The sequence below is a fragment of the Neorhizobium sp. R1-B genome (genome assembly GCF_004368875.1).
Lineage (GTDB): Bacteria > Pseudomonadota > Alphaproteobacteria > Rhizobiales > Rhizobiaceae > Neorhizobium > Neorhizobium huautlense.
Genome location: NZ_SOEM01000022.1, coordinates 1 through 53,805, shown reverse-complemented (window position 1 = coordinate 53,805; position 53,805 = coordinate 1). Strand labels below are relative to the sequence as shown.

Here is a 53,805-nt window from a genome sequence, read left to right as displayed (position 1 = left end):
ATCGAGCGGACAATAGACATCGGATGCCGCCTTCACGGATTCCACTGTGGCGGCATTGCCGTCCTTCGTCAGTTCGGCACCCACTTCCGGCAGTTCCACGAAAACGAGATCGCCGAGCTGTTCGGCAGCGTGAGAGGTGATGCCGACGGTGGCGACGTCGCCTTCGAGCTTCAGCCATTCATGTTCGGCGGTAAATTTCAGCATGGTTCTCTCCGGAGGGTTTTTTAGCGTTTGTAGGTGGGGGCGATGAAAGGGAGTTTGGCGACGGTAACGGGCAGGAACCTGCCACGGACCTCGGCAAAGATCTGGGTGCCAGGCTCGGCATATTGGGTCGGGACATAACCCATAGCGACCGGGCCTTCGACCGAAGGGCCGAAGGTGCCGGAGGTGACCTCGCCGAGTTCGATCTTGCCTTCGGCGTCCGCAAAAAGCTTGGCGTGCGAGCGGACGGGGGCTTTGCCTTCCGGCTTCAGGCCGACGCGGCGGCGCGAGGTGCCGTTCGTCAGTTCATCCAGGATGCGACCGGCGCCAGGGAAGCCCCCGGCGCGTTCGCCGCCCGGACGGCGGGCCTTCTGGATCGCCCATTCGAGCGAGGCCTCGATCGGAGAGGTCGTCGTGTCGATGTCGTTGCCATAGAGGCAGAGCCCGGCTTCGAGCCGCAGCGAATCGCGGGCGCCGAGGCCGATCGGCATGCAATGCAGATCCTCGAGCAGCGCCTTGGCGAGTTGTTCGGCGTCTTTAGCGGGGACGGAGATCTCGAACCCGTCCTCGCCGGAATAACCGGAGCGGGAGACGATGCAGGCGGCATCGTGAAGGCTGGCGTCGCAGACATCCATGAACTTCATGTCAACGACATCCGGCCAGAGTTCGGCGAGCACTGCCTCGGCCCTGGGGCCTTGTAGCGCGAGAAGCGCCCGGTCCTCAACGAGCGTCACGTCGCAATCCGAAAGATGCGCCTTCATATGGGCGACATCGGCCTCCTTGCAGGCGGCGTTGACGACGACCAAGAGGTGATCGCCGCGATTGGTGATCATCAGGTCGTCGAGGATACATCCGTTCTCGTCGGTGAAGAACCCGTAGCGCTGGCGGCCTCCCTTCAGGCCGAGGATATCCACCGGAACCAGGCTTTCCAGCGCCCTTGCCGCATCCTCATAGACACCGGATCTTGCTCTCACGAGAACCTGTCCCATGTGGGAGACGTCGAAAAGCCCGGCGGCCGTGCGGGTGTGCAGGTGCTCCTTGAGAACGCCCGCGGGATATTGCACCGGCATGTCATACCCGGCGAACGGCACCATCTTCGCTCCGAGCGACAGATGAAGGGCGTGAAGGGGTGTTTTCTTCAGTACGGTCTGATCGTCCAAGGACGCCTCCAGGTCTTGGCGCTTGACGCACCGGCTCACGGTCAGGCGCGTTGCCGCGCCGGTTTTTGAGCCCCCTCTGTCCCTTTCGCCTGAGATTGTTATCCCTTCGGCGAGTCTCTCCCTAAGGAAAAACTTCTCTCCAGAGTCCTGTCGACGCTCGCTGGTCCTTTTGCCTGAGAGTTTCCGGGGCGGTTGCTCCTTCGGCACCGCATTGAAGCGGATTCTCCCAGCGAGTTCGGCGTCATTATCCGCCTCGACCGGGGTTTGACAAGAGGCCAATGTCGCTCCGGACATAATTTCTGTCGCAGCGCAATGAACGCTGCTTGACCTGGTGCAAACAGCCGTCGTGGCTGCGTGGTATAGAGAGGACCATGTTTTGCGCTTCCCGACGAATTGGGTTATGCCGAGTGCTATTCGAGCAGGTTATGCAATGACGACAGGTCCCCGCACAGTGACAAGCGTGCTGCGCATCTTTTGCGCCGTACTCCTGCTTTCGCTGGGGCTTGGCCATCAGCCTGGAAGCGCCGCTCCGCTCGAATCGTTCGGCGAAGAATATCGGCTTCCGGACGGCACTTTCGCCGACATCTGCGCCGAGGGCGAGCACAGGCGGGAGCCGGCGGCAAAGCCGCTTTGCGAAGTCTGCCTGCTTGCCGCCTCGGTCATCCTGCCGCCGCCCAATGATGAAACATGGCTGGCGGGCGGGCAGCGATCCCATGCGAAGGCGCTGCCGAGGCCCGTCGAGACTTTCGGTGCGAGCGCGGTCGAGCGGCCGAGATCCCGCGCTCCACCTGCCTCGATCTGATCTTTGCATTCATACAGATCAATCGTTCCCGGTCGGACAGCCAAAGCGTGCTGTCACCGGAAGAGGACATATCATGAAGACCATCGCAAAAATCATCCTTTCAGGCATGCTCGCAACCGCCGGTGCTGCTCACACCTTCGCGCAACCTGTTTTCCTCAATGCATCGAGGCCAACGAACGACGTGATCATGGCGGCCGGCACGGATCACATGCAGGGCATGATGGCGGGCGGCGCAACCGCGACCGGCGAGGCAATCAAAGTCGGCGATCTGGTGATCACCGGGGCGTTCTCCAAGGCCATGCTGCCGGGTCAGCCTGTCGGCGGCGGATACCTGACCATCACGAACAACGGCGAAGTTGACGATATGCTGGTGTCCGCCTCCTCGCCGGTGGCAGGCGCGGTGGAACTGCATGAAATGGCGATGCAGGGGCAGGTGATGAAAATGCGCAAGCTCGATGCCGGAATCGCGATCCCAGCCGGACAGACGATCGAGCTGAAACCGGGCGGGCTGCACATGATGTTCATGAAGGTGAAAGAGCCCTTCAAGGCCGGTGGCGAAGTGCCCGTGACGCTGACATTCGAAAAAGCCGGACCGATCGAAGTCAAACTGGCCGTGGGCGCGGCTGGTCCGGGCGGCCACAAGACCAACTGACACCCCTCGGGAGGCCGCCAAAGGCGCGGCCTCATCTCCCTCAGCGGAGAAGCCTGAGGCTGCCGGTCAGCGATCTGACCCATTTCGACGGGCCGGCGAGCCCCAGGCCGTCGATTATCTCCTGCGACAGATCGCAGTTCGGGAAAGCGGCCTCATAGTCTCTGTAGTCATGCAGCGACCGGGCGAAAGCCGGGAAGGGTACGACGGCGCGGTCCTCGGACCGGCCGAGCGCCCGCAGGAGAAGCGCGCCGATCGTTTCCGCGTCTGCTGCGAGAATCGGCACCGGTTCATTGGAACTGGTGTCGATCGCGCGACCATCTCGGTCGGCGAGGGTTTGCCCGGCAAGCTGCGGCAGGCGCGCGCCGAGACCTACGGAAATGGCACTGACCGTATTGGCGACGAGGCCGATCGGCAGGGCGGGATTGACGACGATGGCAAGGCGGATGTCTTCGCTCATGATTTTCCGGCGTGGTTGGAAGCCGCCGGATGATAGTGCAGCTCGCCGGGATGATCTTACCTTTCGCTTCTGGTTCCTCGCCGTTTTTGGTAAGACTTACCGGCAATCAGCGAAGGATGGGCAGAAATTTATGGATGGTGAGATCGAACCGGCAGATGTGCGAATCTTGAAAGCTTTACAGGAAGACGGCCGGCTGACGAATCAGGCATTGGCGGAGAAGGTCGGGCTTTCGACGTCGCCGAGCTGGCGGCGGGTCAGGCATCTGGAAGAGAGCGGCGTTATCCAGGGGTATCGGGCAATCCTGGACCGGCGGGCGATCGGCCTCGGCGTGCTTGCCTTCATCCGCGTCAAGATCGACAGCCATAGCGAAGCGGAAGCGGAGGCTTTCGCGGACGAGGTAAGCCGGCTGGAAGAGGTGGTGGCATGCTACAGTATTGCCGGTGACGCTGACTTCCTGCTGCAGGTCGTCTCGCCCGATCTCGACGCCTATGCCGATTTCGCCATGTCGACTCTCAGGCGGTTGCCGCGCATCAAGGAAATGCAGACAACGTTCGTGCTGAAGGAGATCAAAGGCTTTGAAGGATTTCCGCTGAAGTTCGCGGGCAAATCCCGCAGGCAGGCGCCGTGAGGCGGACGGTAGGCAACTAATCTTCCAGATCCCGATACGCAGACTGGACCTGATGATAGGAAACCTGCTGATGCGGTTGATGACCCGCGCTCAAAAGGTCGACGGAAACGGCGGTGGCGGGAATCATCAGTTCGATGTCGCCGGGCTCGCCGGCATTCTGGGCACGTCTCGCATTACGCTCGGCGTCGGCCTTGATGTCTGCTGCCTGATCCTTTGGCGACAGGCGCCGGCCGGGTTTTAGCGCCTCTATGGCCATGGCGGCGGTGTTTGCCGAGATGCTAAGCACTTGAGTCATATGATCTGCCACTTCTTCTCCGATCATAAAGAAGTAAGCGGAACCCGATTCGTTCCGGTTTAAGCAAAAGGCCGGCATTTTATCGATTTGACGATTTTTTGTTCCAGGTTACAGAGTATGCCCATGAATCATATGCTTCTTGTTGCCATCGGGGGAGCTCTCGGCTCCGTCTGCCGCTATCTCGTCGGACTCTGGGCCCTGCGCCAATTCGGCCCGAACTTCCCTTGGGGCACACTCACGGTGAACGTGGCGGGTTCCTTCGCGATCGGCTTGCTCGCCGAGCTCATCGTACGGCGGTATGATGCTTCGCCCGAGATGCGGCTCTTGCTGATCACCGGGGTGCTCGGCGGCTTCACGACCTTTTCGGCGTTTTCACTGGACGTCATCACGCTTTTCGAGCGGGGCGCAGCGCTGGCTGGCGCAACTTATGTCCTCGCCAGCGTGGCGATCTCGCTCGGCGCCGTCTTTGCCGGGCTGGCGCTCGGGCGGGCAATGCTCTAAAGACCGGGCTCAATCAGACGAGACACGAAAGAGCGTTGATGGCAGGCATCGAGCATATCCGCGTCGAGGCGGACGAGGCGGGGATGCGTCTCGACCGCTGGTTCAAGATCCATTACCCAGGGCTCGGCTTCGGGCCGCTGCAGAAGCTCTTGCGTTCCGGCCAGGTGCGCGTCGATGGTGGGCGCGTCAAATCCGACACCCGGGTTCAACCGGGCCAGACGGTGCGCATTCCGCCCATGGATATAGACGCCAAGAAGACCGGCCCGATCGCCTCGAAGGACCTGAAGCATTCCAGCGATTTCGAGCTGCTGTCGCGCATGGTGCTGCACGAGGACGAGAAGGTCATTGTCCTTAACAAACCTGCAGGGCTTGCCGTACAGGGCGGTTCCGGCGTCACGCGGCATATCGACCAGATGCTCGACGCCTGGGTCAGCCCGAAGGGCGAAAAGCCGCGGCTCGTCCACCGCCTCGACCGTGACACATCAGGCGTGCTGGTGATCGCCCGCACCCGCGGTGCGGCACAGAAGCTGACAGCAGCCTTTCGCGAGCGGGACACGACGAAGACCTATTGGTCGCTCGTCAAAGGCGTGCCGCGCAAACACGAGGACAAGATCTCCACCTGGCTGGTGAAAGAGCAGACGCCCGACGGAGACCGCATGCGGATCGCCAAACATGGCGAGGAGGGGGCCGACCACGCGGTGTCTTATTACCGCGTTCTGGAAACGGCGGCGCAGACGCTCGCCTGGCTGGAGATGGAGCCCTATACAGGCCGCACCCATCAGCTTCGCGTTCACGCGCTGCATATCGGCCATCCGATCATCGGCGATCCCAAATATTTCGACGACGACCCGAACTGGGCCTTTCCGGGCGGCGTGCAGAAGAAGCTGCACCTGCATGCGCGGCATATCGATATTCCGCACCCGAACGGCGGGCGGCTGAGAGTGACGGCGCCCTTGCCGCCGCATATGCTCCAGACCTGGAACTTGCTGGGCTTCGATATGGAAAATGGCGCAAGGGAAGACGAGTAGCAGAGGTCAGGCAGAATGTTTCAAATGAATCCGGGTATTCCCGTTATCGCCTTCGCGGTGATTTTCGGTGCGTTGTTTATCTTTTTATGCCGTAAGCCAAACCGGTACATTAAGGATGCGACCAAACAGTCCATCGATGCAGCCAGCGAAAATACCAAAGCAATCGTGGCGAACACGGCGGCGCTTCGCGAACACACCGAGATCTTGCGCCAGTATCTCTCTGCGAAATCAGCGGAAAGCAAATGAAACTCGTTCTCTTCGATTGCGACGGTACGCTGGTCGACAGCGCCGGTCTCATCCACGAAACCATGCGCCGAACCTTCGCGCAATTCGGCAAGCCCGAACCGCAGGTCGAGGATACGAAGGCGATCATTGGACTGACGCTCGACATCGCGATTTCCCGAATGCAGGGAAAGGAGCATGTGGACGACGAGGCGGTCGCGATGACGGCCTATTACAAATCGCTGTTTTCGGTCGTCCGGCAGGACCTCGACTTCAAGGAGCCGCTGTTCCCGGGAATCCGGGCGCTGATCGATGAAATCGGCCCGCGCGAGGATCTGCTGATCGGCGCCGTTACCGGCAAGTCGCGGCGCGGGCTCAATCTCATCATGGAAACGCATGGCTTCCACACATACTTCGTCGTGGGGCGGACGGCGGACGATTGTCCCTCCAAGCCGCATCCGGCGATGGTGACGGAATGCTGCGACGAAACCGGCATGAGAGCGGCCGATACTCTTGTCATAGGCGACGCCATTTACGATATGCAGATGGCAAAGGCTGCCGGCGCCATGGCGATCGGCGTTTCCTGGGGTTATGCCTCGGTGGAAGAGCTGACGAAAGCCGGAGCCGACGCGATCGTCCATCATCCAAGCGAGATTCTCGCCCATATCGGCTGAGGTTGTTTTTATGCGCGACATCTTTCCCGACCCTTCGGACGTGCTGAGCCATGCGGATCCGACCAAGCGGGCGCAGATCCAGATGCAGAAGCCGCTGCCGAAACGTTTCTACAAGGAGGTAGGTGTCGCCGAAGGCGAGGGCGGTCACGCTATCCATCTCGACGGCAAGCCGGTGAAAACCCCTGCCAGGAACAGCCTTGTCGTTCCGACCGCAAGGCTGGCGGAACTTGTACGTGACGAATGGGCGTCGCAGGTGGAGGTCATCGACCCCCGCACCATGCCGGTCACAAGGCTCGTCAACACCGCAATCGACGGGGTTGCCGCCGATCCCCAGGCCGTATTCGAGGATATTCTCAGATTTTCGTCGAGCGACATGCTCTGCTACCGGGCCGAGGGACCTGAAAATCTTGTTATCAGGCAGAACGACAACTGGGATCCGATCATGGACTGGGCGGCGAACGAACTCGGTGCCCGCTTCATCCTGATCGAGGGCGTCATGCCTCGGGACCAACCCAAGGAGGCGATCGCCGCCTTTGCCGTGACGCTTCGCAAATACGATACCCCGATCGAACTGGCGGCATTGCATACGGTGACGTCGCTGACCGGATCGGCGATCCTGGCACTTGCCTTCGCGGAAGACCGCATCACGGATCAGGAAGCGTGGACGCTTGCCCATCTCGACGAGGACTGGACCAACGAGCTTTGGGGGGCCGACGCGGAAGCGGAGCATCGCCGCGCCAAGCGGTTCGAAGAAATGCAGGCGGCGGCGGCAGTTTTTCTCTCTCTGCGCCCCATCGCTTAAGCCTTCTCTAACCCTGTTTGGTGGAACATCCGGAAGTCTCGTCTTCCGGGTTTTTCATGTTCCGCCGCCTGTCCCGTTTTGCTCTTATCGTGCTCACGGCATTGCCGTTGACCGCATTTCGCATGCCCGCAGGGCACGAAAAGCGGGAGCAACTTCTTTATGACGTGCGCGGTGCGTTCGTGACGGCGCGCGGCAATGTTCCGCAGGGATTGGTGATCGCCACCGACATGCTTGTGGACGAGGCGATCCGCGGAACCACCCGTGCGTCCATGCTGCCGCGGACGATCATCGCCATCCGGATAGAGAAGGCCTCGCGCATCCCGCAATTGATCGGCAGCCGGCATGAGGCGAAAGTAACCGTCCAGGTGATTTCCGTCAGCAGCGGCGAGGCAATTGCCGAGGGAAGTTTCGAGACATCCGTCTTCCTACTGGAAGCAGGCGAGGCGGATAAGACGCTCGCCGAAAAGATCGCCGATCGGATCGCCTCAGAATTTCGCCTCAAGGGCGACGGGCGTCCGGCGATCGCGAGCGCGCTGTTTCCGTAAGGCTCATGCCAGCCGGTCCGCATGCCAGCGCAGATGGTCGTCCATGAAGGTGGAGATGAAGTAGTAGGAGTGGTCGTAGCGTTCGTGCATGCGCAGCGTCAGGCCGATATCGGTTCCCTCGGTCGCCTCCTCGAACAGCCACGGCCTGAGCCCGTTTTCCAGAAAGCCGTCCGCCTTGCCCTGGTCGATCAGGAACTCAGGAAAACGCGCGCCGTCTTCGACCAACGCGCAGGCATCGTATTGACGCCAGCTGGATTTGTCGGAGCCGAGATACTTTTCGAAAGCCGGCGCCGACCAGTCGGCCGTCGACGGCTGGACGATCGGCGCGAAGGCCGAGCAGCTTTTGAAGCGGCCCGGGTTTTTGAGCGCAATCGTCATGGCGCCGTGACCTCCCATGGAGTGACCGAAAATGCCCTGGCGGCTCATGTCCATGCGGAAGTGCTGGCTGACGAAGTTAGGCAGTTCCTCGGTGATGTAGGTGTACATCCGGTAGTGTTCCGACCAGGGCTTCTCGGTGGCGTCCAGGTAGAAACCGGCGCCCTTGCCCATCTGCCAATTGGTGAGTTCGTCCGGCACGTCGTTGCCGCGCGGGCTCGTATCCGGGCAGACGATGATGAGGCCCAGCTCCGAAGCCAACCGCCGGTATTCGCCCTTCTCCATGACGTTGGCATGGGTGCAGGTGAGGCCGGAGAGATACCAGAGGACGGGGCAGGGCTCTCGAATCGCTTTCGGCGGCACGAAGACCGCGAAGGTCATTTCGCAGCGGCAGGCTTCTGAATCATGGGCGAAGACGCCCTGCATGCCGCCGAAGGCGGTGTTCTGCGACAGAACTTTCATTATCGGTTTCCGGATTGCATTTCATTTTTGGAGCGGCGGCAGAGCCTGTCCAGCGTTTCGAGGAATTTGGATCGGTCACGCGGAGAGAAGGCGGCGTTGTAGCCCTTGCTTTCGCCGGTCTCGCGCAGATGCGCGCCGAGGTCGCGCATCGCGCTTGCCATTCCGATGTTCGCCTCGTCGAAAAGGCGGCCGGTCGGGCCTGTCACCAACGCGCCTCTGGAAACGCATCGAACGGCAAGCGGCACATCGGCGGTCACCACGATGTCGCCGGCATCTGCGTGCTCGGCGATCCAGTCGTCAGCCGCGTCGAATGCGCCCGAGACGATGACATTTCGAATCATGGGGTCCCTGGAAGGACGAAGGCCGGAATTGGCGACAAAGGTTACCTCAAGGCCGTGACGTTCCGCGACCTTGAGGATTTCCGGCTTTACCGGGCAGGCGTCGGCGTCGACATAGATCATGCTGCGTCATTCTCTGCAGGGGAACAATGCCGGCCGAGCCCGAACCGCGAGGACGAGGCCTCAGGCCATCGCCGTGGTCTGGTCGTCCGTGGTCGCCCCCGGCGCATTCTTCTTGATGGATTCAATGGCGGCAACGGCCGAAGCCTTTGCCGAATAGCCTTCGGACGAGAACAAGGTCTGGCCGTTCGATGCCTTGAAGCGGAAACGGAATTCGTCAGATTTGTCCTTGTAGATTTCGAACTTGTACATTCGGGAGTCCCCTCATTTGCAACACACAAGATGATAGAAGCGTTGTTCCCAAAGACAAGCCGGGCGTCTCAATAAACCACGACGCTTCGGATGCTTTCGCCGCCATGCATCAGTTCGAAGCCCTTGTTGATGTCTTCCAGCGGCATCGTGTGGGTGATCATCGGGTCGATCTCGATCTTACCCTGCATGTACCAGTCGACGATCTTCGGCACGTCGGTGCGGCCGCGGGCGCCGCCGAAGGCAGTGCCCATCCAGGTACGGCCGGTGACGAGCTGGAAGGGCCGGGTCGAAATTTCCTGACCGGCGCCTGCGACGCCGATGATGACTGACTTGCCCCAGCCGCGATGCGAACTTTCCAGCGCCTGGCGCATCACCTTCGTATTGCCGGTGCAGTCGAAGGTGTAGTCGGCGCCGCCGATCTGGTCGGCCCCGCGCTTGGTCATGTTGACGAGATAAGGGACGATGTCGTCGCCGACCTCCTTGGGGTTAACGAAATGGGTCATGCCGAAACGTTCGCCCCAGGCCTTCTTGTCGTTGTTCAAATCGACGCCGATGATCATGTCAGCGCCGGCAAGCCTGAGCCCTTGGATGACGTTCAGACCGATGCCGCCGAGGCCGAAGACGACCGCCGTCGATCCGACCTCCACCTTGGCCGTGTTGATGACCGCGCCGATGCCGGTCGTCACGCCGCAGCCGATATAACAGACCTTATCGAAGGGAGCGTCCGGATTGATTTTAGCAAGCGCGATCTCCGGCAGTACGGTGTAATTGGCAAAGGTCGAGCAGCCCATGTAGTGGTGGATCTTGTCCTTGCCGATCGAGAAGCGCGACGTCCCGTCCGGCATCAGACCCTGGCCCTGGGTGGAGCGGATCGCCGTGCAAAGATTGGTCTTGCGCGACAGACAGGACGGGCATTCGCGGCATTCCGGGGTATAAAGCGGGATGACATGATCGCCCTTCTTCACCGAGGTGACGCCGGGGCCGACATCAACGACGATGCCGGCGCCTTCATGGCCGAGGATTGCCGGGAAGAGGCCTTCGGGATCGGCACCCGACAGGGTGAAATCATCGGTATGGCAGATGCCGGTCGCCTTGATCTCCACCAGAACCTCGCCGGCCCGCGGGCCTTCGAGCTGCACGGTCATCACTTCCAGCGGTTTTCCAGCCTCTACGGCAACGGCGGCGCGGACATCCATGTCTCTCTCCCTTGGTGCATTCAAGAATCTTCGGCGGACCTTCGCACGGCCCGGCACATCGGCTCAAGCCGGAAGGAGCCATTTGCCGTCGCAATTGCTATGCTCTGCTACGATCCAAAAGCGGCACATGCGGCGAGGCGTTTTTCGGCGCCTGGCCGCAAAGGCGGGGGTCATCGAAAACTTCGACCATCAAGGCATAGGGGATGAAACCCGAGCGTCGGTAGAAGGGTAATGCGGCGGGCGAGTCGAAGTGGCAGGTATGGAGCCAGAAACGGCTTATCGGGCGAGCCCAGGCCTTTTCGATCGCGTGGTTCATAAGAAAGCGACCGGCGCCCTTGCCGATAGCGTCGCGGACGATCCCGAAGAAGACGAGCTCACATTCCCCATCCTGGCGAAAGTCGAGCTCGAGCAGGCCGATCTGACGTCCGCCGTCCTTAAGGACGTAGATCTCGACAAGCGGGTCGTGGAGAATTGCAGCAAGCGCTTGATCCTCCATGACAAGGCGTGAGACCCACATCCAATCTTCTCCGACCGCCCGGAAAAGAGAACGGTAGCCTTCAAGGTCCGGAGATTGCCACGCTTCCACAACAAGCGAACAATCGTTGCCGCGGGAGGGTGTTTCCGGCGGTGCCAGCATCTCCAGGCAAGTGACGACGGTCGCAAGTTTGCCCGGCGGAACGGCGGAATAGCCAGACGGCAGTGGAGGGTTCTCGGTCTTCATGCGCCCTTTGGAGCCATTCCGCCCATTATTGTCAAGGATCGCCGCTTCACCCGAACAGATGATCGCAGGCAAAGACCACGGCATAAGCATGGATAAAAAGCGCTGCATAGAGGCCAAGTCCCGCCATCAGCCGTTCGCCGGGATGCATCGGGTCAAGGCTCCTTCGCGGCTTGACGGCGCTGAAGCCCATGAGGCTGACGAGTGTGAAGACCGCCAGTGCGGCGATAAGTGCTGTTGCCGACATGCCGATGCTATAGCCGACCCACAACTGCAGCAGGGTCACTCCGAAACTGCCGGCGACAAGCAGGCGGCGGCTCGTGAAAATCTGGCGCAGAACCTGACCGCCGTCGAAGCGATACATAGGCAGCAGATTGAGGAGATTGAAGGCTCCGAGGATGAGGAGGAAAAGGAGTGCGAAGTCCCGGACGAGAGCTGGCAGGAAATTTGAGGCGGCGAGTTCGTAAGCGGAGACCAAAACCGGCACCAGGAAGGCAGACATGCCCGGCCCCATGAGCGCGCAAGTGGCGACCTCGAAGCGGCTGTTATAGGGGCGGCCGCCGATCGCAAGGCCGCCGAGCAGCGGCACGAAGATTATCCGCGCGCCCTGGTGGCCGAAGGCGCGATAGGCAAGCAAATGACCCATTTCGTGGAGCACGATAACCACGGTGAGCATGGTCGAGATCGTCAGGCCCGCCGCGCTGAGGCCGAAGAACGGCCAGAGCAGCAGCGTGGACAGGACGGCGAGACACACCTGAACGAGTGGGTGCTCGATTGCCAGGCCGCTCTTTTTATGACCGCCCTCCAGCCATCCGGTCAGAGACTGCAGGGTACGTCGAATCATGAAATAGCGAAACAGGTAGAGAGCCAAGCCACGATAAGTGTCTGTTTCGGCGAAGGTGACCGTAGCACCGCCGGGGGTGGCCGAAACGGATCTGTATTCCTCGAAATTCCGCCAGAAGGACACGTCTAGAGCACTGTCCTCGAGCACCCGGGCGCGGCTTTCGTAGCAGCCATGATCGGGGTCGAGGCGATCGTCGATCCGGAATATCCTGCGGATCGGATCGCCGTGGCGATCGGGGTGGGTGTAGGCGACCTCGATGCAGCCGGTCTGCGTTTTGTCCGCCTCGACCCAGAGGATCGCGGGATTCCAGCCTGTCGCTTCTCCGCCGGGTTTAACCGCCTGCCAGAGGCGTTCGGGAGCGATGGCGATGGAACGGCGCAACTCGATCCGGCGGCGGCCGAGCGGCGCCGCCATCAATAGCCAGATAAGGCCGAGATTGAGCGAAAGCAGCAGCGTGGCGGATAAAAGGGGCGGCATAGGCACCTCCGGCGCCGGCTCGGGTTTGGCCGGTCGTCCGAGGCAGCTTAACGGGATCCGTTTTCCGCGGGATTTAGCCAAATGCTAAAATCCGAGCGAGGCCGTGGGAATTGCGACGCAGGGCATGCGCTCAGGCGGCGAGTTCCTCGGAAGACGGATGTACGTCGTTGGTGACCAGCCAAGGAGCGGAACGGAGGGCGTGGCGCGGTCTGTCGAGGGTTACGATCGCGTCGATCATCTCGCGCCATGCAGGGTGATGGGCGGACGCACTTGCCAGCCCGTCGATCTCGCGCAGCACCACCACCTCGAGCGGCGAGAGCACCAGCCGGCCGCGCTCCACTGCGCTGCGCAGCACCCGCCAGATATAGGCAAGGTCGTGAGCCGCAATTCCCGGCGAGGCGGGGCGGATGGCATGATAGGCGCCGCGGGCATCTGCCTGCAGGGCGAGACGGATTTGGTCCAATGTGAAGGCCGACAGGCTTTCGGGAGCTTCGGGCGCGACCTCTATGACGTGAAGGAGAAGCTCCAGCTCGGCGGGTGAACGCACCACACAATCGTCAGCGATCGAGCGCATCAGCCAGCCGGCCTTGGCTTCGTCAACGACACCGCGCGGCACGCAGCCGTGAACGAGAAACATCGTCAGGCTCTCGACAAAATAGGCCACCCATTCGGGGCTGTGCTCGGGACAATGGTCGTTCAGCGCAAGAAGAGTGAGCGCATCATCAAACGAACCGATTCCTTCCGGGAACGTGTATCTGCGCAGCCTCAGAACGTCGTCGGCATCGATCCGACATTTCCCGGCGATCAGACATGCCGGAAAAGAAAAGCGGTACCCGCTCATCCCCCATCTCCGTTTCCTCATGAAACCAATCTGGGTCTTAGAGCGCGGAAGTTGAAGGTTCGAAAAGGAGTGGAGTTAATCGCTTCTCAAAGAGGCCTTCAAAGAGCTTCGGCCTGTTTCGATTTCGAACGCTCGCGCCAGATGATGAAAAGGCCGGAGGCGACGATGATCAGTATGCCAAGCCATTTGGACGCGGTCGGAAAATCGCCGAATAGGGCATAACCGAGCACGGTCGCCGAGATGATCTCGAAATACTGGAACGGCGCGAGCAGCGACAGCGGCGCCAGCCGGAAGGCCCGCACCACCAGCAGGTGCATGTAGCCGGAAATGGAGCCGAGCAGAATCAGCAGAAAAAGGCCCAGCCAGGAGGAGGGAAGTGAAGGGGTGAAATCGGCCGCGCCCATGCCGCTCCCCATCACCAGCGCCGCGCTCATGAACAAGGTGCCGCCGATGCCCGCCATGGTCTGCATGACGAGCGGCGAATCGGCATCGCCGATCGCACGGTTGAGGAACAGGTAGAGCGTAAAGAGAAAGGCGCAGGCTATCGGCAGCAGCGCCGTCCAGCCGAAGATCGCGTAACTCGGCTGGATGACGATCATGGCTCCACCGAAACCGACGAGGATCGCCAGCCACCGCCGCCAACCGACCTTCTCCCCCAAAAAGATCGCCGACATCATGGTGAGCATGAAGGGTTCGACGAAATAGATGGCGAACACGTCGGCGAGGGGCATGTATTTGACCGCGACGAAGAACATCAGGCTGGCACCAGCGTGCAGCACGCCGCGCAGCAGGTTCATCCATGGCCTTTGCGCCCTGAACACTGCGGCTCCTGTAAAGAAGACGAGCGGCAATACACAGAGGAGCTGGAACAAGAACCGATAGAAGGTCACCTGTCCCGGAGACATCGATTCGAACGTCGCCATGTATTTGGCGATCGCATCCATCAACGGCAGGATGAACATGCAGACGGCCATGATGGCCATGCCCTTCACGGGATTTTCAGATGCGGAGGAGGGCATGCCGGACGCTTTCGAAGAGGGAAAGTTCTTCAATCACAGCCATTCGGAGGGTTCAAGCCGGGGATGAGCCAGGCATGGGCCAGACAACAAAAAACCCGGCCGGAGCCGGGTTGATTTGGTGCGGTCGAGAAGACTCGAACTTCCACGTCTTGCGACACAGCGACCTCAACGCTGCGCGTCTACCAATTCCGCCACGACCGCATCGTGGTAGGTGCCGATTTGCGCCGGCGGGGCTGCATGTAGCAAAAGCATCTGGGGTGCACAAGTGCGCCGTGACAGATTTTTGAAGGATAAAAATCGCCTGTGGAAATGCCTATATGAAAACGGCCGAAAAGCCCCGCTTGCCGCATCCCTTCGATATTGTAAGAAGACTTTCATGTTGACCCGCACCGATCTCGATCTTTCCATGATGCCCCAGCCCGGTTCACCGCCGGTGCGCTGGCGCATCTCCGATGGCCTCGTGCCCTATGAAGAGGCGATCAGGCAGATGGAGGACGAGGTGGCGGCGATCGCCGACGGACGTGCCGACGAGCTTGTCTGGCTGCTCGAACACCCGCCGCTCTATACAGCCGGTACAAGCGCCGATTCCGCCGACCTGATCGAGCCTGATCGCTTTCCCGTCTTCGCGACGGGCCGGGGCGGCGAATATACCTATCACGGGCCCGGGCAGCGGGTCGCGTATGTGATGCTCGACCTCAAGCGGCGCCGACAGGATGTGCGCGCTTATGTGGGAGCGCTCGAAGAGGTGGTGATCCGCACGCTGGACCTGATGAACGTGCGCGGAGAGCGGCGCGAGGACAGGGTGGGGGTCTGGGTGCGGCGACCGGAAAAGCCGCCGTTGCCGGATGGAAGCATGGCCGAAGACAAGATCGCGGCTCTCGGCATCCGCCTGCGGCGCTGGGTCAGTTTCCACGGCCTGTCGCTCAACGTTGACCCCGATCTCTCCCACTTTACGGGAATCGTGCCCTGCGGAATCAGCACCTACGGCGTCACGAGCCTTGTCGATCTCGGTTTGCCGGTGATGATGGCGGATGTGGATATGCGCCTGCGAGAAGCTTTCGAAAGCATCTTTGGCCCGACGGTATCCGAAAACTGAAAGGGCAAGCATGGTAGACATCAAGGTCAAGGCCCGGCCGATCGGCGCCAAAGCAGTTCTCGGACGTATCGGTCACCCGCAGGTGACAAGCGAGACGGCGGGCGGGCTGGAGGTTGTCACCGGCGCCTCCGAACCCGGCTTCAATCCGCTGGACCTGATGTTTGCTTCGCTCGCCTCCTGCCTCGTCCTGAGCGGGCGGATCGCTGCAAGCAAGCTCGGCATCCTCGATAGGCTCGCCGAGGTCAGGGCGCATGTGACCGGCGAGAAAGCCCATGAAGGGCCTTCCCGTATCATCCGCTTCGCCGTGAGCCTGGAAGTTGACGGGGACCTGACGGACAGTCAGAAAGCCGAGATCGCCCATATGGCGGAGGAGATCTGCACGGTCAGCAATACGCTGAAAGGATCGCCCGAGTTCTCGATCGAAACCGCCTAATCGTCATCCGGAATCCGGCTGTCGACACCCGCGAGCCTGAGATTGTTCACAACCTGCCGAACGCCTGCGATTGTCTGGATGTGACGGCCGATCTTGCGGGACGTGGCCGCATCGTCCACCACGCCTTCAAGGGTCACCACACCGCCGTCCACATGAACGTCGACCGCCTCCATAGGCACGATGTCAAGGCTTTCGATTGAATCGGTAACCCGTTCTTCGAGATCATCCGACTCTTCCAGCCCTTCCGTACCTGGGGAGGTACTATCGACGACACGTTCCTCCAATCCGTCAAAATCAGCCTCGTCCACCCGATATCCGCGATTGCGGCCGCTATCGAAGTTGGCCTTCGGATCACCATAAGCGGCGTTGTCGACAGGACGTGCACCGGCACCGGCCGCATCGTCGTAGGGCCAGCCCTCATCGATATTGCGGTCGTCATAATCGCGAAAATCCTCTTCGCGGGAAATGTCATCGGCCTTCCTCTTGGATGGCATGGGGCTCTCCTGTCCGTTCAACATGGAACCCGGCGCACCAGCCGATGCGCCGGGTAGATTAGCCTCAATGGCTCGTGGATGTGCCATTCTTGTTACCCGTCAGGGTCAGATGGCTTTCGACATCATGCACGCCATCCACGGTTTCCGCGCTCAGCACCGCTTTGCGGGCTGAAAACACGGTATCGACAGAACCTTCGAGGACTATCTTCGTTCCCTCGGCATGCGGTTCTATCGCCGAGGCGTCGACATCCGGTAGACCAGCCAGACGTTCGGCGACCTTCCGCTCGAGTTCAACCCCACTTTTTACTTGAGATCCGTTCATCGTTGTCGCTCCTCATGGCTTGCGAGCGAAAAACGACCGAAGGGAGTTTTTGTTCGGCTTATCGGCTAAGTTCCTTTTTCCCACTTGCGGGTGAGGCGGTCGCGTTTTAGCCGGGAAAGGCGCTTCAGCCAGAAAATACCGTCGAGCTGATCAATTTCGTGCTGCATACAGATGGCGTAAAAATCTTCAGCGTCCTCCTCGTGGCGGGTGCCGTCGAGATCCTGATAGCGGAAACGGATTTTTCTCGGCCTCTCGACCTCATCAGTAGCGCCAGGCATGGAGACACTGCCTTCCATGTGGCGCATGGTTTCTGCGGAGAAGGAAAGAACCTCTGGGTTGACGTAGAAGCGTGGACCAAGCTCCCGGGATAGCTCCAACACCACGAGACGCGTCAACACCCCGACATGTGCGGCGGTTATGCCGACGCCGGGGGCCGCGCGCATGGTGTCGAGAAGATCGCGGGCGAGGGTTCGGAGCTGATCGTCAAAGACGGTGACCGGTGCACAGGGTTTCGAAAGGCCCGGATCCGGATATCTGAGAATGGGACGAAGGGTCATGATAATTCCTCTCGCCGGTAGAGCGACATTGCATGCGCCTTTGCGGTATCCTTTTGCCATGCAGACTGGACCCGGGCGACCATTTGTTCTAGCAGGAAAACGAGTGGCTGGGGCAGTGGCTCCGGATCGAGCTATCCGGTTGTTGACAATATGCTTTTAGCCGCCATTCTCCTTACGTCGATTACAGCAGCGAGGGCGGCAGATGAGCGATATCGGCGAAGATGACCGCCTGCGCACCAAGACCGACGAAGCAGGTGGCGACATCTATTCCGAGGACGGCTCCATCCGCGCCGATTTTCTGGCCATGGTCGGTGCCGCGATCGCCGATCGTGACGTACTTTTCCTGCGCCAGCACGTCGCACGGCTGCACGAATCGGAACTCGGCGACCTCCTTGAGGCCATACTGCCGGACCAGCGCCTTGCACTCGTCAAATTGCTCGGCGATCACTTCGACCTGACCGCACTGACCGAGGTTGACGAAGCGATCCGCATGGAGATCGTCGACCAGATGCCGAATGCGCAGATTGCCGCGGCGATCGGCGATCTCGATTCGGACGACGCGGTCTACATCCTTGAAGACCTCAACCAGGAGGACCGGGAAGAGATTCTCGCGCAGCTGCCGTTTACCGAACGGGTGAGGCTGCGCAGGGCACTGGACTATCCCGAACAATCGGCCGGCCGGCGCATGCAGACGGAATTCGTCGCCGTGCCGCCGTTCTGGACCGTGGGTCAGACGATCGACTACATGCGCGACGAGGAGGACCTGCCGGAGAGCTTCACGCAGATCTTCGTCATCGATCCGACGTTCAAACTGCTCGGCGTCGTCGACCTCGACAAGATCCTGCGCACCAAACGGCAGGTGAAGGTCGAGACGATCATGCGGGAGACGAATTATCCGATTCCCGCCGACATGGACCAGGAGGAGGCCGCCCAGCTCTTCGAACAGTACGACCTCCTGTCGGCAGCGGTGGTTGACGAGAACGGCCGGCTTGTCGGCGTGCTCACCATCGACGACGTGGTCGACGTGATCCAGGAGGAGGCGGAAGAAGACATCATGCGCCTCTCGGGCGTCGGCGATGAAGAACTCTCCGACTCGGTGACGCAAACTTCCCGGTCCCGCGTGCCGTGGCTGCTCATCAATCTCTTCACTGCCTTTATTTCGGCCTCCGTCATCTCGCTTTTCGAGGCAACCATCGAGGAAGTGGTGGCACTGGCGATCCTGATGCCGATCGTGGCCGGCATGGGGGGAAATGCGGGATCCCAGACGATGACCGTGACGGTGCGGGCTCTCGCCACCCGCAATCTCGACATCCACAACGCCTGGCGCGTTGCCCGCCGCGAGGCCGGCGTGGGGCTCATCAACGGCGTCGTAATCGGCTGCCTCGTCGGCATTGTAGCCGGCCTGTGGTTCCACGACGTCAATATCGGCGGGCTGATAGCCACCGCCATGCTGATCAACATGTTTGCGGCTGCCATGGCCGGCATCATGATTCCGCTGGTCCTCGACCGGGCAGGCGCCGACCCCGCGGTATCCTCGGCAGTCTTCGTCACGGCGATCACCGATACCACGGGCTTTTTCTCGTTTCTCGGCCTGGCAACGCTGTGGCTGCTCGGCTGAGCGCGGCAAAAATTGACTGTTACGTAAAAGTCAATTATTTTCGCCCGACGAGTAGCAGGATGGGATCGTGAACAAATATTATAGCATAACGGAGCTGACGCGCGAATTCGGGGTTTCTACCCGCACGCTTCGTTTCTACGAGGACGAGGGTCTTCTCCAGCCCGAACGGCGGGGCCGCACGCGGCTTTTCCGCGCGGCAGACCGAAGGCTGCTCCAAGAAATCCTGCGCGGGCGCCGGATCGGCTTCACGATCGCCGAGATCCGAGAGATCATCAAGGTCTACAAGGAGCCGCCGGGCGAACTTGGTCAGCTCAAGCTGATGATGAAGCGCATTGACGAGAAGCGCGAAGAGCTTCGCCAGAAACGCAAGGACATCGACGAGACCCTCGACGAGCTCAACAATGCGGAAGAAGCCTGCCTGACGCGGCTCGCCGAAATCGGTGTCGGGACCTGACCGATCATTGACCCTTTCGACCGCTATTGCGCCTCGATCGAGCATTGCTGCGCGAGCGACTGGACGCGGTCATCCTGGGGCGACACCTGGCCAGACTGCAGCGGGACGAGCAGCGATTGTGAGATCAGCCGGTGCGCGGTGCAACCGCAGAAGCGCTGGCAGAGACCGGGATCGTTGTTTTCGCCGCGGCATGCCGTCTCGCAGCTGAGCATATAACCGACGCGGGGATCCGGTGGCGGCGCGGGCTGCACCAGCGAGAACAGATAGACCGCGGAGATCAGCAGCGGCTGGTGTACCAGATAGACGACCAGGCTGTGCCGGCCGGCTTTCGAAAGAAGGTTCGGCGCGGCCTGTAGTGCGGCAAGGCGCGGTAGCCAATTTCTTGAAACGGCAAGCCGTGCCGTGGCAATGCCGGCCAGCAAGGCGGCGATCCAGGGAAACAGCGGCACGTAGTCATTCGAGCGCGGCGGTATTTCCGCAAAACCCAGCCAGGCGAGCAACCGGATGTTGAAAGCGCTGGAATCGAGTATTCCGGGCATCAGGCCGTAGTTGACGATCATTGCGGCGACGATCGCCACCACCGCACCGGCGGTGAAAAGGACGGGCAAGCGTAGGAAGGCAAGACCGATCAGGCTCGATAGAGCAATATTGTGCAGGATGCCGAAATAGATCCATCCATTCGCGAAGGCGATCCGTGTGGCAAGGCTGATGGCCAATGCCGCCCCGGCAACGACAGCAAAACGGTACCAGAACGAGCGCCAGCGGATCTGAGGGAAATGCGCAAGAACGAGACTGACGCCGGCCAGGAACAGGAAGGAGCTCGCGATCACGCGGGCATAGATGCGGAAGAACCCTTGCGTTGCGGTGCCGGGCTCCAGATAGCCGAAAAATTCTAGGTCCCAGCTGAAATGATAGGTCGCCATGGCGACGAGAGCGACGCCGCGCAGCGTATCGATAAGCGTAATGCGGGGTGCGCGCAGCCCGGGGCCGGGATTTTCTGCAACGGTCACTGACGGCCTTTCTCAGTTACTGCGGATCTCGTCCATGATCGCCAGCCGCGCTTCGGAGAAATATTGGCGACGAGCGAGCACGAAGATGACGAACAGGGTCATCGCCATGAACATATAGGGCCCGGCAAACCAACCGAGATAACCCACCGACAAAAACAGCGCCCTGAGCCCGGCATTGAAATGTTTCGCGGCGATGGTGTTCATGCGCACCACCTGATCGGCGGCACGTTCGGCAGCCGCCCGATCGATGTTGGTGTCGTGCATCATCGGCAGCGCGCCGAACAGGATGGTGCAGTAGTTGAAGAGCCGATACGACCAGCCGAACTTGAAAAAGGCGTAGCCGAACAGGAATGTCAGCCCTGCCACCTTAACCTCGAAAGCGGTGCGTCCGCCGTAAGCGACCAGCGGCAGGCTGCCGAATACGGCTTCGACCTGATCCGTCGCTCCCAGCAGCGCGAAACAGCCGCCGATCGCGAAGATCGAGGTCGAGGCGAAAAAGGCGGTGCCATTCTGCAGGCCGGCCATGATCTGAGTGTCGATCATCTTCAGGTCGCGGCGCAAGGAATTGTAGATCCAGCGTTTGCGTCGTTCGGCCATGGCGCGATTGAGGCTGGAGCGCGGGAAGAAGCGGGCGCCGGCACCGGCGGTGATCCAGGAATATAGGGCCCAGAGAAGAGCAAAGAGGGCAAGCGCGATGTAGTCAGCTGTCGTCATGGTGCTCACCGGATGGGGAATCAGTCCATGTTTCCGTCATGCGTTGTTTCCGGCCTATCGGCAAGAGCGGCGGAACCTGGGAAGGTTCTGTGGGTTAATTCCGATAAAGCTGTGACCGGCGCCATTTTTCCGCCATCTTCCTTATTGCGAAAGCGGGCGGAGTTTAATAAACGATTAGCCATGACGGTCCGCTGAGGACTTTAAAATGCGGCAATCCAACGGAGACCAAATGGAAGAAACTGTAGAGAAATCCTGCTGGGGCGTGACCATCAAGGCGCTGGCGGGGTTTGCGGGCGCTTTGGCTCTTGCCTACCTGTTCGGCGCTATCTGATCTTTCGCCCATAAATCCGATTTTCCATTCACTCGGCGTGGTATTCAAACCACGCCGTTTCTATTTGTGCTATGTCGCGGCCGTCAAAAGGGATGTCGGGCAGTCGCCGAAGAAGCCGCCACGCCTGACATAGACTCGGGCCATAACCGTATCAGTGCCGGGATCGCCATGTTTCTTTCTGTATTCGACGTCTTCAAGATCGGTATCGGCCCATCCAGCTCGCATACGATGGGGCCGATGTCGGCCGCAAACCGTTTCCTCGCTCTTATCCTTTCCAACGATTGGCCGAGGCCGATGGGAGCGCATGTCGGAGCGCTGAAAGTCAGTCTGCATGGTTCGCTGGCTTTTACCGGAATTGGTCACGGAACGGGCAGGGCGGTGATCCTCGGGCTGATGGGCGAAGAGCCGGCGAGCGTGGATCCGGACCGCATGGACGAGATCATCGCCGAGGTCGAACGGACCGGTCGCGTGACGCCGCCAGATCATCCGGCCTACGAGTTCCAGCCAAAGACTGACCTGATCTTCGACAAGAAGCAGCCGTTGCCCGGCCACGCCAACGGCATGAGCTTTTCGGCTTTCGATCGGGACGGGCGCCTGCTCCTCAAGCGCATCTATTATTCGATCGGCGGTGGCTTCGTGGTGACCGACACCGAACTGGAAGCGATGCGGACCTCTAAGAAGGCGTCCAGTGATGCCCGTGTCCCCTATCCCTTCTCCACGGCAAAACAGATGCTCGACATGGCGCGCGGCTCGGGCCTGACGATCGCTCAGATGAAGCGAGCCAATGAAGAGACCAAGATGAGCGCGGCTGAGCTCGACGCCGGCCTCGATGGCATATGGAATGCGATGAGCAGTTGCATCGACCGCGGCCTCAAGGTCGACGGCATCATGCCCGGCGGATTGAAGGTGAAGCGGCGGGCACGCGCCATCCACGACAAGCTGAACGAAGAATGGCGCAGCAACCGGCTGAATCCGGTGCTCGCGAACGATTGGCTGAGCGTCTATGCCATGGCCGTCAACGAGGAGAATGCCGGCGGTGGCCGCGTCGTCACGGCACCCACGAACGGCGCCGCGGGCGTCATCCCGGCGGCGGTTAGATATTATCTGCATTTCCACGAGGATGCGACGCAGGAGGATATCCGCAATTTCCTGCTGACGGCGGCGGCCGTCGGCGGCATCATCAAGCACAATGCCTCGATCTCGGGCGCCGAGGTCGGCTGTCAGGGCGAGGTGGGATCTGCCGCAGCCATGGCCGCGGCAGGGCTTGCCGCCGTCATGGGCGGATCGCCGGAGCAGATCGAAAACGCCGCGGAAATCGCCCTCGAACATCATCTCGGCATGACATGCGATCCCGTTGCGGGCCTCGTCCAGGTTCCCTGCATCGAGCGCAACGCTCTGGGAGCGGTAAAGGCCGTTACCGCCGCATCGCTGGCAATCAAGGGCGACGGCACCCATTTCGTGCCGCTCGATGCCTGTATCGAGACGATGCGCCAGACCGGAAACGACATGAGCGAAAAATATAAAGAGACGTCGACAGGCGGCCTCGCCGTCAACGTGGTGGAGTGCTGAGCCGTTTCGCCGCTGTGGAGTGATCGAGCAAACGCTTGACCCGGTGCCCGGATGGGTTTTCAACGGAACCATGGCTCTTCATCTCATCAAACTCTGCGTCGGCGCGGATTCGATCCAGGACCTTCGGGACTGGGTAGCGGAGCGTTCGCTCAATGCGATCGCGGCCGGGCTCGAACCGCACAGCGTCCACACCACGCGAATGGTACCGAAGCGCGTCGAGGAGCTTCTGGAGGACGGTTCGCTCTATTGGGTGATCAAGGGGCAGGTGGCGGCCCGGCAGAAGCTTCTGGGGATAGAGACGTTTACCGGCGGCGACGGCATCCAGCGCTGTCACCTGGTTCTCGGCCCGGAAGTGATTGAGACCGCGCCGCAGCCGAAACGCCCATTCCAGGGCTGGCGCTATCTAAAAGCAGAAGAAGCGCCGCGTGACCTCGGTGGATTGGGCGAGGGCGTCGCGGCGCTTCCTGAAGACCTTCGGCGGGAACTCGCCGAACTCGGACTGCTCTAAATCAACGGATCTTGAGGCGGATCGGCGCCCGGCCGGACCGCATGCCGATATGAAGATGGATATTGGCTTCCGGTTGAGAGTGACGCCAGGCGCGGGCGCCGTGGCTCAATAACATCGCAACCAGATCGCGGGTCTTTTCCTTGGAGCGGCTCAGGCCGACGCCTGCCAGCCGCATGGCGGCTTCGTGGAGAGGGTTGAGGGCGACGCCCCTTGCTTTGGTCTTGGATGCGGGCTTGAAGACAAACTCCGCGCTGTTTTCATTCATTCCCATCGGAAACCCCGTTTACGCATTACTTTTCGAGATTCCACCGCGCCGATATCTCGGCGCGGCCACTTTCCTTTTTCGGTAGCCGCCGCTCACTGGAGCGACGCCCAGCAGCTGATGCCCTTCTTCTTCAGTACGTTGCAGGCATCGACGGCCTTCTTCTGGTCATCGAAGCCGCCGAAGCGGGCTCGGTAGATCTGTTCGCCGTTGTTGCTGTGGGCGACAGTGAAAGGTTTGGCGGAACGCAATACCTTGCCGCCTTTATCCTGCGCATTCTGCAGGAGATCCTGAGCCATCTTCTGATTGGGCGAAGCGCCAATCTGGATAACCCAACCGCTCGGCCCGGAGGACTGGCTTTCCTTCACGGAAGCCTTGGTCGACGAGGTCGTAACTTCATCGACGTTCGGCTTTGGCGACCGGAGCAGGGCGACCTCTTCCTTGCGCTCCGGAATGAATTCCGGGGCCGGAGTGGGTACGGCTGCGGCGCTCGCCATTGCGGTATTCATGGCCTGGGTGATGACTTTCTTCTCGGCCGGTTCCGCCGCATAGGCAACGGCAGACGGCGAAGCGGCTGTGGGCTGTTCGTTATAACGAGCGCCCGGCTTCGGACCGCTGTTCGGCAGGTCGAGGGCAGCCATCTGACGCGCATCGGACGGAGCTGCAGCCGGCGTCGACTTGACAGGAGCCGCCGGCGTCGGCGCAATGGGAGCGGCCTGGGCGATCAGGTTCGAATTGCCGCCGCGGGAAGCCTTCGGCAGGTATTCGGCAACCAGTTGGCGCATGGTTGCGTCACGGGCAGCGCTCGAGCGGCCACCGAGAACCACCGCGACGATCGAACGTCCGTCAAGCTGGGCGGATGTCGCGAGATTGCTGCCGGCGGCGCGAGTGTAGCCGGTCTTGATGCCGTCGACACCTCTCACATTACCAACGAGGCGGTTGTGATTGCCGATCACCTGCTTGCCGAAATTAAACGTGCGGATCGAGAAGTAGCCGTAATATTGCGGAAAGTGCTGACGGAGGGCCATGCCGAGGCGGGCCTGGTCGCGCGCGGTCGTCATCTGGGCCGTATTGGGCAGGCCATGAGCATTGCGGTAGGTCGTCCGCGTCATGCCGAGTGCGCGCGCCTTGCTGGTCATCATCTGAGCAAACCGGTCTTCGGATCCGCCAAGGAATTCGCCGAGCGCTGTTGCTATGTCGTTTGCCGAGCGTGTCACAAGAGCCCGGATAGCCTGGTCTACCGTCACGGAGCCACCGGCGCGGACGCCAAGCTTGGAGGGAGGCTCTGCGGCTGCGTTGGTCGAGACCGGCACGCTCGAGTCGAGGCTGATACGGCCGGCTTCGAGCGCTTCAAAGGTCAGATAAAGCGTCATCATCTTGGTCAGCGAGGCGGGATAGCGAAGACCATCGGGATCCTCGCCATAGAGAACCTTGCCGGTCTTTGCGTCGACGACGATGCCGGCATATTTCGGGGCCGCCTCTGCAGGCGCCGCAAGGATCGAAACCGCCAGGACCAAGGTGAATAAATATCCGAGAACCCGTCCCGGAACCGTAACGCCATCCTTGGGGAAGGATGCTGAAAACATTGCTTTCGACACTGCCGCACTCATCGCTTGCATCAACTTTGCCACGTCCGGACGCTCCCCCGTCGCAGCCGTTGCCGACACTCTAGGAGAACAGCGTTACCAAGAGGTTTATGATGAACAGCAGCTTGCCTCGATGTGCTGCATTTTAGACATCAACCCGTCCGTCCGTGGCGGCTATTTCGCCAGCCGGTTTTCGACAAAAAGCCGAACTGCGGCATCAATATGTTGCCAATCCTTCAAAAGCACGCTGGAGAAGCGATAAAGGACCGTTAGATCCTGGCCGATGTGGATATCCCGCTGACAGTCTCCGCTGGTTGGCTGCTCGCCGGCGCCAGGCAGGAGGCAGCGGACCACGTAGTCAGGCGAATCGGGGCGCTGCGCCGACAGGATGATTTCCTTTCCATAGCCGGAATCAGACCGCAGCCGGTGGATGGTCAACCCGAACTTCGCAGGCTGCGGATCTCCGTCGAAGAGCTTCGAATAGATTGGCTCCAAGCGGCCGGACATGTCGCGCGACATGGTGCTTTGTGAAATCTGCAGGAAAATCAAATTTGAAGACTGGGCAATGTCATCGAAGCGGGCGCGCAGCGCGGAACTGTAACCTTGCTGTTCCGGCCAGGTGAAGTAGATGTCGACACGCTCGGTCACGCCGTTGCGGCGCTGGTCGCGGAAGCGGATCATATTGGCAGGAAGACGGAGTTTGTCCTGACCGATCTGGATCAGGAACTCCTCGGTACTATCGGTGTGACCAGCAAGCGCGATCCTTTCGCCGAACCAGCGGCCGCCAATGCTGACCGCCAATGTCAAAGCAGCGAGGAGCGCGACGATTGCCGTCAAGCGGTAGAGAAACCGGTTCGAGATCAGCGGCATTTCTTCAGTCGTAGCATCGGGGGCTGAACCTGCCATGACGTGCGCTCCATGTTCACGAAAGAAATTCGCCATGCACCGGAATGAGACGGAGACCAGGGATACGGAACGCGGTCCGGCGATTGCGCGTCAGTCTGGAATTTCATCCTTAATGTGGCGTTAACGGCTGGTCGGCGCCGGCAGGGAGGAACAGGTGCAGCTGTTTTTGCGGAATCAATGTCGTCTCGATTTCCGTTACCGATCTCGGCAGGGCGCGGCTCTTCTGCGGGGAGACACTTGGGCGGGGGGAGCCTCTATGCGACCTTCCGGAGGAAGGTTGGCTGGAATTTTCCACACGAGGACCGGGCGGCAATATGGCCGTGACGCCGGCAGCGTCGGATTTGGAGCCATCGGCGGGGGACGACGGTGGTTCTCAACGTGAAAACTGTTACGCCGCAGTTGACGATTTGCGATGCCGCGGCATCGCCTGCGGGGAACCGGTCGTCTTCGACGGTCATGTGGTGTTTGCGAGCTTCCACGACCCGTTCGGCGAGCGCCTTCAGATGTGCAGCGATCTTCCCTAAGGCGCTTTTTCGCACTCGATATTATTGGCCGACCGAGCCCACCGCCGTAGTGCGTCCATCCTGAAGCTTGACCCAGCGGGACGGATCGTCGGAAGCCTGGCGCTTCAGAAAGGTATATTCCGTGTCGGACCAGAGCATGACCTTGTTGCGCATGTTGTCGAGCACGAAATCGCCGTGGTCGGTACGGACCGTAAGGACCGCATGTCCTTCGCCGTTCGGCTGAAGCACCACGGTGATCAGCAGGTCGGAGGGATCGACGCCCTTTTTGATCAGCATCTTGCGCTTCAGCAGAACAAAATCTTCGCAGTCGCCGACGGTACGGGGATAGGCCCAGCGTTCCTCGACCCCGTAGATGTCCTGGTCAGTCATCGGCGTGATCGAGGAGTTGACGGTGTAATTGACGTCCAGGATGGTCTTCCACTTGTCCTCAGTGAGCGTGAGAGGACCGGCATCCTGGTAGGTGGCCTCACATTCGCTCGCATAGGTCTTGCAAAATTCATAGTGGCCAACCGGCGGATTGGCCTGACTGATGACGCGCATGGAGCCGGCGGAAATTGCGTGGCTGCTGCCGGCGGTAAAGATTGCTGCGAATGCGGTGATGGCGGCGAGGCCCAGTCCCTTGCTGAATTTCATTTTTATGTCTCCCCGTTGTGGGAAGAACACTGACACAGAGGGTTTGATCGACGGCAAAATACCGAAGTAAAATCAAACGCTTATTTGAATCGATTTCGCCTAAAATGCTGCTCGAATTTGATTCAAATTCTAACTATTCCGGCGAGCAACTGGTGAGAGGGCTTAATGCGGAGCATTGCCGCGACAATCGGCGTCGTGGGATAAGTTCTTTGACCGAAAAGGCTTTTCGAGGGGATTGAGGGTCATCACCCGCCGGACCGAGTGAAGCGCGGGAACGGTTAAATTAACCAAAGAACTCCGGCGGTCTCACCGATGGACGAGCCGGAAGAGCTTCGAACTCCCAAATCCGGGGCCATAGGCCTCAGAAAAAAAGTGCCAAAAGGGCACATTTTTTGATGAGGAGCAGATGGCGAGGGGGAAACGATCCCGCATCGCGCCATTGTCGCCGCTGTTGGCGAACGGGGGACGGCTCTTAGTGCGGGATTGGAAGGTAGAAAAGCGCCCTGCGGCTCAAAGAAATTCGGTTAGCGCTTCGCGGGACTGGACCGAATTGAATTCGATCGCGACGCCTTCCATGAAATGACGGACGACACGGCCGCGCATGCTCCCGAGGCGAACGGGCGTGCCGATCGACGGACGAACCTCGACGTCGACCGCCGCGCCCGAGAGCGAAAGGTCCATGATGCGGCAGTCATAACGGCGACCGTCATCGAGCGTGATTTCGGCACGGGTGTTGCGCGGTGCCAGACGATCATGGCGGCGATCTTCCGGCAAACCGAGTTCGTGCTTGTTGGCGATCCAGGTGAGCTGGGCGGCAAGTTTTTCGCGCTTGCGGTCGGTAGCGTTGATCGACATCGCAAAACCGTCGTCCGACACGCTGAGGACAGTGCCTTCCAGTCGGCCGATATGGTCGAGATAGGCGATCACGCGCTCACCCACGAGAGGCCGACCAAAACAGGCAAAGGTTACGTCGCCCGGGGACATATCCACGACGCTGCAGGGAAATTCCTCATGCGTCGCCAGCATCAGTCGCCCCGCGACATTGACCGACACGCGCTGAAACGTCCGCTGGGCGGGAACGGCCTGTTTGGCTGGGGGCGGGGCCGACTGAAATGAATACATCTGAAAGAGCTTTTCTCGTCGAGAGTGTACCTGAGATTGATAGCGCACCGCGGTTAACAGAATCTTTTATCCGAGAGGCGAATGCGAGAGAGCGTCAGAACTTACGATCTCGAATAGGCAAGTCCGAAGCCGGCTGCCGAAGCCCGGTGAGCGGACCCTGGTGATCGACAGTGACCGGTACGCCGAAATGCGAAGCCCCACCCGTGAGGAAGGTCCAGCTTTCCATCTCCAGTCCGTCGACCGGGAGGGCAATCGCCGGGAAAGGAGCGCCGCGCGGCAGGAGCGATCCGAAAAGGCGATCGCTCTCCATGCCGTCGGTCGAGCGGAGCGGCAGGAGAAGCATTTCATAGGCCTGGCGGGCGTCGGCGGTCACGGCGACGAGATCGACCAGAGCCGGCTGTTCGTGCCGAATGACGTTTTGAGCGATGTGCAGCGGCTGCTCGGCTTCGAACCAGACCTGGTCAAAGGCCATGCTGCGCAACTCGTAACCGAAGAGGTCACAGATCCGCGTTCCGGCCAGCCGGAAGGCCAGCACGCCCCGTTCATCCATCGCTGCGATGAAAAGGTGAGGAAGCAGGTGGCGCAGCGCCGTTGGATCGATTTCGGTCCGCAACGGAGCAGCGCGATCACCCTTTAGGTTGATCCAGTAGTCAAAGACCGCTCGGGTTGCCTGGTTACGCATCCGCCATTACCTGTCGCATTTCGAGACAAATCGCGCCTCATGCACGACCTTCATCCTTCACGGAGCGAATTTCATGCCACGGCGCAGCCATTACGGTTAAGGAACCATCAACCTCGATGGTGCCGATTCCATCAACCCCGGAATGCTTTCCTTCGGCATGCCGCTCCTATAAGGCTGACAGGGGATTTGCATCGCTGGTTTGAAAGCAAGAGGACAGGAATGAGCGACGAGCCGGACATGGCGGAGGAACGGCGGGAGCCGAGCGAAGGTTCGCCGCCAATCTTCAACCTGCCGCAAAGTCTGGTGGTGACATTGGCCCTGCTTGCCGGACTCTATGTTATTCAGGAATATCTGCTGGACGACGCAGCGCGGGCCGAGTTCATCTTCACGTTGGCCTTCATCCCGCTACGTTACGGTATCCCTTTGGGGGACCAGGATCTCGCCTGGTTATGGTCGCCGGTAACCTATTCGCTCCTCCACGGCGGCGTTGAACATATCCTCTTCAATGCGCTTTGGCTCATGGCGTTCGGGGCTCCGGTCGTCAGGCGCATCGGGACCTTCCGATATGTGGCCTTCTGGATTCTCTCAGCCGTGGCGGCGGCCTTTTTTCATGCCCTGCTCAACTGGAACAACGAAACCCTTCTGATCGGAGCATCGGGCGTCGTTTCAGCGCTCATGGGGGCTGCATGCCGGTTCGCTTTTCCAGGCGACCGCGGCTACGACAGGACCCACGGCCATCTCTACCCGCGGCAATCAATCCTCGGCTCCTTCAGAAACCGGACCGTCGTGATCTTTACCGCAATGTGGTTCGCCGGCAATCTTCTCATCGCCTTTGGAGTGCAATTGTTCGGCGCAGATCTGGGGCCGATTGCCTGGGACGCCCATATCGGCGGCTTCCTGTTCGGCTTCCTGCTCTTCGGATTGTTCGATCCCGTTCCTCCGAGCCGTGTGCCGATCACACAACCTTGATATGTTTTTGACTTAGCTCTAAAATTCGCCGCAGGCAGGGAGTCTTCACTGCGCATCTGCGCCGATCCTTGGGGGAGGGCGGCGTCTCAGCCATTCTGGTTTACGAGGAGAGAGCCATGGCAATAGTCGTCAAGAACATGCTCGATGCAAAAGGTCACGATGTCGTAACGGTGAGCCCGGATCGGACACTACTGGACGTCGCAGGCATGCTGCACGAAAAGAAGATCGGCGCGGTGGTGGTCATTGGCATGGAGGGCCGGATTGCCGGCATCTTCACCGAACGCGACCTCGTACGCTCGATCGCAACCAAGGGTCCCGGCGTGCTCGACCAACCGATCAAATCCTCCATGACCACCAACGTGCATCGGTGCAAGGAGGAAACGACCGTTGACGAATTGATGGGTATCATGACTGGCGGACGCTTCCGTCACGTGCCAGTCGAAAAGGACGGGAAACTCGTCGGCATCATTTCGATCGGGGACGTCGTCAAGTCGCGCATCCGGGAGATCGAGCTGGAGGCTGAACAGATCAAGGCCTACATCGCAGGTTGATCTTACCTTCGTGGCCCCGCCGCCGGGCGAGGTCACTTCTCCTCCTAGCGGGCAAACACTTCCTGCATCCGTTTGAGCGCAGAAATCTGCGCCATCGTCTCGGCATAGCCACGATCGATCGCCTCGCCAGCGCGATGAAATTCGGAGAGCCCTATATCGGCGAGGCGAGGATGCAATGCGAGATCGGGCGGATCACCGGCGAGCCTTGCGCGCGAAATCCGTTCCTGAATGATGTTGAACGCCTGAACCATCGTACCGGTAACTCCGACCCGCACGCCGTCCTTCTTTCGCTCGTCATCAACGGGCTGGACGCTGGCGCTGTGCTTGACCACCGCAGACCGGCCGAAGATTTCGTAGTTCAGGTTGACAGCGACCACGAGCGGCTGCTCGTAGGCTCGGCAGACGGAGGTCGGGACGGGATTTACGAGAGCGCCGTCGACCAGCGTCCGGTTGTTGCATTTCACTGGCTCAAAAATGCCAGGGAGTGCATATGAGGCCCGCAGGCCGGTAATCAGCGATCCGCTGGAAATCCAAACTTCGTGGCCCGTATGGAGTTCTGTCGCCACCGATACAAACGGGCGATCGAGATCTTCGATCGCGAGACCTTCAAGATGCTCCTGCATCCGCTTCGTCAGCCGCATACCGCCCAAGAGGCCGCCGCCGCCGATCGTCAAATCCAGCAGGCCCGCAATACGTCGCATGGTGAGCGAACGGGCAAAGGTTTCCAATTCGTCGAGCTTGCCAGCCAGATAACAGCCCCCTACGAGGGCACCGATCGATGTGCCGGCAATCATTCCGACTTCGATGCCGGTTTCGTCCAGCGCGCGCAATACGCCGATATGAGCCCAGCCACGGGCAGCGCCTCCGCCAAGGGCGAGCGCAAGCTTTGCTTTTGGAGGAGGCTCGATGATCGGGGGACGTGGTGGCTCCATCGTCTGCGCGCCGCCGCCTTCGGCAGGCGCAGCTTGCGGATCGTGACGACTCCAACTCCAGTTCAGCATCGACTAAAACCCTCCAAGCTGAACAACCCCCGGTCTGGCGATTATAGCGCGCGGACAGGTTTCGAAATCGTTTACCCGACTTTTCTGTGTCGAAAAACGAGGCAGTTGCTTATTTGGTTCCCCCGTCCGAATAGACGGCTTCCGGATCGAAATGGCGCAAGTCGTCGGCGATTTCAAGGACAGCGCTGCTGTCACTTTTTCTTACCGTCCGATAGAAACAGGAGCGACGACCTGTGTGGCATGCCGCGTCATGTCCGGCGACTGAAACCTTCAGCCAGACGGCATCCTGATCGCAATCGGTTCTGAGCTCGTGCACCGTCTGGAGATTACCGGATGTCTCGCCTTTCTTCCAGATCCTGCCGCGCGAACGGCTGTAGTAATGAGCGATGCCGGTCTCGATGGTCAGCGCCAGGGCCTCCGCGTTCATGTGGGCGACCATCAGCAGTTCGCCGTCGCGGGTATCGGTCACGACTGCGGTGACGAGGCCATTGCCGTCGAATCGCGGTGTAAAGGCACCTGGACCCTCGATTTCGGCCTTGTCTGCCGAAGGTTTTTCAAAAGAGATCGACATAGGGGTCTGGGCGGCCTGTCAGCGGTTGCGGACGAACGTGAAGAATCTCGCCTGCTCGGCGGCGTTGGTCTTGATCTCGCCGGTGAAGGTTGTCGTGATCGTTTGCGAACCCTGTTTCTGCACGCCGCGCATTTCCATGCACATATGCTCCGCCTCGATCATCACGGCAACGCCGCGAGGCTTCAGGGTCTCCTCGATCGCATGCGCGATCTGAGCAGTGAGATTTTCCTGCGTCTGCAGGCGCCGGCCAAAGATCTCCACCACCCGCGCAATCTTCGAAAGGCCAAGGACTCGGCCGTTCGGCAGATAGCCGACATGCGCCTTGCCCTTGATCGGCAGCATGTGGTGTTCGCAGTGGGAGAAGAACGGAATATCGCGCACGAGCACGATGTCGTCGTAACCGGAAACCTCCTCGAAGGTGCGGCCCAGAACTTCCTCCGCCGACTGTTCGTAGCCACCGAACAGCTCGCGATAGGCGGCAGCGACCCGCTTCGGCGTGTCGATCAGGCCTTCGCGCGCTGGATCGTCGCCTGCCCAACGAAGCAAAACCCGTACAGCTTCCTCAGCTTCCTGCTGGGATGGGCGGACCAGCTTCTCTTTCGAGGCCGGGAAATTCTTCACTATGGCATCCATCTATCGTCTCCCGATGCGGTTCAAGGCCGCATCCGACTGGCTTTATTCAAAGACTGAACAGTGTGAGGGCATCACGACTGATTTTTATGCAATCTGGTGCTATCTGATCGTTAGCAGTGGTTTTGACAAGGCATGCTATTCCCATTTCGGATGGATTTCGTGAAAACATCCTTCCTTGATGACGCCTTGCGAAAACCACATATAGTGGCACAAGCCCCTTTATGGTAGTCCGCGGCGAGCGAGACAATGTGTTCAAAATGGCGATGGCCTTACAAGCGAGCCTGAAATGGACGAAATCTACAGCAGCAAGATTCTCGAATTCGCCGGCAACATCACGCATGCTGGCAGCATGCCGGATGCGGATGCAAGTTCGGAAAAACATTCCAAGCTCTGCGGCTCCAAGGTGCGGGTCTATCTGAAACTGGATCACGGCACAGTCACGGACTTTGCGCATGAAGTCCGGGCCTGCGCGCTGGGGCAGGCATCGTCATCGATCATGGCACGGCACGTCATCGGCGCGACGGCCGATGAGATCCGCAAGGCTCGCGAGGACATGCTTGCCATGTTGAAGGAGGGCGGCGAGGGTCCCGAGGGCCGCTTCGAGGACATGCGCTACCTGAAGCCGGTCAAGGATTACAAAGCCCGCCATGCTTCCACGATGCTGACTTTTGAAGCCGTGGTCGACGCGATCAATCAGATCGAAGTGAAGGAACGGTCCGAGGCGGCCGCCATCTGACCATGTGCGACAGTCCGGATTGCCGACATCCCCAGCCACAGCAACGATCGCGCCGCTCCCGCAACTGGACGGGCCCGTTTCGCAAGACGCCGGGCAGACTTCTCGGCATGGGGCTGATCCGCCTGTACCAGCTGACGCTGTCCGGTTTCATCGGCAATTCCTGCCGCCATATCCCGACCTGTTCGGAATATGGCTACGAAGCGATCGCGCGCCACGGATTGTGGCCGGGAGGATGGCTTACCTTGTTCCGCGTCGCCCGTTGCGGGCCGGGCGGAAGCGGCGGACTGGATCCGGTGCCCGAGCTCCTTGACCAGCGCCTGCACTGGTGGACGCCCTGGCGCTATTGGCGAGGGTCTTCGCGCAAGGCATCGCTGCAGCAATGATCTACGTCGCACTGCTTCACAGCATCGTTCTCGGGGCCGGCAGGCGGGTCGTCATGGCTGACCTGCGCAGGATGGCCGAAGACATCGGCTATACGGATTGCCGTACACTGGTCTCCACCGGCAACCTCGTTTTTGAAGCGGCTCAGTCGTCCGTTTCCGATATCGAAGCGGTGCTGGAAACCGCTTTCGCCAACCGCTTCGGCAAGCATGTCGACATCCTGGTGCGCTCGCGGGAAGACTGGCTCAGGCTTGCCGCGGCCAATCCGTTTCCCGGAAGGGACGGTTCCGAAGTCGGAGTGCGGATCATGCGCAGCCCGCTCGATGAAAGCATCAAGAACTTGCTCGAACGACATAGAGACAGAGAACAGATAGCGGTCATCGACGGCAATCTCTGGGTCGATTTCGGCGGAAAGGCGAGCGAGACGAGGCTTCTCTCCGCGATGACGACGAAGAAGCTCGGCATAGGCACGAGCCGCAATGCCAACACCGTCGCCCGCCTCGCAGAAATGGTCGCCTGACCCGCCGGCCGCCTTTACTAAATCGGCGAAACACACTATCACCGCGCCCGTTAGCAGCCGGGCAATCCGGCCATTTGCCACCACCCGCATTCGTTGGCGGGACTGGACAGGAGAAAGACATGTCCCAATCCGTTTCCCTTACATTTCCCGATGGCTCCGTCCGCGTTTTCGATGCCGGAACGACCGGCCGCGACGTTGCGGAATCCATTTCCAAGTCCCTCGCCAAGAAGGCGGTCGCGGTTGCCATCAACGGCACCTTGCAGGACCTTGCCGATCCGGTGACGGGCGGCGCGATCGAAATCGTGACCCGCACCGATCCCCGCGCGCTGGAACTGATCCGCCACGACGCGGCGCACGTGATGGCGGAAGCCGTGCAGGAACTCTGGCCGGGAACGCAGGTCACCATCGGCCCGGTGATCGAGAACGGATTCTACTACGACTTCAAGCGTGTTCACCCGGATACGCGCGAGGATTGGCCCTTCACACCCGATGATCTGCCGAAGATCGAGGCGAAGATGAAGGAGATCATCGCGCGCAACGATGCCTTCACCAAGGAAGTCTGGCCACGCGAGAAGGCCCGCAACGTCTTTGCCGATATGGGCGAGGGCTACAAGGTCGAGCTCGTCGACGCGATCCCGGAAGACCAGGACCTCAAGATCTATCGCCAGGGCAAGTGGTTCGACCTCTGCCGCGGACCGCACATGGCCTCAACTGGCCAGATCGGCACTGCGTTCAAGTTGATGAAGGTGGCGGGCGCCTACTGGCGCGGCGATTCCAACAACGCGATGCTGACCCGCATCTACGGGACAGCCTGGGCCAGCCAGGAAGAGCTCGATCAATATCTGCATGTGCTGTCCGAAGCGGAAAAGCGCGACCACCGCAAGCTCGGCCGGGAAATGGATCTCTACCATTTTCAGGAAGAGGGACCGGGCGTCGTCTTCTGGCACGGCAAGGGCTGGCGTATGTTCCAGACGCTGACGGCCTATATGCGCCGCCGGCTTTCCGGCACCTATGAGGAAGTCAACGCGCCGCAGGTCCTCGATGCCTCGCTTTGGGAAACCTCGGGTCACTGGGGCTGGTACCAGGAAAACATGTTCGCCGTAAAATCGGCCTATGCCTTCACCCATCCGGACGACAAGGAAGCGGACAACCGCGTCTTCGCGCTGAAGCCGATGAACTGCCCGGGCCACGTGCAGATCTTCAAGCACGGTCTCAAGTCCTACCGCGAACTGCCTATACGGCTTGCAGAATTCGGCCTTGTCCATCGTTACGAAGCATCCGGCGCGCTTCACGGATTGATGCGCGTTCGCGGCTTCACCCAAGACGATGCGCATGTCTTCTGCACCGAAGAGCAGATGGCCGCCGAGTGCCTGCGCATCAATGATCTGATCCTTTCCGTCTATGAGGATTTCGGGTTCAAGGAAGTCGTGGTGAAACTCTCCACACGGCCGGAAAAGCGCGTCGGCTCCGACGAACTGTGGGACCGCGCAGAGAGCGTCATGACGGACGTCTTGAAGACGATCGAGGCGCAGTCCGGCGGGCGCATTAAGACCGGCATCCTGCCGGGCGAAGGTGCGTTCTACGGCCCCAAGTTCGAATATACACTGAAGGACGCCATCGGCCGCGAATGGCAGTGCGGCACGACGCAGGTGGACTTCAACCTGCCGGAACGGTTCGGCGCCTTCTATATCGACCAGAACTCGGAAAAGCGGCAGCCGGTGATGATCCATCGCGCCATCTGCGGCTCGATGGAACGGTTCCTCGGCATCCTGATCGAGAACTTCGCCGGGCATATGCCGCTCTGGTTCGCGCCGATGCAGGTCGTCGTGGCGACCATTACCTCGGACGCGGACGACTATGGCCGCGAAGTGGCCGAAGCGCTACGCGATGCCGGGCTGGTGGTGGAAACCGATTTCCGCAACGAGAAGATCAATTACAAGATCCGCGAGCATTCAGTCACCAAGGTGCCGGTCATCATCGTCTGCGGCAAAAAGGAGGCGGAGGAACGCTCTGTCAACATCCGCCGGCTCGGATCTCAGGCCCAGACGTCGATGAAGCTCGAAGAGGCCATCGCTTCGCTCAGCCTTGAGGCAACTCCTCCGGACCTGCTGCGTCGGATCGAGGCGAAGAGGGCTGCTGCCGCCTGACCGTCAAGCCGGCAGCGCTTGCCATCCGCAGGCGCTGTCGGCTGGTCCTTTTCCGGAAGAGCACGGCTGAAGACTGTAGGCGATGTAAAATTCAAGCAGACCGGCAGAGTTCAATTCTGCTGGTTCGAGGTACCGGCGACTTGCGCCGCATCGCGCATCAGCACTTCGACCTCGGTATTGCCGCCTGCCTTGACGGTGAAGGACCGCTGATAGATCTTGTTCTTGTTGCGCGCGACGGCGAGATATTCGCCCTCTGCCAGCACCATGGTCGAAAAGGCGCTGACGCTTTCGTTGACAACGTCGCCCGCCGCCGTCAGCACCGACCAGGCGGTGTCGGCTATGGCCTCGCCCCCTGGCTGCGATACAAGTTTCAAGGTGATCTGCGCTGCACGATGCTGCAGCACGGCCTGGGTAAGTTTGCCGGCCTCCACCTGGATATCAGCCCGTACCACAGCATTGACGTCGCCGTATTCGGAGACGACGTGATACGTGCCGGCGTTCAGCCGCACGACGGTGTTCGGCTTCACGTCCGCCATGACGAGCGGCCGGTCGCCGTTTTCCCGAACCTCCGACGAATAGACCGAGAAGCTGAGTTCGTTCGGGGGAATACGCTGGTCGGCGCCTGCGACGGCATTGAGGACGAAGCCGCCGGCGTCGAGCACCAATGTCTGCTTCGACACGTCACCGTCGGTGGGCACGTTCAATTTCTTGGTGACGCCAGCGCGACCGAAGGCGCAGTTGACGAAATAATCGCCCGGCATCAACTGGAACGCGGCCGAGCCGCCCTCCGAGCTTGCCACGAGCGGCAACTTGCCGTCTTCGCCGGCAATAGGGCTGAAGACACGCCAGACGAGGCCTTCCTGCATGACGCCGCCGTCCGCCGTCAGCTTGGCGTCGAAGAGCACATCCTTCGCGGCGACGCCGGCGGTTCCATCGGGCATTGCCGAAAAAGCATTGAGCTTCGGCATTTTTGCGGTGCTGTCGAGCTGACGGAAATTCCTGAAGGCATCGTCCTGGCCGAACGCACTGGCGGTGACGCCGAAAGCCATGCTTCCAGCGAGGATCCAGCGTGCCGCGAAGGAAGTGCCTGACATCTGTTGTGTACCGGTTGACTCTTCTTTTCCGAAACGTCACTTGAAGACCAATGCCAAGGCAATTTCAAGACCTTCCCACCGCATTCCGTTCCCAGTGAAAGTTTTGACCATGCAAAATGACATAAAGCTCATCGACTTCCTGCGCGACAGGCATTCCACACCCGTGGCCCAGATCAGGGAGCCCGGCCCATCGCAAGAAGAACTGGAAGCGATCCTCACATTTGCAACGCGCGTTCCAGATCACGGCAAGCTGGCGCCGTGGCGTCTGGTCGTCTATCGCGGCGATATACGCAGAAAGCTCGGAAAGGCGTTCCTTGCCCTTGCGCTCAAGACAACGCCCGATATGGCCGCTGCCGCAAAGGAGGCCGAACTTGCCCGCTTTACCCGGGCGCCGCTGGTGGTGGGCGTCGTCAGCACGGCCGCGGCGCATGTCAAGATTCCCGAATGGGAGCAGCAGCTTTCTGCCGGAGCCCTGTGCCTCAACATGCTGATAGCAGCAAATGCACATGGTTACGTCGCCAACTGGCGCACCGAGTGGATTGCCTATGACGAGGAGGCGCTTGCGCTTCTCGGCATCAAGCCGGGCGAGAAAGTCGCCGGATTCATCCATATCGGCTCCAGCGATTTCCAGACGCCCGATCGTCCGCGGCCGGAACTTTCGCAAGTCGTCACCTATGCAGGCGAAGGCGAGCCCTGATGTTTTATGCGACCAATACCAATCAGCATGGCCTGAAGCACGATCCTTTCAAGGCAATCGTGGCGCCTCGCCCGATTGGCTGGATCGGCACGAAGGGCAGGGACGGCTCCCTGAACCTCTCGCCCTATTCCTTCTTCAACATCGTCTCCGACCACCCGAAATTGGTGATGTTTTCCTCCAGCGGCCGCAAGCACAGCCTGCAGAACGCCGAAGAGACGGGTGTTTTCACCGCAAGCCTCGCAAGCCGGCATCTTGCCGAGCACGTGAATGCCTCATCGGCACCAGTCGCCTATGGGGTCAGCGAGTTTGAAGTGGCGGGGCTGACGCCGAAGATGGCGGAATTGGTCGATGCTCCCTATGTCGCCGAAGCCTATACGGTGCTGGAGTGCCGAGTGACGGAGATCATCCAGCCCAAAGGCCTGGACGGAAAAGGTGCCGAAGCCTTCATGGTCTTCGGGCAGGTGGTTGGCATCCATATCAGCGAGGATATTGTACGGGACGGTCGGATCGACATGAGTCTGGCAAGGCCGATCGCACGCATGGGCTATCGGGACTACGCAGACGGCGGGTCGGATGTCTTCGAAATGACCCGGCCAGGCAGTTGATCCGAAAAAATCTGATTAATTATCGGTATTTCCGATATTAGCCGGCTAATTTTCCCGTGAAAACCGCTATTGCGCGCCGCAATGCACGTGGATGTTAGACCAGCTTCATCGGCTTCATCCGAGATGGTATCCACCGCCATGACGCCTGCCGCCGCGGCCGCAAGCCCGACGGTGCCGCGGGCAAACGAAACGATGTCTGAAGAAGGGGAAGAGACGCCTTCCACATGCCAGCCAAGGCCGCTGACGCGTCTGCTACAGCGCTGGAAGCTCTTTGCGGCGAGTATCCCGGCAGCATCTGCAAGCGCGACGATGCTGGTGTCAGAACCGGAGCGGCCGGCCTTCGCCTCTGCGACCCGCAGAAGTACGTCGAGATGCTGGATGTCTGCGCCGCTGCGTGCACCGGCGAGAAGCACCGAATCGACCCCCGTCCGCACCGCCAGTTCGACGGCGGCCTCAATGCGGCCGGAAGAGAATGGCGGCAGCAGGACGCAGAGTGGAGTAGGCGCCTGGCCCCAAAATCCATGGCGATCTTCCAGAGCCTGCCACGACTCAGGAGGCCCGGTCAGATCGGCGACGATCCTGTCTGCACCGCTGCCAAGTATCTCCACCGGATCGGCAGACGGATGAACCAAGAGCCATGAGCGGATTTTCCAAGGGTTTTCCATGGTTAACAAGGATGGTGAACCAATCTTAAACTTTTTGCCCGTAGCGTATTTTCAACCAGCCAGGCGCGCGTTCTGGCATTAATTATCGGGGCTGGGCGTGATCGTACAGGCATTTCTTCGTTGGGCGGAAACGGCAAGGGCGGCAGACAGGGCGAAGGCGGCCAGCGCTCTTGGCCGGGCTTATCTGCGCTCGGCGCTGACTCCGGAACACCGGCGTGCCGCAGCGCTCGCGTTGACGCATCTTCTCGATGATCGGTCACCGCTGGTGCGGCTGGCACTGGCGGAGGCTCTCGCCGATGCCGTCGAGGCACCCCGGGCAATCATTCTTTCGCTTGCAGAAGATCAGCCCGAAATCGCCTGCACGGTGATAGCCCGCTCGCCCGTGCTCGCCGAAGGCGATCTCGTCGATCTCATTGGGCGAGGTGACAGCCTGACCCGAGGAATGATTGCAGCAAGGCGCACGCTTTCGCGCGGGGCTGCCGCGGCAATTGCCGAAATCGGATCCGAAAACGAGGTGACAATCCTGCTCGAGAACGAAACCGCCTCGGTCACCCGAATTTCGCTGCGGCGTATTGCAGAACGGTTCGGGCATTGCAGCGATATCCGTAACCTGCTGCTCGACCGGGAAGGCCTGCCGGCGGACGCACGGCATATGCTGGTGAACCAGATTTCAACAGCTCTCACCAATTCAGACCTGATGCGCGCTGTCCTTACGCCGGCTCGCATAAGCCAGGTCACGCGGGAAGCGGGAGAGGCGGCGGCAGTCACGATTGCCGGATTTGTAGGAGTGCCGGAGATTCCCGGTCTCGTCGAGCATTTGCGGGCGGCAGCGTGTTTGACGCCTGCATTCCTCATTCACACGCTCTGCAGCGGCAAGGTGGATTTCTTTGCCGGCGCGATAGTAGCCCTTTCCGGTCTGGACGACCGGCGTGTTCGGGCCATACTCGCGACCGGGCGGATGCATGCGGTCCGTGCACTTTTTGAATCCTGCGGGCTGCAGCGGGATATCGCGGTCGTGTTTGTAGAGGCCGTCTTTCTCTGGCGCGATGCCGCGGCAACGGGCGCGATCGACAGCATATCTGCCCTACTACTGAAAAAGTTCCAGCGGGCGGAGATGCAGATCTCGCCGGTCGCCGAGCTTCTGGGCATGATCGAAAAGCTTCATCACCTCGAGATGCGGCTCAATGCGCGCTCCTATGCAAGTGAAGTAGCGCTGGCCGCCTGACGGTTCAGCGCTGGAATTTCTTCGCAACCCAGGAATATCCGTCTTCGACCAGCCGCACCGGCTTTGTCATCAGCGTCGCCACGCCTTCGGTCGTCGGCAAGACGTTCCTGACCCGCTGGATGGCACGACCGGCGAGCGTCTCCTTTTCCTGCTCCGTTACCTCCGGCATTGGTTGCGCCGGCTCGGATGTCGCCACGGCGGGTTTGTCCTGCGGCAAAGGAACATTGGCGACTTCGGACGCCTCCGGCTTCTGGCATACGGCGATAATCATCGGATAGGGCTGGTTGGCATAGCCGGCGAGCTGCTGTTCCGACACCGCATCGCACATCTCGATCGTCGGCCAGCGGTTTTCCACCGTAGCGACGTAACGGCAGTCGGTTCCGGCGTCGTTGCAGCCGAGGATGGTCATTACGATGAGTGCGGCGTTCATGTCGTTTCCCTGTGGTGATCAACGTCACTAAGTCACCAATCTTGACGCGACCAAGGCAGTCTTCATAGATGCGTTGCCAAGATGACCGAATCCGGCAGGAACGAAAGCCAATGACCGTCACAATCGCTCTCGAACCGCCTCGACAGGCAGAGGTCTTGAGGCTTCTGGAGCTCTCCGACGCTTTTGCTGCCTCCCTTTACCCCGCAGAGAGCAACCACATGGTGGACATTTCCAGCCTCGAAGGGCCTGGAGTTTCATTCTTCGTGGCGCGCAACGGTGACAGGGCGGTCGGCTGTTGTGCACTCGTAGAGGCAGGCGACGGCACTGCCGAAATCAAACGTATGTTCGTGGACGAGGCTGCCCGCGGCCTGAAGCTGGGGCGCCGGCTGATGGAAATTGTCCTCGAACGGGCCGAAGCGCTCCATCTCGCGGCCATCCGACTGGAAACAGGAATTTACCAGCCGGAGGCGATCGGACTCTATCGTGCCTATGGTTTCGTCGAGATCAACGCCTTCGGCGACTACATGCCCGATCCCTTGAGCATCTTCATGGAGAAGAGGCTTTCCTGACAGGCAGTTCGGGAGGGAATTCCTCGACGGTTGCCGCGGAGGCAACCCGATCGACAGGTTCCGATTCCGGCCCTTCGGCCATCCGGGCTTCCCGGATCCATTCGCGCCAGATGGAGACCAGCAGCGCCATCAGCACCGGACCGATGAACAGGCCAAGGAAACCCATGGTGCTGACGCCGCCGACAAGGCCGAAGAAGGTCGGAAGGAACGGCAGCTTGATGGGGCCGCCGACGAGCCGGGGCCGCAACGTCTTGTCGACGATGAAAAGCTCGACCGTTCCCCACAGGAAAAGACTGCCCCCGGCGACATAGGAACCATTCGCCACCAGATAAAACGAGATGAGGGTGAAGGAGAGGGGGGCGCCGCCCGGGATAAGCGCCATGATGCCGGTAATGACGCCGAGGGTGACGGGCGAGGGGACGCCCGCGATAAAATAGGCGACGCCGAGAACGATACCTTCTCCAATTGCGATCAGCGTCTGGCCGGTGACCGTGGAGCTGATGGTTGCAGGGACCACGCGCGATATACGCTCCCAGCGCGACGGGAAGATGCGCTCGCCGAGCAGGTCGATCTGTTGGGAAAAGGAGGCGCCGTCGCGATAGACGAAAAAAAGCGCGATCAGCATGAAAAGCAGCATCAGCAGCAGATGGAAAGCACCGCCGCCGGCAGCCACCACCGCGCGATAGATGTTGCCGATGTTGGCGCCGCTGACGAGCTGGATCAGCTCGCCGATCGCGCCGGGAGAGCCGACATGTTGGACCCACTGAACGCCCATCCATTCGCCTGCCCAGGGCAAACCGATAATCCAGGCCGGCGGAGGAGCCCCGAAGCGATTGACCTCGGCAGCCCAGACGATCCATTGCCGAACCTCGTCGATCGTATAGGAGACGGCGATTCCGATCGGAACGATGAGAAAGGTCAGAATGAAGATAATGGCAAGGGTGGCACCAAGCGTGGTGCTACCGCCGATGCGGGCGAGAAGCTTGCGGTAAAGGGGCCAGCTTGCGAAACCGATCACCAAGGCGGCAAGAACAGGGACGACAAAACCGTGGAAGAAATAGATGCCAGCCGCGGCGACCAGCACCAGGAGCCAACGTGCGGCCGAGATTGGCGGGATCAGAGCCACCCTCGGCGCGGCTGGCCCCAGCCACCGCGGCTCCTTCGGTCCATTGCGATCGTTGTTCAGACTCACCCGTTGTCCTTCCTGGTTTCGCGTCATATGGCGTTTGCTGCGCCAGGCTACAAGACTATGCTCTTCGCCGTTAAAAGGAAGCTTACTTACTTGCCCTAGACGCCAGATGCGATAGAAATATGAAATCAGCCTCCGGTTACGGTCGGAATTGCAAATCAACCTTCTTGATGGGGCTTCTCTGAGCCTCGACGGAATGCGGAGGTGTCCGCCGCTGTTTTGCGGCCTAGCGGGACCCACCTCAGGGACTTCAAATATGCCTTCCATGCATACGGTCGACCTAACGAACTGCGACCGAGAGCCTATCCATATCCCCGGCAGCATTCAGCCTCACGGATGCCTTTTGGCTTGCGATGCCGCTGGGGCAGTCGTCGTTCAGCATTCGGAAAACGCTTCGGGAATGCTTTCCGTGCCGGGTGATCTCAATGGACAACGGCTGGAGGAGGTTGTCGGCGGGGAGGCCGCGCACGCGTTGCGCAATGCGCTTGCGACCTGCGACGACCCGGCGCGGCCGGCGCTGAGGCACGGCCTGCGGCTTGCCTCCGGCGCGATCTTTGACGTTTCCATCCACACGCTAAACTCCAAGGTGATCCTGGAGTTCGAACCGGCATCAACCGATTCCGACCAGCCACTCGAAGTTGCCCGAATGCTGATCAGCCGCGTCCGCAACATGACGAGCCTAGATCGATTGATCGAAAACGGCGCACGGCTGATGTATGCCATGCTCGGATATGATCGGGTCATGATCTACCGCTTCGAGGAAGACGGGGCCGGAAAGGTCATCAGCGAATACAAGCGCAGGGATCTGGAAAGTTTCAAGGGCCAGTATTTTCCCGCGGGCGACATTCCGAAACAGGCTCGAGCTCTCTATATGAAGAACACGATCCGGGTAATCTCGGACGCCACCAATCCGCGCGTACCGATAGTGCCGGAGGTGGATGAAGACGGAGAGGCGCTCGATCTGTCCTTCGCTCATCTTCGCAGCGTGTCGCCCATCCACTGCGAATATCTGCGCAACATGGGCGTCGCCGCGTCGATGTCCATCTCGATCGTGATCGACGACGAGCTGTGGGGCCTGATCGCCTGTCATCACTATTCGCCGAAGGTGCTTTCCATGCCGCAGCGCGTGGCTGCGGAAACCTTCGGGGAATTCTTTTCCCTGCATCTCGGTACTCTCAAGCAGCGGCAGCTCATGAACGCGGCGGACAGCGCCCGGCGGTCCCTGGACCGTTTCCTGCAAGCCGCCTCCCATCATGCCGATGTCAGCGCTCTCCTGCGCAACTCACTTTCCGATTTCGGCAAGATGCTGCCATGCGATGGCGTCGGGTTGTGGTTGGACGGCGGTTGGACCACTGATGGAGCAGCTCCGCTTCGTCATTCTGCAGAGGACCTGGCAACCCAGATCGGCGAGCTCTCGGGTGGAAAGATCTGGGCGAGCCATCAGATTTCCAGGGATTTGTCCGGGGTGGTCGCTCTGCCCGAGGACATCTGCGGCGTGCTGGCGATCCCTCTCTCTCAAAGGGCGCGGGACTACCTGTTTTTCTTCCGTCGAGAGATGGTTCAGGCGCTGAACTGGGCGGGCAATCCGGAAAAGTCCTATGATACGGGCCCGCTCGGAGACCGGCTGACGCCTCGAAAAAGTTTTTCCATCTGGAAGGAAACGGTGCGGCAGCAGGCTGCGTCATGGACTTTGAGCGATCGCGAAATCGCAGATGCCATCCGTGCCGTTCTGGTCGAGATCGTTCTGCATCAGAAGGAGCTTCTGGCGGACGAACGCGGCAAGGCGGACCTTCGCCAGCGTATGCTCAACGAGGAACTGAACCACCGCGTCAAGAACATACTATCGGTGATCAGGGCGCTTGTGGGCCATTCGATCGAGGCCGATGTCAGCCTGAAAGACTATATCGGTTCGTTGAAAGGCCGCATTCAGGCACTGGCTTTCGCCCACGACCAGGTGGTGCGCGGCGGGGATGGCGGGGTTTTGTCGGATCTCCTGGAAGCCGAACTGAAACCTTATAGCGAAGGCACCCGCAAGCTTAACCTCAAAGGACCGCGCGTTTGGCTCGATAGCCGAGCCTTCTCCGTAATGGCGCTTGTATTTCATGAAATGTCCACCAACGCTGCGAAATACGGCTCTCTTTCGGTGCCCAACGGACAGCTCGATATCGAATGGTCAAAGCTGGCGAATGGCGATTGTGAGCTTTTCTGGACCGAAAGCGCAGGTCCGCCAGTCAATCCTCCCAGCCGCAGCGGCTTCGGCAGCGTTCTGATCACCCGCAGCGTCCCGTACGAGCTGGAAGGGGCGTCGAAGGTTGAATACAGAAAAGAAGGCGTCACGGCTCGCTTCCTGGTTCCATCCAAACACATTCACGGTGACGATGAACCGATGGAGATCGAAGAGCCGGAAGCAATCCCGGAACCTCCCGGAAAGGCGGGGCTTTCCAAGCTGAACGATCTGGAACTCCTTCTCGTCGAGGACCAGATGCTGATCGCCGCCGATGTGGAAGCAATGCTCGCCGACTACGGAATCGCCAAGGTAACGACCACGCCTTCTACGGCCGACGCCTTCCGCAAGCTCAAGAATTTCACCCCTGACGTCGCCATCCTGGACGTCAACCTCGGTTCGGATACGTCCCTGCCGATAGCCGAGGAACTGATCCGGCGCGATGTGCCGTTCATCTTCGCAACCGGCTACAGCGACAAATCGATCATTCCCTCGACCTTTACAGCCCCTGTAGTCCGCAAGCCTTACGAGGCGGCGGCGTTGATCGGCGCCGTTACCAAGGTGCTTGGCGACAGGTATTGATCAGATATCGAGATTGTCGGCGAAGGCAGCGCGCTCCTGGATGAACCGGAAGCGAGCGTCCGCCTTGGTTCCCATCAGGTTGTCGACCGCCTCGCGGGTGCCCTCAAAATCCACGTCATCGATGGCCACGCGCAAGAGCGTGCGGTGGGCCGGATCCATCGTGGTTTCCTTGAGCTGCGCCGGCATCATCTCGCCGAGGCCTTTGAAGCGCCCGATTTCCACCTTCTTGCCCTTGAACACCGTTTCCATAAGCTCGGCCCGATGCGCATCGTCGCGGGCGTAGACGGTTTTTGCGCCCTGGCGCAGCACGTAGAGCGGCGGCACGGCGAGGTAGAGATGGTTGCCGCGGATCAGCTCCGGCATTTCCTGGTAGAAGAAGGTAATCAGAAGTGACGCGATATGAGCGCCGTCGACATCGGCGTCGGTCATGATGATAACGCGCTCGTAGCGAAGATCTTCCTCGCGGTATTTCGTGCGTGTGCCACAGCCGAGCGCCTGGATGAGATCGGCGATCTGCTGGTTGGCGGAAAGCTTCTCACGGCTGGCGCTGCCGACGTTCAAAATTTTACCGCGGAGCGGCAGAATCGCCTGATTGGCGCGATTGCGGCCCTGCTTTGCCGAACCGCCTGCCGAATCGCCTTCGACGATGAAGAGTTCGGCACCCTCGGCCGTGTTCTGCGAGCAGTCGGCAAGCTTGCCGGGGAGGCGCAACTTGCGGACCGCCGTCTTTCTGTTGACTTCCTTTTCCTTGCGCCGCCGCAGGCGCTCCTCGGCGCGTTCGATCACCCAGTCGAGGAGTTTCGCCGCTTCGTTCGGATTGCCGGCGAGATAGTGGTCGAAGGGGTCGCGAAGCACGTTTTCAACGAGACGCTGCGCTTCGACCGTCGCAAGCTTATCCTTCGTCTGGCCGACGAATTCCGGTTCGCGGATAAAGACGGAGAGCATGCCAACGGCTGAGATCATCACGTCGTCGGTGGTGATCTGAGCAGCCCGCTTGTTCTGGGTCAGCTCCGCATAGTTCTTCAGACCCTTGGTGAGCGCGATGCGCAAACCGGCTTCGTGCGTGCCGCCTTCGGGCGTCGGGATGGTATTGCAATAGGAATGGACCTGCGGGTCGCCACCATACCAGGTGATCGCCCACTCCATAGCGCCGTGTCCGCCGGTCTTTTCGGTCCGGCCGGCAAAGATTTCGCGGGTGACGGTAAAATCCTTGCCAAGGGTGGCAGACAGATAATCTTTCAATCCGCCCGGAAAGTGAAAAACCGCCTTTTCAGGAATTTCGCCGCCGGCAATCACGACGCCCGGATCGCAGCTCCAGCGGATTTCCACGCCTCCGAAGAGATATGCCTTCGAACGGGCCATGCGGAAGATCCGGCCGGCGTCGAATTTCGCATGGTCGCCGAAGATCTGCGGATCGGGGTGGAACCGCACCCGGGTGCCGCGGCGGTTGTGGACGTCGCCCAACTCTTCCAGGCCGCCCTGCGGTACGCCGCGCGAAAAGCGCTGGCGATAAAGCTTTCGGTTGCGGGCGACTTCGACCTCGAGCGAATCCGACAAGGCGTTGACGACCGACACACCGACCCCATGCAGACCGCCGGAGGTTTCGTAGGCCTTGCCATCGAACTTACCGCCCGCATGAAGCTTGGTCATGATCACTTCCAGGGTCGACTTGCCCGGCACCTGCGGATGGTTCTCGACCGGAATGCCGCGACCGTTGTCGGTGACCGTCAGAAAGCCTTCCGAATCCAGATGCACTTCGATGAAATTCGCATGGCCGGCAACGGCCTCGTCCATCGAGTTGTCGATGACTTCCGCAAAAAGGTGATGGAGGGCTTTCTCGTCCGTACCGCCGATATACATGCCCGGACGCATCCGCACCGGTTCCAGACCTTCGAGCACGCGGATCGACGATGCGCCATAGTCGTCACCGGAGGATTGCGCCGGGGCAGGGCGCGGTGTCGAGGGCTCGGCCTTTATGGCGGGCGTGGGTTCGGCGGCGACTGGCTTTGACGTCAAAGGCAGTTCGGCGAAAAGGTCGTTATTGTCATCCATCGGCTGTGTCGGTACTACCTGTCGGGGTGCGGAGGAAGAAGCCATACCCATCTCGTGCTGTTTCGAATCACTCGCGATTCTGCCAGAAACCCGGCCTTTTCGCGATGTCGCGAGGAAACGTCTATGCGAGGAATGCGTTGCGCGGCCGCGAATGGCAAGGCGCTACGGATGCAGTAAACAGGTGATGCCGACCATGTCCACAATTCATTTCGTCTCAGGCACGGTTTTTGCTGGTCTGCTCGCTTTTGTCGGCCCGTCCGCGGCGGCAGCAGACGGCCCGATCAGACCGTTCAAGGACGATCTTTTTTCAAATCAGACAGTGCTGCGGACCGAGGATGGCGGCGCTTACGAGGTGATCGACTACCAGGAAATGCGCGACATCAACGGCCGCGATCGGGAGCCGGAACGCCGCGTCAAGGACGCCTATGTCTCAGTGGGGGTGCGGCGCCACCAGGAGAACGAGACGCTGGCAATCGAAAACCGAGCGATTGATGTCACCAGGGTGGGACAGGCCAAGGGTGCGATCTTTACGGTCATCTTCATTCACGGGCGGGGAGGCGACAGACGGCTCGGGGCCAACGACTATACATTCGGCGGCAACTTCAACCGCCTGAAGAACCTCGCTGTGAACAATGGCGGAACCTATTATGCGCCGAGCGTCACCTCCTTCGGTGACAAGGGTATCGCCGACATCGCCGCATTGATCCGCCATTCCTTCCAGCAATCCTCCGGCCGGCCGGTGATTCTTGCCTGCGCGTCGATGGGAGGCCTCATCTGCCAGGGGATCAGTAGCGACCCGGAGGCTGCGCGTCACCTAAAGGGCATGGTGTTGCTCGGCGGACCTCCGGACTTGAAGCTGCCGATAAGTGCTCTCGCAGGGGCGAAGGTACCCATCTATTTCGCCCATGGAAGTGCCGACAGCGTCTATAAAGCGGAGGAGCAGACAGCGATCTATCGCAAGCTCAAGCGCGCCGATTATCCGGTCCGCTTCGCCTTGTTTCAAACGGGCAGCCACGGCACGCCGATCCGAATGGTGGATTGGCGCAAGGCCTTGAACTTCGTGCTGGGTGCCCGCTGAACTGGACACAACAACCGAAGTCTTTGAACAAACCTCGTCTTTTGCGTACCAATTTTCGCAGGAAGCGTCTAAACACTTGCCATATCCGCGGAGGTTTCGGTCTTGGCCGACAGGATCGTAAGAAAGAGGAATAGCTGCCTATGACGCCAGATGTGCGCCCGCTCGTTGCCGGAAACTGGAAAATGAATGGCACTCGTGAGTCCTTAAACGAGATCAAGGCTATGGCCGAAGGTGTCCAGGGCGCCTTGTCGGAAAAAGTCGACGCGCTGATCTGCCCTCCGGCGACGCTGCTCTATGTGGCGACGGCGCTGTGCACGGACAGCCCGCTGGCGATCGGCGCGCAGGACTGCCACCAGAAAGGCAACGGCGCCCATACGGGCGATATTTCCGCGGAGATGATCGCCGACTGCTTTGGGACCTATGCCATCGTCGGCCACTCCGAACGGCGCACGGACCACGCAGAAAGTGACGAGCTCGTGCGCGCCAAGGCGGAAGCCGCATATGGCGCCGGCCTCACGGCCATCGTCTGCATTGGCGAAACAGCCGATGAACGCAAATCCGGCCAGACGCTCGATATCTTGAAGCGTCAGCTCGCGGGCTCCGTTCCGGCCGCCGCCACGGCAAGCAACACCGTCATCGCATATGAGCCCGTATGGGCGATCGGCACGGGGCTTACACCAACAACAGAGGACGTGAAGGCCGCCCATGCCTTCATGCGCTCCGAACTCGCTGCCCGCTTCGGCGAGGAGGGCAGGCGGATGCGGATCCTCTATGGCGGATCCGTGAAGCCTGCCAACGCCAAGGAACTGATGAGCGTCGATAATGTCGACGGGGCGCTGATCGGCGGCGCCAGCTTGAAAGCGGCCGACTTCCTCGCCATCTATCGCGTCTATGACGGGCTGAGCGCCTAAAGCTCTTCAAGGGGCTTGGAATGCGCGCGGCTCTCATGTAAAGAGCCGCCAACCTCTTAAGTTGCCTCCGCTCCGGAGGCATGGATTTTGATATGCAGACCGTTCTGATCGTCATTCACCTCATGATCGTGCTCGCGCTGGTGGGCGTCGTGCTGATCCAGCGCTCCGAAGGCGGCGGGCTCGGCGTCGGCGGCGGCTCCGGCTTCATGTCGGCACGCGGCACAGCCAATGCGTTGACCCGCACGACGGCCATTCTTGCGACGCTCTTCTTCATCACGTCGCTGGCTCTCGGCATCCTGGCGCGCTACGAAAGCCGTCCGAGCGATATCCTGAACCGCATTCCCCAGAGCCAGCAGGGCCAGGGCGGCGGCATTCTCGATCAGCTTGGCCCGGCGCCGACCCAGGCTCCAGCGCAATCGGGCAACGGCGTTCCTTCGGGTTCCGGCGCTGCGGCACCGGCGCCTGCAGCACCCGCAACGGGCGCTGCTCCGGCTCCCGCAGCCCCGGCCGCGCCAGCGGCACCGACGGGTGTACCGACCGGTCAATAAGACACGGTCGACGCTTCAAGCTCCGGCAGGCCAAAAGCCTGCCGGTTTTATTTTGTGAAGATTCCACAGGCGTTTTCGTCGAGCGGACGATTTGGACTGGCGGAATCACCAATGAAAAGGTATCCGGTGACTCCCATGGCGCGATATGTATTCATCACTGGCGGCGTGGTTTCCTCCCTCGGAAAGGGAATTGCGGCCGCAGCACTTGGAGCACTGCTGCAAGCCCGGGGTTACCGGGTGCGGCTCAGAAAACTCGACCCCTATCTCAATGTCGATCCCGGCACGATGAGCCCGACCCAACACGGCGAGGTCTTCGTGACGGATGACGGAGCGGAGACCGACCTCGATCTTGGGCACTACGAGCGCTTTACGGGGCGTTCCGCGACCAAGACCGACAACATCACCACGGGTCGCATCTACAAGAACATCATCGACAAGGAACGGCGCGGCGACTATCTCGGCGCGACAGTGCAGGTCATTCCTCACGTCACCAACGAGATCAAGGATTTCGTCGTCGAGGGCAATGGCGACTACGACTTCGTCATCTGCGAGATCGGCGGCACGGTCGGCGACATCGAGGCGATGCCTTTCATGGAAGCGATCCGCCAGCTCGGCAACGATCTGCCGCGCGGAACCGCGATCTATGTCCACCTGACCCTGATGCCCTTCATTCCGGCCGCCGGCGAGCTGAAAACCAAGCCCACCCAGCATTCGGTCAAAGAACTGCAGGCACTCGGCATTGCACCCGACATTCTTCTCGTGCGCGCCGACCGGGAAATCCCAGAGGCCGAACGCCGCAAGCTGTCGTTGTTCTGCAACGTGCGGCCGTCTGCGGTCATCCAGGCGCTCGACGTCGCCAATATCTACGACGTGCCGATGGCCTATCACAAGGAAGGCCTGGACAACGAAGTTCTCGCCGCTTTCGGCATCGAGCCGGCCCCGAAGCCGCGCCTGGAGCCTTGGGAAGAAGTCTGCAACCGCATCCGCACGCCGGAAGGCGAAGTGACGATCGCCATCGTCGGCAAATATACCGGCCTCAAGGATGCCTATAAATCGCTGATCGAGGCACTGCATCACGGCGGCATCGCCAACCACGTCAAGGTCAAGCTCGAGTGGATCGAATCGGAGATCTTCGAAAAGGAAGACCCGGCGCCGTGGCTGGAAAAAGTCCATGGGATCCTGGTGCCGGGCGGCTTCGGCGAGCGCGGCGCACAGGGCAAGATCAATGCGGCCCGTTTTGCGCGTGAACGCAAGGTGCCGTATTTCGGCATCTGCTTCGGCATGCAAATGGCCGTCATCGAGGCCGCCCGTAACCTTGCGGGCATCGAAAAGGCATCGTCGACGGAATTCGGTCCCTCAAAGGAGCCTGTGGTCGGTCTGATGACCGAGTGGGTGAAGGGCAACGAGCTCGAAATCCGTTCGGCTGCCGGCGACCTCGGCGGCACGATGCGGCTTGGCGCCTACAAGGCGGCCCTCAAGAAGGAAACCAAGATCGCCGACATCTATGGCTCGACGGATATCTCCGAACGCCACCGTCACCGCTATGAGGTGAACGTGGATTACAAGGAGCGGCTGGAGAATTGCGGGCTGGTCTTTTCGGGCATGTCTCCGGACGGCCTCCTGCCGGAGACGATCGAGTATCCCGATCACCCGTGGTTCATCGGCGTTCAGTACCATCCGGAACTGAAGAGCCGGCCGCTCGATCCGCACCCGCTCTTTGCGAGCTTCATCGAAGCGGCCCTGGAACAGAGCCGCCTCGTTTGATGCAATCAAGAAAACCCGGTGCTCAGGCCCGGGTTTTCTTTCAGGCGGCCTGCGGTACCGGTCCGATATAGGCCGACCGCGGACGGATCAACCGTCCCTCGAGCGCCTGCTCGCGAGCATGCGCGATCCAGCCGATCGTGCGACCGATCGCGAAGACACCCGTAAATGCCTCACGCGGAAACTTCAGCGCGTCGAGTAGCATGGCGGTGTAGAACTCCACGTTGACATCAAGCGTGCGGTCGGTCTTGCGTTCTCTCAAGATTGCAAGGGCTGCCTGTTCGACCGCTTCGGCGAGCCGGATGCGGTCGGCATCAACCTGGCCGGCGGCGACCAGGGGAGCGAGCGCTCCCTTCAACGCGTCGGCGCGGGGATCCCTCACGCGATAGATGCGATGGCCAAAGCCCATCAAACGCTCACCGCGATCGAGCGCCTGTCCGAGCCATTTCCTTGCATTCTCTTCGGTACCAATGGCGTCAAGCATATCCAGCACCGGCCCCGGCGCTCCGCCATGCAAAGGTCCTTTGAGGGCACTGATGGCGGCCAGTACCGAAGAGGTGAGGCCGGCCTTAGTGGAGGCTATCACGCGAGCGGCGAAGGTCGACGCATTGAGGCCGTGGTCCGAAATCGTCACCAGATAGGCATCCAGCGCCGATACCTGCTCGGCGGTCGGCAGGCTTCCCGTCAACATTGCAAGAATGTCGGCGGATTGGGAGAGTGACGGGTTGGGAGCGACCGGCGCCTTACCCTCCCGAATCCTCAGGACTGCCGGCAGGAAGACGGCGGGGGCGGCGAGCAAAAGGAGCGCGGCCCCGAAGTCGTCACCGTCCGGAAGACGTGCGATCAGGGCGCGCACGGCATCGACAGGCGGAAGGTCCGTCAGCGTGCCATCCATCGCCTGCACATGAACAAAAACTTCGCCACGCGCCCGACCCAGAGAAGCCCGCAGTTCTGCGGCTCCGATCGGGCGTTCCAGCAGTCCATCGAGCAACAAGGCGGCGACGTCCTCGTAGCTTCTTGCATCTTCAACGAGCTCTTCCAGCGATATGCCGCGTATGATCAGCCGGCCCGCATCTCCATCGACGTCAGAGAGCCGGGTTTCTGCGGCAATGACGTCTTCAAGTCCGTTCTTCATGGGTGTTTCTCCAATGAAAGAACACAAGGGCAAGAACGCTTATTTTCGCGGCTTTTCCTTGGGTTCGGTTATGTTTTGACCGGCGTTTGGGCCCGATCAGT

General features: G+C 60.5%; 61 protein-coding genes, 1 tRNA gene, 1 pseudogene and 1 riboswitch (1 of these 64 only partly in view). Of the genes and pseudogenes, 30 read left to right on the top strand and 33 right to left on the bottom strand.

The annotated features are described in order from the left end of the window. Both gcvH and gcvT read right to left on the bottom strand, forming a co-directional pair. Positions 1-204: the 5' portion of a glycine cleavage system protein GcvH gene (gene gcvH / locus EDE05_RS22340; protein ID WP_105374303.1), read on the bottom strand. 159 nt of this gene lie to the left of the window's left edge; the window shows 204 of its 363 coding nt (coding positions 1-204); it begins with the start codon at positions 202-204; its stop codon lies beyond the left edge, outside the window. A 20-nt stretch (positions 205-224) separates the two neighbouring features. After that, positions 225-1,361, bottom strand: coding sequence for a glycine cleavage system aminomethyltransferase GcvT (gene gcvT, locus EDE05_RS22335; RefSeq protein WP_105374302.1), 1,137 nt, complete (start codon positions 1,359-1,361; stop codon positions 225-227). A gap of 151 nt (positions 1,362-1,512) precedes the next feature. After that, a riboswitch (glycine riboswitch) is annotated at positions 1,513-1,600 on the bottom strand. 191 nt (positions 1,601-1,791) lie between these two features. Between gcvT and EDE05_RS22330 the strand changes: the two genes are divergently transcribed. Then, positions 1,792-2,163 carry a hypothetical protein gene (locus tag EDE05_RS22330; RefSeq protein WP_105374301.1) on the top strand — a complete coding sequence of 124 codons (372 nt, stop codon included), beginning with the start codon at positions 1,792-1,794 and terminating at the stop codon, positions 2,161-2,163. Between the two features lie 244 nt (positions 2,164-2,407). Next, positions 2,408-2,815, top strand: a pseudogene (locus tag EDE05_RS22325) (copper chaperone PCu(A)C); the annotation flags it as partial. Positions 2,816-2,855: 40 nt separating this feature from the next. On the opposite strand, the gene EDE05_RS22320 reads toward EDE05_RS22325, so the two are convergent. Beyond that, the gene (locus tag EDE05_RS22320; RefSeq protein ID WP_105374299.1) at positions 2,856-3,272 is read right to left on the bottom strand and encodes a DUF2000 domain-containing protein; all 417 of its coding nucleotides are present in this window, start codon (positions 3,270-3,272) and stop codon (positions 2,856-2,858) included. A 130-nt stretch (positions 3,273-3,402) separates the two neighbouring features. Here EDE05_RS22320 and EDE05_RS22315 point away from each other — a divergent pair, with 130 nt between their 5' ends. Beyond that, on the top strand, positions 3,403-3,900 hold the full coding sequence (locus EDE05_RS22315; protein WP_105374319.1) for an Lrp/AsnC family transcriptional regulator: 498 nt from the start codon (positions 3,403-3,405) through the stop codon (positions 3,898-3,900). Between the two features lie 16 nt (positions 3,901-3,916). On the opposite strand, the gene EDE05_RS22310 is transcribed toward EDE05_RS22315, so the two are convergent. After that, positions 3,917-4,195 (bottom strand): hypothetical protein, encoded by a 279-nt coding sequence (locus EDE05_RS22310; RefSeq protein WP_132413184.1) that lies wholly within the window; start codon positions 4,193-4,195, stop codon positions 3,917-3,919. Between the two features lie 123 nt (positions 4,196-4,318). Here EDE05_RS22310 and crcB point away from each other — a divergent pair, with 123 nt between their 5' ends. From crcB to EDE05_RS22280, 6 genes are read left to right on the top strand one after another with little or no spacing between them, the layout of a single operon-like run. After that, entirely contained in the window at positions 4,319-4,696 is a 378-nt protein-coding gene (gene crcB / locus EDE05_RS22305; RefSeq protein ID WP_105374297.1) for a fluoride efflux transporter CrcB, read from the top strand. A gap of 38 nt (positions 4,697-4,734) precedes the next feature. Continuing rightward, positions 4,735-5,724: an RluA family pseudouridine synthase gene (locus tag EDE05_RS22300; protein WP_105374296.1), complete on the top strand. Its 990-nt coding sequence runs from the start codon at positions 4,735-4,737 to the stop codon at positions 5,722-5,724. Between the two features lie 15 nt (positions 5,725-5,739). After that, positions 5,740-5,970 carry a hypothetical protein gene (locus EDE05_RS22295; protein WP_105374295.1) on the top strand — a complete coding sequence of 77 codons (231 nt, stop codon included), beginning with the start codon at positions 5,740-5,742 and terminating at the stop codon, positions 5,968-5,970. Then, the gene (locus EDE05_RS22290) at positions 5,967-6,620 is read left to right on the top strand and encodes an HAD family hydrolase (RefSeq protein WP_105374294.1); all 654 of its coding nucleotides are present in this window, start codon (positions 5,967-5,969) and stop codon (positions 6,618-6,620) included. Before EDE05_RS22295 ends, EDE05_RS22290 begins: the two co-directional genes overlap by 4 nt. Before the next feature lie 10 nt (positions 6,621-6,630). Beyond that, positions 6,631-7,422, top strand: coding sequence for an ATP12 family chaperone protein (locus EDE05_RS22285; RefSeq protein WP_112803359.1), 792 nt, complete (start codon positions 6,631-6,633; stop codon positions 7,420-7,422). 56 nt (positions 7,423-7,478) lie between these two features. After that, entirely contained in the window at positions 7,479-7,967 is a 489-nt protein-coding gene (locus tag EDE05_RS22280; RefSeq protein WP_105374292.1) for a hypothetical protein, read from the top strand. Positions 7,968-7,970: 3 nt separating this feature from the next. Here the strand turns inward: EDE05_RS22280 and fghA are convergent, their stop codons facing one another. From fghA to EDE05_RS22235, 9 genes are all read right to left on the bottom strand, one after another. After that, positions 7,971-8,804 (bottom strand): S-formylglutathione hydrolase, encoded by an 834-nt coding sequence (gene fghA / locus EDE05_RS22275; RefSeq protein ID WP_105374291.1) that lies wholly within the window; start codon positions 8,802-8,804, stop codon positions 7,971-7,973. Then, on the bottom strand, positions 8,804-9,265 hold the full coding sequence (locus EDE05_RS22270; RefSeq protein WP_105374290.1) for a YaiI/YqxD family protein: 462 nt from the start codon (positions 9,263-9,265) through the stop codon (positions 8,804-8,806). Before EDE05_RS22270 ends, fghA begins: the two co-directional genes overlap by 1 nt. Positions 9,266-9,325: 60 nt before the next feature. Then, complete coding sequence (locus EDE05_RS22265) at positions 9,326-9,514, bottom strand: YegP family protein (RefSeq protein ID WP_105374289.1); 189 nt, start codon at positions 9,512-9,514, stop codon at positions 9,326-9,328. Between the two features lie 68 nt (positions 9,515-9,582). Beyond that, positions 9,583-10,710: an S-(hydroxymethyl)glutathione dehydrogenase/class III alcohol dehydrogenase gene (locus tag EDE05_RS22260; RefSeq protein WP_112803357.1), complete on the bottom strand. Its 1,128-nt coding sequence runs from the start codon at positions 10,708-10,710 to the stop codon at positions 9,583-9,585. A 97-nt stretch (positions 10,711-10,807) separates the two neighbouring features. Next, positions 10,808-11,431: a GNAT family N-acetyltransferase gene (locus EDE05_RS22255; protein WP_105374287.1), complete on the bottom strand. Its 624-nt coding sequence runs from the start codon at positions 11,429-11,431 to the stop codon at positions 10,808-10,810. Between the two features lie 46 nt (positions 11,432-11,477). Continuing rightward, a complete protein-coding gene (locus EDE05_RS22250; protein ID WP_105374286.1) occupies positions 11,478-12,749 on the bottom strand; it encodes a hypothetical protein in 1,272 nt (423 codons plus the stop codon). A 130-nt stretch (positions 12,750-12,879) separates the two neighbouring features. Then, positions 12,880-13,590, bottom strand: coding sequence for a hypothetical protein (locus tag EDE05_RS22245; RefSeq protein ID WP_132413182.1), 711 nt, complete (start codon positions 13,588-13,590; stop codon positions 12,880-12,882). 98 nt (positions 13,591-13,688) lie between these two features. Continuing rightward, complete coding sequence (locus tag EDE05_RS22240) at positions 13,689-14,609, bottom strand: DMT family transporter (RefSeq protein WP_105374284.1); 921 nt, start codon at positions 14,607-14,609, stop codon at positions 13,689-13,691. A 116-nt stretch (positions 14,610-14,725) separates the two neighbouring features. Next, a tRNA-Leu gene (locus EDE05_RS22235) sits at positions 14,726-14,810 on the bottom strand. A 175-nt stretch (positions 14,811-14,985) separates the two neighbouring features. On the opposite strand from EDE05_RS22235, the gene lipB reads away from it, so the two are divergent. After that, the gene (gene lipB, locus EDE05_RS22230; RefSeq protein ID WP_105374283.1) at positions 14,986-15,705 is read left to right on the top strand and encodes a lipoyl(octanoyl) transferase LipB; all 720 of its coding nucleotides are present in this window, start codon (positions 14,986-14,988) and stop codon (positions 15,703-15,705) included. A 10-nt stretch (positions 15,706-15,715) separates the two neighbouring features. Continuing rightward, positions 15,716-16,138 carry an OsmC family protein gene (locus tag EDE05_RS22225; protein ID WP_105374282.1) on the top strand — a complete coding sequence of 141 codons (423 nt, stop codon included), beginning with the start codon at positions 15,716-15,718 and terminating at the stop codon, positions 16,136-16,138. On the opposite strand, the gene EDE05_RS22220 is transcribed toward EDE05_RS22225, so the two are convergent. The 3 genes from EDE05_RS22220 to EDE05_RS22210 form a co-directional block, all read right to left on the bottom strand. Beyond that, the gene (locus EDE05_RS22220; RefSeq protein WP_157949101.1) at positions 16,135-16,632 is read right to left on the bottom strand and encodes a BON domain-containing protein; all 498 of its coding nucleotides are present in this window, start codon (positions 16,630-16,632) and stop codon (positions 16,135-16,137) included. The genes EDE05_RS22225 and EDE05_RS22220 overlap by 4 nt on opposite strands. A 64-nt stretch (positions 16,633-16,696) precedes the next feature. Then, positions 16,697-16,954: a BON domain-containing protein gene (locus tag EDE05_RS22215; RefSeq protein WP_105374280.1), complete on the bottom strand. Its 258-nt coding sequence runs from the start codon at positions 16,952-16,954 to the stop codon at positions 16,697-16,699. Between the two features lie 65 nt (positions 16,955-17,019). Beyond that, on the bottom strand, positions 17,020-17,511 hold the full coding sequence (locus tag EDE05_RS22210) for a peptide deformylase (protein ID WP_105374279.1): 492 nt from the start codon (positions 17,509-17,511) through the stop codon (positions 17,020-17,022). 202 nt (positions 17,512-17,713) lie between these two features. Between EDE05_RS22210 and mgtE the strand changes: the two genes are divergently transcribed. Together mgtE and EDE05_RS22200 are read left to right on the top strand one after the other, a co-directional pair. Then, positions 17,714-19,129, top strand: coding sequence for a magnesium transporter (mgtE, locus tag EDE05_RS22205; RefSeq protein WP_105374278.1), 1,416 nt, complete (start codon positions 17,714-17,716; stop codon positions 19,127-19,129). Positions 19,130-19,196: 67 nt separating this feature from the next. Next, a complete protein-coding gene (locus tag EDE05_RS22200) occupies positions 19,197-19,583 on the top strand; it encodes a MerR family DNA-binding transcriptional regulator (protein ID WP_105374277.1) in 387 nt (128 codons plus the stop codon). Between the two features lie 23 nt (positions 19,584-19,606). Here the strand turns inward: EDE05_RS22200 and EDE05_RS22195 are convergent, their stop codons facing one another. Both EDE05_RS22195 and EDE05_RS22190 read right to left on the bottom strand, forming a co-directional pair. After that, the gene (locus EDE05_RS22195) at positions 19,607-20,593 is read right to left on the bottom strand and encodes a DUF1624 domain-containing protein (RefSeq protein WP_245422997.1); all 987 of its coding nucleotides are present in this window, start codon (positions 20,591-20,593) and stop codon (positions 19,607-19,609) included. A 12-nt stretch (positions 20,594-20,605) separates the two neighbouring features. Further along, entirely contained in the window at positions 20,606-21,307 is a 702-nt protein-coding gene (locus EDE05_RS22190; RefSeq protein ID WP_105374276.1) for a DUF599 family protein, read from the bottom strand. A gap of 499 nt (positions 21,308-21,806) precedes the next feature. Here EDE05_RS22190 and EDE05_RS22185 point away from each other — a divergent pair, with 499 nt between their 5' ends. Continuing rightward, positions 21,807-23,207 carry an L-serine ammonia-lyase gene (locus EDE05_RS22185; RefSeq protein ID WP_105374275.1) on the top strand — a complete coding sequence of 467 codons (1,401 nt, stop codon included), beginning with the start codon at positions 21,807-21,809 and terminating at the stop codon, positions 23,205-23,207. Positions 23,208-23,277: 70 nt separating this feature from the next. After that, positions 23,278-23,715: a DUF1489 family protein gene (locus EDE05_RS22180; protein ID WP_112803352.1), complete on the top strand. Its 438-nt coding sequence runs from the start codon at positions 23,278-23,280 to the stop codon at positions 23,713-23,715. A 1-nt stretch (position 23,716) separates the two neighbouring features. Here the strand turns inward: EDE05_RS22180 and EDE05_RS22175 are convergent, their stop codons facing one another. The 6 genes from EDE05_RS22175 to EDE05_RS22145 form a co-directional block, all read right to left on the bottom strand. Beyond that, on the bottom strand, positions 23,717-23,986 hold the full coding sequence (locus EDE05_RS22175) for a hypothetical protein (RefSeq protein WP_112803350.1): 270 nt from the start codon (positions 23,984-23,986) through the stop codon (positions 23,717-23,719). An 86-nt stretch (positions 23,987-24,072) separates the two neighbouring features. After that, positions 24,073-25,596 carry a D-alanyl-D-alanine carboxypeptidase gene (locus EDE05_RS22170; protein ID WP_132413192.1) on the bottom strand — a complete coding sequence of 508 codons (1,524 nt, stop codon included), beginning with the start codon at positions 25,594-25,596 and terminating at the stop codon, positions 24,073-24,075. 141 nt (positions 25,597-25,737) lie between these two features. After that, positions 25,738-26,469 (bottom strand): hypothetical protein, encoded by a 732-nt coding sequence (locus EDE05_RS22165; RefSeq protein ID WP_112803346.1) that lies wholly within the window; start codon positions 26,467-26,469, stop codon positions 25,738-25,740. A gap of 545 nt (positions 26,470-27,014) precedes the next feature. Beyond that, positions 27,015-27,626 carry a transglutaminase-like cysteine peptidase gene (locus EDE05_RS22155; protein ID WP_105374271.1) on the bottom strand — a complete coding sequence of 204 codons (612 nt, stop codon included), beginning with the start codon at positions 27,624-27,626 and terminating at the stop codon, positions 27,015-27,017. Positions 27,627-28,136: 510 nt separating this feature from the next. Further along, positions 28,137-28,748, bottom strand: a complete 612-nt coding sequence (locus tag EDE05_RS22150) for a PilZ domain-containing protein (protein ID WP_112803343.1) — start codon at positions 28,746-28,748, stop codon at positions 28,137-28,139. Positions 28,749-28,842: 94 nt separating this feature from the next. Next, on the bottom strand, positions 28,843-29,430 hold the full coding sequence (locus EDE05_RS22145) for a PAS domain-containing protein (protein WP_112803341.1): 588 nt from the start codon (positions 29,428-29,430) through the stop codon (positions 28,843-28,845). A gap of 219 nt (positions 29,431-29,649) precedes the next feature. On the opposite strand from EDE05_RS22145, the gene EDE05_RS22140 reads away from it, so the two are divergent. Further along, positions 29,650-30,399: a rhomboid family intramembrane serine protease gene (locus EDE05_RS22140; RefSeq protein WP_105374268.1), complete on the top strand. Its 750-nt coding sequence runs from the start codon at positions 29,650-29,652 to the stop codon at positions 30,397-30,399. A 116-nt stretch (positions 30,400-30,515) separates the two neighbouring features. Continuing rightward, positions 30,516-30,950 (top strand): CBS domain-containing protein, encoded by a 435-nt coding sequence (locus tag EDE05_RS22135; protein WP_112803339.1) that lies wholly within the window; start codon positions 30,516-30,518, stop codon positions 30,948-30,950. A gap of 44 nt (positions 30,951-30,994) precedes the next feature. Here EDE05_RS22135 and EDE05_RS22130 read toward each other — a convergent pair whose 3' ends face one another. The 3 genes from EDE05_RS22130 to folE all read right to left on the bottom strand — a co-directional run bounded on the left by EDE05_RS22130 (position 30,995) and on the right by folE (position 33,155). After that, positions 30,995-31,951, bottom strand: coding sequence for a patatin-like phospholipase family protein (locus EDE05_RS22130; protein WP_112803337.1), 957 nt, complete (start codon positions 31,949-31,951; stop codon positions 30,995-30,997). Positions 31,952-32,060: 109 nt separating this feature from the next. Beyond that, the gene (hisI, locus tag EDE05_RS22125; protein ID WP_112803335.1) at positions 32,061-32,522 is read right to left on the bottom strand and encodes a phosphoribosyl-AMP cyclohydrolase; all 462 of its coding nucleotides are present in this window, start codon (positions 32,520-32,522) and stop codon (positions 32,061-32,063) included. Positions 32,523-32,540: 18 nt separating this feature from the next. Beyond that, positions 32,541-33,155, bottom strand: coding sequence for a GTP cyclohydrolase I FolE (gene folE, locus EDE05_RS22120; RefSeq protein ID WP_105374264.1), 615 nt, complete (start codon positions 33,153-33,155; stop codon positions 32,541-32,543). A gap of 286 nt (positions 33,156-33,441) precedes the next feature. Between folE and EDE05_RS22115 the strand changes: the two genes are divergently transcribed. The 4 genes from EDE05_RS22115 (at position 33,442) to thrS (ending at position 36,939) form a co-directional block, all read left to right on the top strand. After that, on the top strand, positions 33,442-33,891 hold the full coding sequence (locus EDE05_RS22115) for an iron-sulfur cluster assembly scaffold protein (protein WP_112803333.1): 450 nt from the start codon (positions 33,442-33,444) through the stop codon (positions 33,889-33,891). Positions 33,892-33,893: 2 nt separating this feature from the next. Next, positions 33,894-34,274 (top strand): membrane protein insertion efficiency factor YidD, encoded by a 381-nt coding sequence (yidD, locus tag EDE05_RS22110; RefSeq protein ID WP_112803331.1) that lies wholly within the window; start codon positions 33,894-33,896, stop codon positions 34,272-34,274. After that, positions 34,271-34,792 carry a DUF1697 domain-containing protein gene (locus EDE05_RS22105; protein ID WP_112803329.1) on the top strand — a complete coding sequence of 174 codons (522 nt, stop codon included), beginning with the start codon at positions 34,271-34,273 and terminating at the stop codon, positions 34,790-34,792. Before yidD ends, EDE05_RS22105 begins: the two co-directional genes overlap by 4 nt. A gap of 119 nt (positions 34,793-34,911) precedes the next feature. After that, a complete protein-coding gene (thrS, locus tag EDE05_RS22100; RefSeq protein ID WP_112803328.1) occupies positions 34,912-36,939 on the top strand; it encodes a threonine--tRNA ligase in 2,028 nt (675 codons plus the stop codon). A 110-nt stretch (positions 36,940-37,049) separates the two neighbouring features. Here thrS and EDE05_RS22095 read toward each other — a convergent pair whose 3' ends face one another. Then, complete coding sequence (locus EDE05_RS22095) at positions 37,050-37,988, bottom strand: hypothetical protein (RefSeq protein ID WP_245505231.1); 939 nt, start codon at positions 37,986-37,988, stop codon at positions 37,050-37,052. A gap of 154 nt (positions 37,989-38,142) precedes the next feature. On the opposite strand from EDE05_RS22095, the gene EDE05_RS22090 reads away from it, so the two are divergent. Further along, a complete protein-coding gene (locus EDE05_RS22090; protein ID WP_132413180.1) occupies positions 38,143-38,730 on the top strand; it encodes a nitroreductase in 588 nt (195 codons plus the stop codon). Then, a complete protein-coding gene (locus EDE05_RS22085; RefSeq protein WP_112803322.1) occupies positions 38,730-39,335 on the top strand; it encodes a flavin reductase family protein in 606 nt (201 codons plus the stop codon). The genes EDE05_RS22090 and EDE05_RS22085 overlap by 1 nt, the downstream gene beginning before the upstream one ends. Here EDE05_RS22085 and EDE05_RS22080 read toward each other — a convergent pair. Then, positions 39,284-40,009, bottom strand: a complete 726-nt coding sequence (locus EDE05_RS22080) for a hypothetical protein (RefSeq protein ID WP_132413178.1) — start codon at positions 40,007-40,009, stop codon at positions 39,284-39,286. The two genes, EDE05_RS22085 and EDE05_RS22080, sit on opposite strands and share 52 nt — an antisense overlap. An 88-nt stretch (positions 40,010-40,097) precedes the next feature. Between EDE05_RS22080 and EDE05_RS22075 the strand changes: the two genes are divergently transcribed. Then, positions 40,098-41,225: a DUF2336 domain-containing protein gene (locus tag EDE05_RS22075; RefSeq protein WP_132413176.1), complete on the top strand. Its 1,128-nt coding sequence runs from the start codon at positions 40,098-40,100 to the stop codon at positions 41,223-41,225. A 4-nt stretch (positions 41,226-41,229) separates the two neighbouring features. On the opposite strand, the gene EDE05_RS22070 is transcribed toward EDE05_RS22075, so the two are convergent. Then, the gene (locus EDE05_RS22070; RefSeq protein ID WP_112803316.1) at positions 41,230-41,655 is read right to left on the bottom strand and encodes a hypothetical protein; all 426 of its coding nucleotides are present in this window, start codon (positions 41,653-41,655) and stop codon (positions 41,230-41,232) included. A gap of 110 nt (positions 41,656-41,765) precedes the next feature. Here EDE05_RS22070 and EDE05_RS22065 point away from each other — a divergent pair, with 110 nt between their 5' ends. After that, entirely contained in the window at positions 41,766-42,224 is a 459-nt protein-coding gene (locus EDE05_RS22065) for a GNAT family N-acetyltransferase (RefSeq protein WP_112803314.1), read from the top strand. Here the strand turns inward: EDE05_RS22065 and EDE05_RS22060 are convergent. Further along, positions 42,202-43,443 carry an AI-2E family transporter gene (locus EDE05_RS22060; protein ID WP_112803312.1) on the bottom strand — a complete coding sequence of 414 codons (1,242 nt, stop codon included), beginning with the start codon at positions 43,441-43,443 and terminating at the stop codon, positions 42,202-42,204. The genes EDE05_RS22065 and EDE05_RS22060 overlap by 23 nt on opposite strands. Positions 43,444-43,669: 226 nt before the next feature. Between EDE05_RS22060 and EDE05_RS22055 the strand changes: the two genes are divergently transcribed. Beyond that, positions 43,670-46,219, top strand: a complete 2,550-nt coding sequence (locus tag EDE05_RS22055; protein ID WP_134102952.1) for an HWE histidine kinase domain-containing protein — start codon at positions 43,670-43,672, stop codon at positions 46,217-46,219. Here EDE05_RS22055 and parE read toward each other — a convergent pair whose 3' ends face one another. Next, positions 46,220-48,271, bottom strand: a complete 2,052-nt coding sequence (gene parE, locus EDE05_RS22050; protein ID WP_112803307.1) for a DNA topoisomerase IV subunit B — start codon at positions 48,269-48,271, stop codon at positions 46,220-46,222. It abuts the gene before it with no gap. A gap of 193 nt (positions 48,272-48,464) precedes the next feature. Between parE and EDE05_RS22045 the strand changes: the two genes are divergently transcribed. From EDE05_RS22045 to EDE05_RS22030, 4 genes are all read left to right on the top strand, one after another. After that, entirely contained in the window at positions 48,465-49,349 is an 885-nt protein-coding gene (locus EDE05_RS22045; RefSeq protein ID WP_132413174.1) for an alpha/beta fold hydrolase, read from the top strand. A 140-nt stretch (positions 49,350-49,489) separates the two neighbouring features. Beyond that, positions 49,490-50,260 carry a triose-phosphate isomerase gene (gene tpiA / locus EDE05_RS22040; RefSeq protein WP_105374249.1) on the top strand — a complete coding sequence of 257 codons (771 nt, stop codon included), beginning with the start codon at positions 49,490-49,492 and terminating at the stop codon, positions 50,258-50,260. A 92-nt stretch (positions 50,261-50,352) separates the two neighbouring features. Further along, positions 50,353-50,808 carry a preprotein translocase subunit SecG gene (gene secG / locus EDE05_RS22035; protein ID WP_105374315.1) on the top strand — a complete coding sequence of 152 codons (456 nt, stop codon included), beginning with the start codon at positions 50,353-50,355 and terminating at the stop codon, positions 50,806-50,808. Between the two features lie 135 nt (positions 50,809-50,943). Beyond that, the gene (locus EDE05_RS22030) at positions 50,944-52,572 is read left to right on the top strand and encodes a CTP synthase (RefSeq protein WP_162712554.1); all 1,629 of its coding nucleotides are present in this window, start codon (positions 50,944-50,946) and stop codon (positions 52,570-52,572) included. 40 nt (positions 52,573-52,612) lie between these two features. Here the strand turns inward: EDE05_RS22030 and EDE05_RS22025 are convergent, their stop codons facing one another. Beyond that, on the bottom strand, positions 52,613-53,704 hold the full coding sequence (locus EDE05_RS22025) for a citrate synthase/methylcitrate synthase (protein ID WP_132413190.1): 1,092 nt from the start codon (positions 53,702-53,704) through the stop codon (positions 52,613-52,615). Positions 53,705-53,805 lie beyond the last annotated feature (101 nt).

Excerpts from the sequence above, each read along its gene's own strand:
- EDE05_RS22330 (WP_105374301.1), top strand. The coding sequence starts at position 1,792 with ATGACGACAGGTCCCCGCACAGTGACAAGCGTGCTGCGCATCTTTTGC.
- EDE05_RS22320 (WP_105374299.1), bottom strand. The coding sequence starts at position 3,272 with ATGAGCGAAGACATCCGCCTTGCCATCGTCGTCAATCCCGCCCTGCCG.
- EDE05_RS22315 (WP_105374319.1), top strand. The coding sequence starts at position 3,403 with ATGGATGGTGAGATCGAACCGGCAGATGTGCGAATCTTGAAAGCTTTA.
- EDE05_RS22310 (WP_132413184.1), bottom strand. The coding sequence starts at position 4,195 with ATGACTCAAGTGCTTAGCATCTCGGCAAACACCGCCGCCATGGCCATA.
- crcB (WP_105374297.1), top strand. The coding sequence starts at position 4,319 with ATGAATCATATGCTTCTTGTTGCCATCGGGGGAGCTCTCGGCTCCGTC.
- EDE05_RS22300 (WP_105374296.1), top strand. The coding sequence starts at position 4,735 with ATGGCAGGCATCGAGCATATCCGCGTCGAGGCGGACGAGGCGGGGATG.
- EDE05_RS22295 (WP_105374295.1), top strand. The coding sequence starts at position 5,740 with ATGTTTCAAATGAATCCGGGTATTCCCGTTATCGCCTTCGCGGTGATT.
- EDE05_RS22290 (WP_105374294.1), top strand. The coding sequence starts at position 5,967 with ATGAAACTCGTTCTCTTCGATTGCGACGGTACGCTGGTCGACAGCGCC.
- EDE05_RS22285 (WP_112803359.1), top strand. The coding sequence starts at position 6,631 with ATGCGCGACATCTTTCCCGACCCTTCGGACGTGCTGAGCCATGCGGAT.
- EDE05_RS22280 (WP_105374292.1), top strand. The coding sequence starts at position 7,479 with ATGTTCCGCCGCCTGTCCCGTTTTGCTCTTATCGTGCTCACGGCATTG.
- fghA (WP_105374291.1), bottom strand. The coding sequence starts at position 8,804 with ATGAAAGTTCTGTCGCAGAACACCGCCTTCGGCGGCATGCAGGGCGTC.
- EDE05_RS22270 (WP_105374290.1), bottom strand. The coding sequence starts at position 9,265 with ATGATCTATGTCGACGCCGACGCCTGCCCGGTAAAGCCGGAAATCCTC.
- EDE05_RS22265 (WP_105374289.1), bottom strand. The coding sequence starts at position 9,514 with ATGTACAAGTTCGAAATCTACAAGGACAAATCTGACGAATTCCGTTTC.
- EDE05_RS22260 (WP_112803357.1), bottom strand. The coding sequence starts at position 10,710 with ATGGATGTCCGCGCCGCCGTTGCCGTAGAGGCTGGAAAACCGCTGGAA.
- EDE05_RS22255 (WP_105374287.1), bottom strand. The coding sequence starts at position 11,431 with ATGAAGACCGAGAACCCTCCACTGCCGTCTGGCTATTCCGCCGTTCCG.
- EDE05_RS22250 (WP_105374286.1), bottom strand. The coding sequence starts at position 12,749 with ATGCCGCCCCTTTTATCCGCCACGCTGCTGCTTTCGCTCAATCTCGGC.
- EDE05_RS22245 (WP_132413182.1), bottom strand. The coding sequence starts at position 13,590 with ATGAGCGGGTACCGCTTTTCTTTTCCGGCATGTCTGATCGCCGGGAAA.
- EDE05_RS22240 (WP_105374284.1), bottom strand. The coding sequence starts at position 14,609 with ATGCCCTCCTCCGCATCTGAAAATCCCGTGAAGGGCATGGCCATCATG.
- lipB (WP_105374283.1), top strand. The coding sequence starts at position 14,986 with ATGTTGACCCGCACCGATCTCGATCTTTCCATGATGCCCCAGCCCGGT.
- EDE05_RS22225 (WP_105374282.1), top strand. The coding sequence starts at position 15,716 with ATGGTAGACATCAAGGTCAAGGCCCGGCCGATCGGCGCCAAAGCAGTT.
- EDE05_RS22220 (WP_157949101.1), bottom strand. The coding sequence starts at position 16,632 with ATGCCATCCAAGAGGAAGGCCGATGACATTTCCCGCGAAGAGGATTTT.
- EDE05_RS22215 (WP_105374280.1), bottom strand. The coding sequence starts at position 16,954 with ATGAACGGATCTCAAGTAAAAAGTGGGGTTGAACTCGAGCGGAAGGTC.
- EDE05_RS22210 (WP_105374279.1), bottom strand. The coding sequence starts at position 17,511 with ATGACCCTTCGTCCCATTCTCAGATATCCGGATCCGGGCCTTTCGAAA.
- mgtE (WP_105374278.1), top strand. The coding sequence starts at position 17,714 with ATGAGCGATATCGGCGAAGATGACCGCCTGCGCACCAAGACCGACGAA.
- EDE05_RS22190 (WP_105374276.1), bottom strand. The coding sequence starts at position 21,307 with ATGACGACAGCTGACTACATCGCGCTTGCCCTCTTTGCTCTTCTCTGG.
- EDE05_RS22185 (WP_105374275.1), top strand. The coding sequence starts at position 21,807 with ATGTTTCTTTCTGTATTCGACGTCTTCAAGATCGGTATCGGCCCATCC.
- EDE05_RS22180 (WP_112803352.1), top strand. The coding sequence starts at position 23,278 with ATGGCTCTTCATCTCATCAAACTCTGCGTCGGCGCGGATTCGATCCAG.
- EDE05_RS22175 (WP_112803350.1), bottom strand. The coding sequence starts at position 23,986 with ATGGGAATGAATGAAAACAGCGCGGAGTTTGTCTTCAAGCCCGCATCC.
- EDE05_RS22170 (WP_132413192.1), bottom strand. The coding sequence starts at position 25,596 with ATGCAAGCGATGAGTGCGGCAGTGTCGAAAGCAATGTTTTCAGCATCC.
- EDE05_RS22165 (WP_112803346.1), bottom strand. The coding sequence starts at position 26,469 with ATGGCAGGTTCAGCCCCCGATGCTACGACTGAAGAAATGCCGCTGATC.
- EDE05_RS22155 (WP_105374271.1), bottom strand. The coding sequence starts at position 27,626 with ATGAAATTCAGCAAGGGACTGGGCCTCGCCGCCATCACCGCATTCGCA.
- EDE05_RS22150 (WP_112803343.1), bottom strand. The coding sequence starts at position 28,748 with ATGTATTCATTTCAGTCGGCCCCGCCCCCAGCCAAACAGGCCGTTCCC.
- EDE05_RS22145 (WP_112803341.1), bottom strand. The coding sequence starts at position 29,430 with ATGCGTAACCAGGCAACCCGAGCGGTCTTTGACTACTGGATCAACCTA.
- EDE05_RS22140 (WP_105374268.1), top strand. The coding sequence starts at position 29,650 with ATGAGCGACGAGCCGGACATGGCGGAGGAACGGCGGGAGCCGAGCGAA.
- EDE05_RS22135 (WP_112803339.1), top strand. The coding sequence starts at position 30,516 with ATGGCAATAGTCGTCAAGAACATGCTCGATGCAAAAGGTCACGATGTC.
- EDE05_RS22130 (WP_112803337.1), bottom strand. The coding sequence starts at position 31,951 with ATGCTGAACTGGAGTTGGAGTCGTCACGATCCGCAAGCTGCGCCTGCC.
- hisI (WP_112803335.1), bottom strand. The coding sequence starts at position 32,522 with ATGTCGATCTCTTTTGAAAAACCTTCGGCAGACAAGGCCGAAATCGAG.
- folE (WP_105374264.1), bottom strand. The coding sequence starts at position 33,155 with ATGGATGCCATAGTGAAGAATTTCCCGGCCTCGAAAGAGAAGCTGGTC.
- EDE05_RS22115 (WP_112803333.1), top strand. The coding sequence starts at position 33,442 with ATGGACGAAATCTACAGCAGCAAGATTCTCGAATTCGCCGGCAACATC.
- yidD (WP_112803331.1), top strand. The coding sequence starts at position 33,894 with ATGTGCGACAGTCCGGATTGCCGACATCCCCAGCCACAGCAACGATCG.
- EDE05_RS22105 (WP_112803329.1), top strand. The coding sequence starts at position 34,271 with ATGATCTACGTCGCACTGCTTCACAGCATCGTTCTCGGGGCCGGCAGG.
- thrS (WP_112803328.1), top strand. The coding sequence starts at position 34,912 with ATGTCCCAATCCGTTTCCCTTACATTTCCCGATGGCTCCGTCCGCGTT.
- EDE05_RS22095 (WP_245505231.1), bottom strand. The coding sequence starts at position 37,988 with ATGGCTTTCGGCGTCACCGCCAGTGCGTTCGGCCAGGACGATGCCTTC.
- EDE05_RS22090 (WP_132413180.1), top strand. The coding sequence starts at position 38,143 with ATGCAAAATGACATAAAGCTCATCGACTTCCTGCGCGACAGGCATTCC.
- EDE05_RS22085 (WP_112803322.1), top strand. The coding sequence starts at position 38,730 with ATGTTTTATGCGACCAATACCAATCAGCATGGCCTGAAGCACGATCCT.
- EDE05_RS22070 (WP_112803316.1), bottom strand. The coding sequence starts at position 41,655 with ATGAACGCCGCACTCATCGTAATGACCATCCTCGGCTGCAACGACGCC.
- EDE05_RS22065 (WP_112803314.1), top strand. The coding sequence starts at position 41,766 with ATGACCGTCACAATCGCTCTCGAACCGCCTCGACAGGCAGAGGTCTTG.
- EDE05_RS22060 (WP_112803312.1), bottom strand. The coding sequence starts at position 43,443 with ATGACGCGAAACCAGGAAGGACAACGGGTGAGTCTGAACAACGATCGC.
- EDE05_RS22055 (WP_134102952.1), top strand. The coding sequence starts at position 43,670 with ATGCCTTCCATGCATACGGTCGACCTAACGAACTGCGACCGAGAGCCT.
- parE (WP_112803307.1), bottom strand. The coding sequence starts at position 48,271 with ATGGATGACAATAACGACCTTTTCGCCGAACTGCCTTTGACGTCAAAG.
- EDE05_RS22045 (WP_132413174.1), top strand. The coding sequence starts at position 48,465 with ATGTCCACAATTCATTTCGTCTCAGGCACGGTTTTTGCTGGTCTGCTC.
- tpiA (WP_105374249.1), top strand. The coding sequence starts at position 49,490 with ATGACGCCAGATGTGCGCCCGCTCGTTGCCGGAAACTGGAAAATGAAT.
- secG (WP_105374315.1), top strand. The coding sequence starts at position 50,353 with ATGCAGACCGTTCTGATCGTCATTCACCTCATGATCGTGCTCGCGCTG.
- EDE05_RS22030 (WP_162712554.1), top strand. The coding sequence starts at position 50,944 with ATGGCGCGATATGTATTCATCACTGGCGGCGTGGTTTCCTCCCTCGGA.
- EDE05_RS22025 (WP_132413190.1), bottom strand. The coding sequence starts at position 53,704 with ATGAAGAACGGACTTGAAGACGTCATTGCCGCAGAAACCCGGCTCTCT.